This window comes from Thermobifida sp., from assembly GCF_017577275.1.
GTDB lineage: Bacteria > Actinomycetota > Actinomycetes > Streptosporangiales > Streptosporangiaceae > Thermobifida > Thermobifida fusca.
The window spans coordinates 1-56,787 of sequence record NZ_PITY01000031.1 but is presented as its reverse complement, the minus strand read 5'-3'; the positions used below and the strand labels follow the sequence as shown (position 1 = coordinate 56,787).

Below are 56,787 nucleotides of genomic sequence, written 5' to 3'. Positions count from 1 at the left end.
CTGGGTCTTGTCCCCGGCGAAGCGGAGCAGCAGGATACGACGGTCGCGGGGCGACAGGGCGGCCAAGGCGGGGCGCAGCGCCGCATGGTCGACGACACGTTCCAACGCGTCGTCGAGTCCGCCCAGGGTGTCGCCCAGGGTGGCGCCGTCATCGTCGGGCCCGAACGGCACGTCGAGGGAGAGCGTGCTGTAGGCGCGGGCCGCGTCGATGAGCTCCAAGGTCTGCTCCTCGTCCATCTCCAGCAGCTCCGCGAGCTCCCGGACCGTGGGCGAGCGGCCGTGCCGCTGGGTGAACTCTGCGGTGACCCGGTTGAGTTCGGCGCGCTTCTCCTGGTATTTGCGCGGGACCCGGATCGCCCAGGTGCGGTCTCTGAAGTGGCGTTTCACCTCGCCGGTCATCATCGGCAGCGCATAGGAGATGAACTCTTTGCCGTAGGCGGGGTCGAAGTTGCGGATGGCGTTGTACAGCCCCACCATCGCGACCTGGCGCAGGTCTTCTTCGGGCTCGCCGCGGTTGCGGTACTGGCGGGCGATGCGTCGGGCCACGGGAGCGTGCAGCTCGGTGAGTTTGAGGTAGATGCGTTCGCGAGCTTTCGGGTCGTCCCGGACCCGGTCGAGTTCGGCGAGTAGCTCGCGGGTCTCGCGAAGATACGCTTCGTCGGCGTGGCGTGGCGGCCGGCTGTTACGGCTGTGACTGCCGTTGGAGCTGTGGCCGCTGTGGGAAACCGAAACGGACATGGGCAACGTCCCCCGCAGGGTCATGGGTGTGGTCCGCGCACCTCGGATGGGTGTGGTGGCCCTGCTTCCGCCCGGCTCTGTCATGGTGCGGGGCGCCTGGCTGGTGTGCGGTGCCGTCGTTTTCGGCGAAAACGGGCCGAAGTATCGGATGTGATGTAGGTCCCCATTTGGACCCAGATTTCGCCACTCACTGTAAGCAAGAGATCACGAGAAGGGAACAGACGCGGCCGAAACCGGGAAGTTGTTTTGCCCGGGGACAACACAGCAGAGTTTGGGACGGGGGCAACCGGGTGAGTGAGTCCCCGCAGTGGTCACACCAACCATGGGGAGGCGCTATGCGGCAACGTCTGGCACTGCTGGGGCTCGCAGCGGCGGCCACCGGGTACGCGGTCCGGCGGGCCCGCCGCTACCCGCTCCGCGACCGGGTCGCGCTCATCACCGGAGGCTCCCGCGGCCTGGGCCTGCTGCTCGCCCGCGAACTGGGCGTGCGGGGCTGCCGGGTCGCGGTGTGCGCCCGCAACGGTGACGAACTGCGGCGGGCCGTCACCGACCTGCGCGCTTTGGGCATCACCGCCCACGGGATCACCTGCGACCTGCGCGACCGCGACCAGATCCGCGCCATGGTCGCGGAGACTGCCGACTACTTCGACGGGCTCGACATCGTCGTCAACAATGCGGGGATCATCCACAGCGCCCCGTTGGACGCGCTCGGGGAGACCGAGTTCGACGACGCGATGCGGATCATGTTCTGGGCGCCTCTGTGGGTGTTCCAGGAAGCCAGACCGCACCTGAAAGGCGGGGTGCTCGTCAACATCACCTCGGTGGGCGGCAAGATCAGCCCGCCCCACCTGCTGCCCTACGCCTGCGCCAAGTTCGCCCACGTGGGGCTCTCGGAAGGGCTTGACGCGGAACTCGTCCGCGACAACATCCGCGTGCTCACCGTCGTGCCCGGCCTGATGCGCACCGGGTCGACCCGCCGCGCCAACTACGCGGGCAACGCCGCCCTGGAGTACGCCTGGTTCTCCCTGCTCGCGGGCACCCCGCTGGTGTCGATGAGCGCGGCACGGGCAGCGCGCCGGATCGTCGACGCCATCGAGGACGGGCGGCACCATCTCACCCTCACCCCGCTGGCACGGGTCGCGACCGCCGCGCACGGGATCGCCCCCGGTTTCACCCAGGGCGTGCTGCGCACCGTGAACCGGATACTGCCGGGACCGGGCACGGAAGGCCCCACCGTCGGTTTTGAGGCCGCCTCCCGCGCCGACCAGTGGGGGATGCGGTTCCTCACCTGGTTCAACGACCGGGCTGGCCGGGACCTCAACCAGATGCCCGAAGCCGGCCGTGCCCCAGTGCCCAAGCCTCGGACGCGGCGCCGGACGCTGCGGCGCCGCACCCGCCGCTGACCGTCCGCACCGCCCGCCGGACACGGCCTGGGGGAAAGGGCCGCGTTACCGCGGGAATTCCGGGTAGCGGTGGAGACCACGCATCTGGCCTGACCGTTGCGCCCGAACCGCGGGGGAGGGCACGCCGATGGAGCATGAACCGCACGTCAAGGAGCTGCTCACCACGCTCAAACGTGCTGCGAGCGCGCTCAAAGCCCACGAGGTGCCGTTCGCGCTCAGCGGAGGGTTTGCGGCGTTCGCGCGGGGAGCGCCCCCGTCCCGCAAGGACGTGGACTTCGTGGTGCTGCCCGAAGACGCCGAACGGGCCCTCCGCGTGCTGATCGGGATCGGGTTCACCCCCGCCGACGCTCCCGAGGACTGGCTGCTCAAAGCCTACGACGGGGAGGTCGAAGTGGACCTCCTCCACACCCCGGCCAACGTGCCGATCACCCCCGCCACGCTGGCCCGCGCCACCCCGCTGGAAGTCGACTCGGTCCGGATGCCCGTCATGGACGCCACGGACCTGGTCCTGCTGCGGATGCGTGCGTTCGGGGAGCACGAATGCGATTTCTCCGGCCCGCTGCTCATCGCCCGCGCATTGCGCGAACAAGTGGACTGGGACCGGGTGCGCGCCGAAGTGGGGGACTCCCCGTACGCGGCTGCGTTCCTGGGCCTGCTCACCCGGCTTGGAGTGATCAGCGGCGGGGAGCAGGAGGGGCGCGTCCCGCCGCAATACCTGGCCGGCCGCCTCCAGCGGACCCTGGCGGAAGACCCGCGTACCGCGGAGCAGGAGATCCGGGTACGCGTGGTGGGAGACGACGTCTACCTGAGCGGACAGGTGTCCTGTCCCCGGCGCCGCGGCAGGGTGCTTGACGTGGCGCGGGAGCAGTTGCCGGGCTACCGCATCCACGACGAACTGTCCGTGGTCCGCTTCGACGGCCCCATCCGAGAGGAGCGACTGACATGATCACTGTCGCTGCCGTGGGCGACGTGCACATGGACCAGGAGATGCGGGGACGCTACCGGCCGCGGCTCGGTGGGCTGGCGGGCGACGCCGACGTGCTGCTCCTGGCCGGCGACTTGACCAAGCACGGCACGGTCGAGGAGGCGCAGGTGGTCGCCGACGAGTTCCGCGACCTGCCCGTGCCCGTGGTCGCGGTGCTCGGCAACCACGACTACCACTCCGATGCCCACGAGGAGATCGCCGCCTTGCTGCGGGCCGTGGGGATCACCGTGGTCGAAGGGGAGGGCACGGTCGTGGCCTGCCCGGGGGGACGACTCGGCGTGGCCGGGGTGAAAGGCTTCGCTTTAGGGTTTCCAGGCCAGTGCGCGTCCGAGTTCGGCGAACCGGAGATGAAGTGTTTCGCCAGGAGCTCGCGGGAAGCCGCCGAACGGCTCGGGGCAGCGCTGGCGTCGCTGGACGCGGACACTGTGGTCGCCCTCACCCACTATGCGCCGGTCCGGGACACGCTGGCGGGGGAGCCCGTGGAGATCTTCCCGTTCCTCGGCAGCTACCTGCTGGCGGAGGCGATTGATGCGGCGGGGGCGGCTCTCGCGGTGCACGGGCACGCCCACCGGGGCACCGAGGTGGGGATGACCGCGGGCGGGGTGCCGGTGCGCAACGTGGCTTTGCCGGTCCTCGGCCGCCCCTACGGGGTGTACCGACTCGACGAGCGCACGACACAGCCCACCCGCTGAGGGGCGCGGGCCCCACCGGGGCGCGGCTGCGCCCGGACACGGACGGCGGAGCCCTGCAGGGCGTCTGCGCCGCTAGCCGCTGAGCTCCGGGTCTTCCCCCGGCCGGGGCGAAGTGGGTTTCAACGGGTCGTGGCCCAAGGTCATCAGGGCGTGCCGCCACTCGTCGTCGTCCGGTCGGGGATTCTGCAGCAGCAACGACACCTCGTCCACCACGGTCTGCATGGTGTCCACGTCTTCATCAGTCAGGTCGGTGCGCCGCTTGGTCAGCACGTGGATGATTTTCCGGCCCTCCTCGTCGATGTTCAGCGAGGGGTGGGAGGTGAAGCCTTCCGGGTTCGACGCCTCGGTCAGCAGCCAGGAACGCAGTTCGTTGCCGTTCATGTTGACGAGTTCGTGGAACCGCGTCCACAGCCGGTCGAGAGCGTCCTCGCTGAGACGGTGCTGCGCCATATGTGCCTCCCCGTGACTGCTGCGGATCCGGACATCTCTTGCCGGTTTCGCTACCGAACCTGGTCCGCGGCAAACCCGCTGGCCCGGCAACGTTTGCCGACCGGTGTGCGCGGTACCCGCGAGGACAACCGTGGAATGGCACTGGGCGAGGGAGGAAGGAACCGTGGGCATCGTCCGCGCGGCAGCACAGGGGGCAGTGGCGGGGTTCGCGGCAACCGGGGCGATGAGCGGGCTCCTGGCCGCGGCCTACCGGCGGGGCAAGGATCCGCTGCTCCCCCCGAAACTGGTGACCCGGCGGCTGCTGCCGGGCGGGCGGGAGCGCACTCCGCGCCCGGGGGAGAACGCGGTAACCGTGCTCGCCCACGCCGGGTTCGGGGTGGCGGCGGGCGCCGTCTTCGGCGCCGCGACAGGGGAACGGTCCCCCGGCCTGGTCGCGGGGGCATGCTACGGGCTGCTGGTGTGGCTGCTCAGCTACGAGGGGTGGGTGCCGCGGCTCACCGTGCAGCCGCCCGCGCACCGCGACAACCCGAAACGCGCGGTCACCATGGTCGTGGCGCACCTGGTGTACGGGGCCGCGCTCGCCGCGGCGCTCCGCCGGATGCGCAGGTGATGTTTAGCTGCGAGGGCAGCGGTCAGGCGTGGGGGATAGGGAGGTAGCGCCGAGACGGCAGAGGAGTGACAGCCGATGCCCGCGAAAGATGAGTTGCCGAGCACGCTGCAGCGCTCGTCGGAGAAGGCGCAGCGCACCTGGATCAAAGCCCACGATTCAGCGGTGGAGACCTACGGGGAGGGGGAGCGTGCCCACCGTGTCGCGTACGCGGCGTTGAAGCACTCGTTCGAAAAGGTGGGGGACCACTGGGAGCCGAAGGAAGCCCAGGGGCCGTCGGATCCGCAGGCCGCCAACCCCCGTGCGGGCCGCGGCGCAGACGTGGACACCGCGGAAGGGGTGGACGTCACCGCTTCCAAGAAGCACTTGTACGAGCGCGCCCGCGACTTGGGGATTCCCGGCCGGTCCACGATGACGAAGGAGGAGCTGGTGGCGGCATTGCAGCGGGAGAACCGGGCCCGTACCCGCCAGGCCCGGCAGTGACCTGGACCGCGCCCGCGGGCCAGAGGGCTTGGCCGCGGGGGCCGGTCACCGGGGGAGGGAGGCGAGGAGGTCTGTACACGCTTCGAGTACTTCGTCGGTGGTGATGGCGGCAAGACCCGGGTCGACGCGGGTGGCGCGCGGGTCCCCAGTGGTGCCCGACCACAGGCAGCGGTGCCGTTCCCGGTCGATCCGCGGCCCCCAGGTCGCGGGTGAGGACGGGCCGAACAGGGTCACCGACGGGGTGCCGTAGGCGGTCGCCAGGTGCGCGACCCCGGTGTCCCCGCTGACCACGAGCCGGGCGTGCGCGATGAGGGAGGCGAGCTGGGACAGCCCGGTCCGACCGGCGAGGTCGTCCTGCGGGGACAGGCCTGCCACGCGGGCAATGCGTTCCGCGAGGCGCTGTTCTGCCGGGGAGCCGGTGACCACCACCCGCATCCCTTGGTCGCGCAGGTGGCGGGCGATCTCCGCGAACCGCAGCTCCGGCCAGCGGCGGGCAGCGAAGGCCGCCCCCGGGTGGATGACCACGGTCGAAGAGGTGTCCTTCTCTTCCGGGGGTACAGGCCACCGCAGGTCTTCGGGGTCGGCGGTGATGCCGTAGTAGGCCAGCAGCCGGCACCACCGGTCGACTTCGTGCAGGTCGACGGTCCATGCCGGGCCGGGCACGATCGCGTCGTCGGGGTCGTAGTGGGCCCACAGCAGCCGCGGGTGGAGCGCGGCAAGGGCACGAGTGCTCTGCGGGCCGCGCCCGTGCAGGTTGACGGCGATGTCGGGTGGGCTGAGCCCGGACCACGGCGGGGTGACGGGACCGGTGACCGTGACGGTCTCCCACGGAAGCCCGGCGAGGGCGAGCAGTTCCGCGGTGGACTCGGGGCCCGCGAGGATAGGCCGGTGCTGGGAGAAGGTGCGGCTCAGCGCGCGCAAGGCGGGGACCGCGGTCACGAAGTCGCCGAGTCCGCGGGCGCGCAGGACGAGCAGGATCGGCCGCTCCCGTTCCCCAGGGGCCAGCGGGGGAAGGGGAAAGGCCGGCACGAAACCGTACTGTTCTTTCATAATCCACACCTACCAGAAAACGACCAGGACAAACGTTGACCCGGGGACGCGGATACCTGGGGTGAGCTTGGTGGGAAACAGGACTGGCGGGCGGTTCGACTGACCGCCCCGCGGGTAGCCGGGCCCGCATGAGACTTGGCGAACCCATTCGGAAGATTGAACGGAACGAGAGCCTGGACCAGATCGCGACGTTCGCGGAGCGGCTGGTGGACCGGGTCGTCCCCCGGGGGAAGGCCCGCGACCTGCTGCACGGGGTGCCGCTCGGCCATCCGGTCCACCCGCTGCTGATCCAGGTGCCGATCGGCTCGTGGCTGTCAGCGTTCCTACTGGACTTGGTGCCGGGTGGCGGCCCTGGGCTGCGCCGCTCCGCGCACCTGCTGGTGAATATCGGTGTCCTCACCGCGATCCCCGCGGCGATTGCCGGGTGGGTGGACCTCTCCCAGCAGCACAAACGCCAGCAGCGCACCGGTGTGATCCACGCTCTGGCCAACGGCACGGGCATTCTGCTGTTCGGCCTGTCGTCGCTGGCGCGTTCCCGGGGACAGCATTCGACGGGGGCGATGCTCGGCGGCATGGGGTTGAGCGCGGTCGCGTTCGCCGGCATGCTCGGCGGCCACTTGTCCTACTACCGCGCGAGCGGGGCCAACCGCGCCGACTACCTGATCGACCGGATGCCGTCCGAGTGGCACAAGATCGGCATGCTCAAGGACTTCCCCGAGGGGAAACCCGCCCGGGCCCAGGTGGGCGAGGTGCCGCTGGCCGTGGTGCGGATCAAGGACAACGTGCACGCGCTGGTGGGGGTCTGCTCCCACTTGGGTGGCCCGCTCGAGAAGGGGAAGATCGAGGGGGACTGCATCCGCTGCCCGTGGCACGGCAGCATGTTCCGGCTTACCGACGGTGTCGTGGCGCACGGTCCCGCTACCGCGGCCCAGCCGATGATGGAGGTGTCGGTACGCGACGGCGCGGTGTGGGTGCGCCGCCCGCAGGACCGCCCCGCCACGGAGGTTCCCCGTCCCCGAGCCGAAACCGAAGCGGCGCAGCGCAAGGAGAAGGAGAAGAAGACCACCGCACGGTGACCGCTGCCCGGGGAGCCTAAGAGTTTCCCGCGGCCAGCATGCCCGCATCCGGGTGCGGGGCGTCGTCGAACGCCTCGCACCACCGGGCCCCGCCCGGCCTGTCGGCCGGGAGCACCCCTCTTCCGCCCCGCCTCGATCAGACTGCTCTTCCCGTCCCGGCCTGTCCGTCCCCTGCCGTAGGAGGCACGCGGCGGCACCGCTCGTCCCGGCACACCCCGAAATCCCCGGTTTGCCAGGGTTGACGACGTAGTGTTTAAGAAGCGTTTCTCTTGGTAGTCAATGGCCTGCTCCGAGGCGGGAGGGGACGACCTGATGCGGTTGATCGGTGTTGCTGCTGTTCGTCACAGCTCGGCCGCCGCGCATGCCAGCGGCACCACAGCCGGGCCGGGCACCCCGGCAGCACAGTGCCGCCGCGGGCCCCGCGCCGCAGCCGCACCGCACCCCGCGTCCCGGGCGTCCAGCCCTGTCCCGCGGCGACGGCGGGCCCGCACCGCCGGATCACCCCACGCGGGGGCGGAGCCGTCCTGGAGGAAGCTGCGCGCGTGCTGACCGGGAGGGTGGAGATGCCGGAGCCGACGCATTCGGTGGTCGTGCCCACGGCGGGACACCCCCGCCCGCCCTTGGACCCGGTCCCCTGGCCGACGTCGGGACTCGACGCCGCACCGCCGACCGCGGCCGCCCTGGCCGACGCCGTGCGGCTGCCGTTCGCCACGCACCTATCCCGGAAGAGCGGAGGGACAAGTCTGGTGTCCGCCACGTGGTTGACCTCGTACCCGCACCGCCCTGCTGGCATCCAGCGGCGGCCAGAGAATTCGTTGACGGTGACCCGGGCCCGCCCTCCGTCCGCGCCGCCGGATCGGCGGCGGACCCCGCCGCAGGCACGCGGGCACACCCGTCCACCGTGCCCTGCCTTCCTGCCGCACAGCGTGGCAGCGGCGTTCGAACCGACCCAGCGCCGTCCCACGGTGCTGGTCGCGTGTCTGGACAGCAGCGGCGAAGTGCTCCTGTCCGGTCCCGCGGTCAGAGCGGTGGCGGGGAGCGCGCAGCGGGTGGTCATGCTGACGGATCCGCGGGGCAGCGCCGCAGCCCGGATGCTGCCCGGCGTGGACAGGGTGATCGAGTGGCGTGCGCCGTGGACCAGGGACAGGGAACCCGGCGAGTACTGGCCGGAGCTGCTCGGGTTCTGCGCCGCGCTCGGCGAGGTCCGTCCGGATGCTGCACTGGTCTTCACCTCCGCCCACCAGTCCCCGCTGCCGCTGGCCCTGCTGCTCCGGCTGACCGGGGTGCCGTGGATCGGCGCGATCAGCATGGACGATCCGGGGAACCTGCTCGACCTGCACCACCAGGTTCCCGAGGGGATGCCGGAAGCGGAGCGTCTGCTGTCGCTCGTGGAAGCCGCCGGCTACCGGCTGCGGGCCAGTGACTCGGGTCGGCTCGCTGTGCGCCGCCCGCTCCCGGACACGACGGACTTGACCGGACCGGACGGCTATGTGGCCGTGCACGTGGGCGGGTCGGCGCCTGCCCGGCGGCTGCCGGTACGGCTTGCCGTGGAAGCCACCGCGAAACTGGCCGCTGAGGGGATCCGCGTGGTGGTGACCGGTGCGGCCGAAGACAAGGCGGAGGCCGCGGCCGTCGCGGAAGCGGGGGCGCTTGACCTGGCGGGGCGCACCAGCCTGCCGGAGCTCGCCGACGTGGTGGACCGTGCCGCGGTGCTCGTGGTCGGCAACACCGCCCCCGCCCACTTGGCCGCTGCCGTGCAGACCCCGGTGGTGTCCCTGTTCGCCCCGGTCGTTCCCGCCTCGGCGTGGGCGCCCTACGGCACCCGGCTGCGGCTGCTCGGCGACCAGAACGCCCGCTGCGCGGGGAGCCGGGCCCGCGCCTGCCCGGTTCCCGGCCACCCCTGCCTGAATTCGGTGACCGCCGACGAGGTGGTGCAGGCCGTCCACGAGTTCGTGGGGGCGCGATGACCCCGGCCGGGGCCCGCGTCCCGGCGCGCAGACGCCGCGGTGCGTGCGCGGCACCGCAGCACGTTCCGCGCAACCCAGGACTCACCCGGTTCCACGCCGACGGGAACCGGCTGTTCCAGGAGGTGACACGGTGAGGATCGCCATGGTCTCCGCGTCCGCTAGCCCGCTGGCTGTGCTCGGCGGGGCAGACGTGGGCGGACCGCACGTCTACATCGCGGAACTCTCCGCAGCACTGGCCCGGCTCGGGCACGAGGTGGTCGTCTACACCCGCCGCACTGCAGAAGGGATGTCCGGGGACGTGGTGCTGGGACCGGGGGTGCGGGTCCGGCCCTTGGCGGCGGGGCCCGCTGTCGCGCTCAGCGACGAGGACCTGCTGCCGCACCTGCCCGAGTTCGCGCAGGAGTTGCGGGCGGCGTGGGCTCGCGAGCTGCCTGAGGTGGTCCACGCCTACGGGTGGACGAGCGGTATGGCGGCGGTGGAGGCGGCCCGCGGCAGCGGTACCGCGGTGGTGCAGACTTTCCACGGTCTCGGCACCGCCTACCGCCGGTTCCGGGGAGCTGCGGATCCGCTGGCAGCCGGGCGGATCGCGCTGGAACGGTCGGTGGCCGCGCAGGCCACGCTGCTCATCGCCACGTCGACGGCGGAGCAGCGGGAGCTCCGCTCGTGGGGGGTGGCTGCTGCCCGAATCAGAGTGGTGCCGTGCGGGGTTGACGTGGCGCGTTTCACCCCGGAGGGGCCGCGGGCGCCCCGCGGGGAGCGGCCGCGGATCCTCACCCTGGGCCAGTTGCGGCCCCGGAAAGGGGTGGAGACAGCGATCCGGGCCCTGCCCGCCGTGCCCGACGCTGAACTGGTGGTTGTTGGGGGGCCAGAGGCGTCCGCGGTGCGCACCGATCCCGAGGCGGTACGCCTGCACCGGCTCGCCCGGCGCCTCGGTGTGGCGGATCGGGTGTGCTTCCTGGGCCGTGTCCCGCACGGGGAGGTCCCGGCCCTGCTGCGCTCCGCCGACGTGGTCGTCAACGTGCCGTGGGACGAACCGTGCGGGATGAGCACTGTGGAGGCGATGGCCTGCGGCATTCCCGTGGTCGCTTCGGATGCGGGGAGCCACCGCGACACGGTGGTGCACGAGATCACGGGGGTGCTCGTGCCGCCCCGGGATCCGCGCGCGCTCGGGGTCCGGTTGCGGTCGCTGCTGCACGATGTGGTGGCCGCGGAAAGCTACGGGATCGCCGGGGCGGACCGGGCCGCGGCCCGGTTTTCGTGGGAGACCGTGGCCCGCGAGGTCGACGCGTGCTGTGCGGCGGCATTGGACGCCGCGGGCCGCAGCCCGTGCCTTGCCACCGAGGCGCTGCCGTAGCCGCCTGCCCTGCGGGACCGTGTCCCCCGGTTATGCGGCCAGTCCCGGCGGGGCGGGTACTCCGTCCGGGTGGAGGGCTTCGGCGACGGGGGCGGCCACCTGGGGGTGGCGCAGGTATTCCTCGACGTCGTGGGGGCGCCGCCGCGAGTTGGCGGTGACGACTTCCACGAGCCCCGGCCCCCACACGGGGGTCAGCGGGCAGCCGATGGTGATGGCGTCCGCCGGGGTCCACGCGTTGAGCCATGCCGTGACCCGGTCGGGGCGGCGCGGCGGCTGGAGGAGGACCCGGGTGTAGACAGCGTCGAGTCCGAGCGGGCTGCCCATGGTGACGAGCAGCGGCACGGTGATGTCGGGGCGGGCCCGGCTGAGCAGGTCGACCGCTACGACGGTGCCGAGGCTGTGGCTGACGATGACGGCCTGCCCGCTCTGCGGGAGGGCGGCGGCGACCTGGTCGAGGATCGCGGTTTTCACGTCCTGGTCGCCCAGGTAGGCGGCGACGTCCCGCAGGAAGAGGGCGATGAGGGTTTCGTCGAGGCCGCTGCGGGCTGCCACCCAGCTCAACTGCCGCTGCAGGCGGCTGGTGAGCGGGGAGAGCAGGCCGAGCGCGGAGCCGCCTTCATGGTCGGTGTTCCCGTGGACGAGTTCGGCGGGCATCCCGGAGCGGAGCGCGGCCTGTTCCAGGAGCGAGGTGTAGATCGCGCGGGGCTCGTCGAGGACGGGGGCGAGTGTTTCCGCGGTGGTGGTGGCTTCGGTGTCTGCCGCGTCCACGGTGAGTTCGGCGAGCAGGTCCCCGTAGTAGGGGAACCACACTGTTTCGGGGGAGATGGTGGGCAGTCGGGCGGCGAGCAGCCCTGAGTTGAGTGCGGCTGTCCACGTGGCGCGTAGCCGTGCGGGGTCTTCTCCGGCCAGACCGCGGCCGTGGAGGAAGACGAGGTGGATGTCGTCGGGGGCGCTGCTGCCGCGCAGCCCGGTTCCGGTGGGCCGGGAGGAGCGGTGGCGTTCCCAGTACGGTCCCGCGCTGGCTGCGGTCCCCCCGGCGAGACCGGATGCGGGGCCGAGGGTGGCGAGCAGTTCGCGCTGGGCCGGGGGCAGGTCGAGCGTGGCGAGGAAGTCCAGGATGGAGCTGACCCGGGTGCCTTCGTTGCCGAGCCAGGCGGCGACCGAGTCGGGGTCGCCGGGCCGCAGCGGGGTGCCGTCGATGCGCAGCCGCTGTCCGCGGGCGTCGCGCCGCGGCACAGCGGAGTGGTGGAGCGCCACGACTTCCCACTGGTCGTTGAAGACGGGCGACCCGGAGCTGCCGGGTTCGGTGTCCGCGGAGTACTGGAGGAAGTCGTCGGTCTGCTGGAGGAGTCGGCTGTCGCGGACCGCGATTTCTTTGAGGCGTCCGCGGGGGTGGCCGATGAGGTTGACCGGTTCTCCGGCCACGACTTTTCCTTGGGTGCGCAACAGCGGGTTCCAGCCGAAGACGTCGCCGGGTGGGCTGCCGTCGGGGCCGGGGTGGACGCGGACGAGCGCGAAGTCGAGTTCCCGGTCGGCGAGGAAGAGCGTGTCCGGGTCGAGGCGGTAGCGCACGGGGACGCGGGGCTGCAGGTCTGCGTCGACTTCGGCGGCGAATTCGGCGACGACCTGTTCTGCGGTCTCGGGGGCGGTGAGTACGTGGTGGTTGGTGAGGAGGAGTTCGGGGGCGACGAGGAATCCGGTGCCGTAGGGGAGTTCCCTGCCGTGGTGGAGCAGGATGAGCCGGGCGATTGAGGCCGCGGCGCGCGCCCCGCGGTAGAGAAAGGCGACGGACTGCAACTGGTTGGCGTCCCCGATGATGCGCTGGTAGATCCGGTGCCGTTGCGCGGGGTCGGCGGCGGTGGCGGGGGGTGCGGGGGCGCGGTGGAGTGCGGCGAGGCGTTCTGCCCGCGCTTTGATCTGGTCGAAGGTGTCGTGGATGAGGATGCCGGTGCGCTGTTGGAGCTGCTGGAGCCGGGCCCGGTTCCGGGCAGTGTCCGTGAACCGCTGTGCGGCGCGCTGTTCCTGCCACCGCCGTTCCACGGTGATCCGGTAAGGAACGTCCATCCGATTCCTTCCTCTCCTCCTCCGGCGGGTGATCCGCCGGCCTCCCTGTTCTCCATGGTCGCTTGCTGACCGGAGAAATGCTGGGAAACGGAGAAAACTGTCGGTTTCCCGGGTGTCATCCGCGGAAGTTTTGGTGTTTTCGCAGCTCACAGCGGGGGAAGAGAGAAATGGCGAAAAAAGATGATAAGAGATGGTTTGTGGCAATCTATCGGAATAGAAAACCGGTTCACCAGAAAACGGCTGAACCGGTTGTGTGAACTGGACCACTAGGGCTATTGTGGCGTCGGCGCCTCAGGAGGGAAAAGCAAGCGGGGCTGCGTAATCCACTCGTGTACATCCCTGCCTACCGGCAGAGTCCTGGATGAGGAAGACCATGAGAAAACGTCTCGCGGTCGCCGCAGCAACCGTCCTTGCGCTGCTGGCGTCCGTCTTTGCCCTCACGCAGCCGGCGAACGCGGCCACCGGGCTCCACGTCAAGAACGGCCGCCTGTATGAGGCCAACGGCCAGGAGTTCATCATCCGTGGCGTCAGCCACCCCCACAACTGGTACCCCCAGCACACCCAGGCGTTCGCCGACATCAAGTCGCACGGCGCCAACACCGTCCGGGTGGTGCTGAGCAACGGTGTCCGGTGGAGCAAGAACGGTCCTTCTGACGTCGCCAACGTCATCTCCCTGTGCAAGCAGAACCGCCTTATCTGCATGCTGGAGGTGCACGACACCACCGGCTACGGTGAGCAGAGCGGGGCCTCCACGCTCGACCAGGCCGTCGACTACTGGATCGAGCTGAAGAGCGTGCTCCAGGGCGAGGAGGACTATGTCCTCATCAACATCGGCAACGAGCCCTACGGCAACGACTCCGCGACCGTCGCCCGCTGGGCGTCGGACACCTCCGCCGCCATCCAGCGGCTGCGCGCCGCCGGATTCGAGCACACCCTCGTGGTGGACGCCCCCAACTGGGGCCAGGACTGGACGAACACCATGCGGAACAACGCCGACCAGGTGTACGCCAGCGACCCCACCGGCAACACCGTCTTCTCGATCCACATGTACGGCGTCTACTCCCAGGCGTCCACGATCACCAGCTACCTGGAGCACTTCGTCAACGCGGGCCTGCCGCTCATCATCGGCGAGTTCGGCCACGACCACTCCGACGGCAACCCCGACGAGGACACGATCATGGCCGAGGCCGAGCGGCTCAAGCTGGGCTACATCGGCTGGTCGTGGAGCGGCAACGGCGGCGGGGTCGAGTACCTCGACATGGTGTACAACTTCGACGGCGACAACCTGAGCCCGTGGGGCGAGCGGATCTTCTACGGCCCTAACGGTATTGCGAGCACGGCCAAGGAGGCCACGATCTTCGGCGGCTCCCAGCCGGGCCCGACCGAGGAGCCGACGGAAGAGCCGACCGAGGAGCCGACTCCGACTCCGCCTCCCGCGGAGGGCGACTGCACCGCCACCTACGCCACCATCGGCAGCTGGGGCGGCGGCTTCCAGGGCGAGGTGACGGTCACCGCGGGCGACTCCGCGATCTCCTCGTGGCAGGTGAGCTGGACCTTCCCCGGCGGCCAGAGCGTGGCCCACGGCTGGAACGCCAGCTTCAGCGGCACGAGCACGGTGACGGCCAGCAACCTGTCCTACAACGGCCAGCTGGGTGCGGGACAGTCCGCCACGTTCGGCTTCATCGGCTCGGGCGACGCGCCTAGCTCGCTGACGCTGAGCTGCACCGCTCGCTGATCCTCTCCGCTCATCCCCACGGGGGAGGAACCACGGAGAGAAGCGGCCCGCGGGGCTGAGCCTCGCGGGCCGCTTGCTGTGCTCAGGGGCGCGCAGCCACCGCGCTGCACATCAGGACTGGAGCTTGCTCCGCACCCACTGTCCGGACGCCTTCAGCGACGAACCGCTCCACGGGCCGCCGGACGCGCAGGTGCCCGGCTGGAAGACCGCGCCGGAACGGAAGTCGTCCGAGTAGTTCCACTTGGTCCACCCGATCTTCCGTTCCGCCATCAGGTCGATGTAGCGGTCGGCCATCTGGAAGTCGTTGGCGCCGTCACCGGTGTAGGTCTCGGTGCCGAACTCGGTGACGAAGACCGGGAACAGCTCGGAGGCCTCACGCAGCGCGTTGAGGTAGTTGTCGCGGTGCGAGGCCGCGTAGAAGTGGAAGGCGTACATGATGTTGGAGGCGTTGACCGGGTTGGCCGCGATCTCGGCGGGGCCGGAGCCTTCGGAGACACCGAGCGACGACCAGCCGCGGGTGCCCACGATGATCACCGAGTCGGGGTCGCGCTGGCGGATCACCGGGATGACCTCTTCGGCGTAGCTCTTGATGGAGGCCCAGCTCACTCCGTTGGGTTCGTTGGCGATCTCGTAGAGCACGTTGGTCTTGCTGGCGTGGCGCTGGGCGATTTCCGCGAAGAAGGTCTTGGCCCGGTCCAGGTTGTAGTGGGGATCGCCCGGGGTGAGGATGTGCCAGTCCACGATCACGTACAGGCCGCGCGCCGTGGCCATGTCGATGAGCTGGTGCATCCGGTCGGTGAAGCCGCGCGGGTTGGTCTCGTAGCCGTCTTCCTGGATGTACATGGACAGGCGGATGATGTCGGCCTTCCAGTCGTAGGCCAGGGCGTCCAGCGAGCTGTCGGTCAGGCAGTGGTCGAACCACTGGATGCCGTGGGTGCTCATGCCGCGCAGTTGGACCGGGTTGCCGTGCTCGTCGCAGAGCTGGGTGCCGCAGACCTGGACTTTGCCGTACCGCTCGACCGGGGTGCCGGTGCCGGGCTGCGTGCCGGGGTCGGGGGAGGGGGTTCCGGGACCGCCGGGGCCGCCCGGCTCGGAGCCTTCGTCGCAGGGGGCGCCGTTGATGGTGCAGTGGGTGGGTTCGCCGCTGCCGGAAGCGATGAAGCCGAAGGAGGCGGTGCCTCCGGGCGGGATGGTGCTGTTCCAGGAAACCCCGGTGAAGGTGTGGGAGTTGCCGCTGCTGGTGTGCTGGGCGTTCCACACCTGGGCCACTGTAGTGCCGCCGGGCAGGGTGAGGACGACCTCCCACTGGGAGACGGTGCTCGAGGTGTCGTTGCGGACGGTGACGGACGCGGAGTAGCCGTTGTCCCACGAGGATTCTTTGGTGACTGTGGCGGTGAGACCGGCGGCCTGCGCGACTCCGGGGGAGAGGAGCGCGATCAGCAGGGCGAGGGCCGCGGTCACCGCGACAGCGACCGGAGGGCCGCCCTTCCGGGCGGCGGGGGATTTCGCCATGGTTCCTCCAAGGGGAGAGGGGAGGAAGAGCGCTATGGGAGCGCTCCCATATAGGGATGCGCATTCCGCGACAGAATCGGGGAAGGAGGAATGCGCCGTTCTCGTTATGTAGTGAGACCGTAGCACAAAGTCAAGAGCAATAAGTGATCTAGGTCACTCAAAGAAGGAGGGGTGCTGGATGAGGTGAAGTTCCGGGAGCATGGGAGGAACCCCGACGCCTGGCCAGTGCGGCCCAAGGGAGGACGACCGGCGATGCACGACACCTGGACCGCTATCGACTTCGAGACCGCCAACCGCAACCAGGGCAGCGTGTGCGCGGTGGGACTCGTGCGAGTCACCGACGGGCGGATCGTCGACCGCTACACCACCCTGGTCCGTCCCCCGGCCCCCGTCGACCACTTCGAGCAGGACAACATCGCGGTCCACGGGATCACCCCCGAGCACGTCGCCGACGCCCCCGCTTGGCCGCAGGTCCACACGACCATCCTGGAATTCGCCGCGGGCAGCCCGTTCGTCGCGCACAACGCAGTGTTCGACATGGGCGTGATCCGCGCTGCCTGCGCGCACGCCGGCCTCCCCGAGCCCTCGCTCCACTACGCGTGCTCCTTGGACATCGCCCGGCGGACGTGGCCCGCCCTGCGGAACCACCGGCTGCCCACGGTCTGCCGCACGATCGGCTACGACCTGCGCCGCCACCACACCGCGGACGCCGACGCGGAAGCCGCCGCCCACGTCGTGCTCGCCGCACTCCGGCACCACGGGGCCGCCACCCTGGTCGAACTGTGCCAGCGGCTCCGCCGTCCGCTGCGGCGCACCCCCGCGCGTCCGGCACCGCAGCACTGCGCCCCGCAACCGCTGTGGTCCGAGGCCGGATTCAGCGAATAACCGGCGAAGGCCAGGGACCGAGACCATGCCCACCCCACTGCCGCCGCACCCGGCCGGGGGAAGAGTGCCGTGGCGGACAGCGGTACTCCGGACAACGACGGACCGTGCTCCTGTGCGCTCAGTACCTCCGGAAAACGTCCCACCGTCCGCCGAACTGACACGGTGGCTTCGGGGATCTCATCGACGCGTGTCCACTTGCTGGTCAAGCGGCCTGCAGACCACACCCCGCCGCACGGTTGCCGCGGGCTACAGGTCGGACGGGCGGCAGCGGAACACCTGGAGCCGGCGTCCGTCGTAGTACTTGTCGGTTTCGCCGACCCACTCCATACCGATACGGCGTGCCGTGGCGATGGCGCGCTTGTTCTCCGCCCGGGCGACCGCAAACACTTCTTCCAGTCCTTGCTTGAACGCCCACCGGATCAGGGCTCGGCTCGCCTCCGTGGCGTAGCCCTGCCCCCACACGTCGGGGCGCAACTGCCAGTTGAGCTCGAAGTCTTCCTCGAACGGGGGCATCAGCCGCAAGGAGAGGCCCCCGATGACCTCCCCGTCTTCTGTGCGTACCACCGCCCACCGCCCAGCCGGAGGTACCAGGTTCGGCTGCGCCTCGACCCATGCTTCCAGGACCGAGCGCATCGCGGAGACGTCGTCGACCGCTCCCGTGCTGATCCACCGCGCTACTTCAGAGGAGCCGTAGATCTTGTAGGCGGCCTCGACATCGTCGAGGCTCCAGTCTCTGATCAGGAGACGCTCAGTGCGCAGGGGTGGTGTCATGGAACTCATAGGCAGCGATATACCCGATTGGTCCATACCTGTCACATAAGGTTTTCTCAGATTTGACAGGGCTATGGGCCTTTGTCCCGGGCGAACTCTGGCCAGCGCTCGTGGACGAGGGCCTGCACCTGCCGGTCGAGCGCGGGGGCGCCCCGGCGGTTGTCGACGGCCACGTGAGGCGCTGCGGGCGGCTCGGTGGGGCGGACCCGTGCGGTGAACGCGGCGAAGTCCGCGAGCTTTCCCGCATCCTGGGCCCGGCCGCGGGCGATGAGGCGTTCGCGCAGGGTCTCCGCGTCGCTGCGCACCCACACCACGTGCACGGGTGCTCCGCCCAGTTCCGCTACCCAGGCGCGCCACCGGGACAGGTCGCGGATCTGCTGGGTGAACGGGGCGTCCAACAGGACGGGGCAGCCCGCGGCGCGGATCTGCCGCGCCGCCGCGGTCATCCCCCCGTACTCGTGCGGTTTGATGTGCGCGTCGTACCAGGGGCCTTCGCGCTCCCCGTGGGGGCGGCCGTGCGCGCTGAGCAGCGCGGCCACACAGCCGCTGTACAGCGTGTCTTTGTCGAGCAGGGCGGGGACCGGGAAGAGGTGGCGCAGCAGCAGGTCCGCCACGGTGGACTTTCCTGCGCCAGGGGCTCCCGCCACGACCCACACGGGGGCCGGGCACTGCAGGGACGGTGATCGGCTCACCCGTCCAGTGTGGCGTGCCGCAGGCCGTCCTTCCCCGCGGGTCCCGCGCATGCGGCGCGGGGTTCTGGGAAAGTGTCCACCCCACACGGGACCGCCGCTGAAGAGGAGGCACATATGCGCGCCGCACGGTGGGCGGAACGCCGCCGACATTCCATGGACCGGCCGGGAACCTCTGAGGCGTCCTGGCGGGGATGGCCCGCCCTGCGGGAGTTTCCCGCGGTGCACCTGGCGGGGATCACGAGCGCGGTCGTCATCGCCGCGCACCCCGGGGATGCGGTCCTGTCGGTCGGGGGGACGATTTCCATGCTGGCTGCTTCCGGGGCCCGCGTCCGGATGGTCTCTGCCAGCACGGGGGACGTGGCAGACTCGGGAAAACGCGGCACCCCGTGGGAGTGGTGGGGCGAGGTGCGGCATGCCTTGCAGATGCTGGGCGCTGACGGGGTCGAGATCGTCCAGTTGCGGGACTCCGACGGTCACGGCGGTGGCGGGGGCGAACCGCAGGCGGAGACGCTGACCCGGCTGTGTGCGGGCTTCGACCTGTGCCTGGCCCCGTGGGAGGGGGACCGGAATCCCGCCACCGAGCCGGTGGCCCGGGCCGCCCGGCAGGCCGCCGCTGCCTTGGACATCCCGGTCCTGGGCTGCCCGGTCTGGTTGTGGCATTGGGCGCACCCCGAAGATCCCCGGGTGCCGTGGGAGCGGATGAACCGCATCGTCTTGTCCGAGGAGATCCGGCGGCTCAAAGTCGACGCGATTGCCTGCCTGAACGTGTGGGGCGGCACGAGCCGGGTCGCAGCTGACGGGATGACCCTGACCACGGAGAAGGTGGCGCACTTCATCCGGGATGCCGAGCTGGTCTTCCGGTAGCCCGCGGTGCGGCGCGGGCGGCAGTCCGGTTCAGCGGCGGGCGACGCCCAGCAGGTGGTGGAGGACGAGGTCCTCGTAGACGTCCCCGAGCTGCTGGGGGGTCATGCTGGAGGGGTCGTACCAGTTCAGGGTGGAATCCAGGGTGTCGAGGACGGTTGTCGCGGTCACGGGCTCCCCGGAGCCGTCTGCAGGGGTGAACACGCCGTCGGTCCGGCCCTGGTCGATGATGCGGGCGATCCGGTCGTGGTAGGCACGCAGTAGCAGGGAGAGCTCCCGGTAGCGGGGCGGGGAGACCGCCCGCAGGGTGCGCAGCAGGGACCTGCGCAGGGTCAGTTCGACCCGGTAGCGGCAACTGTGCTCGATGTGGCGGCGGACGAGGCGGCGCATCTGCTCTACCGGGGATGCGGGGGCCGTGTTGGCGGGCTCGGCTGCGGTGAGCAGGCGGACCCGGTCCACGACGAGCCGGTAGACCAGGTCGAGCCGCGTGGGGAAGACCCGGCGGAGGTCGTCCGGGTCGACGCCGGCTGCGGCGGCGACGGCGTCCAAGCTGACCCCGGTAGTGCCGTGGCGGGAGAAGAGCTGGACGGCGGTGTCGAGGACGTGGAGAACGAACGGTGCGTCCGGTGCGGCGAGATCAGTGGTCGTCATGATCGCTCACCCGGGCCCGGCGCAGGAGCGGGCTGCGTGGGCCAGTGTTGTGCGGGGGAACCTCCTGTGGGGAGGGGAGTTCGGGTGCAAACTGAGGAGAGGATAGCGCCGCCCGTGTGAGGAAGACGTGAGTTTTCCTCTCCCCCGGAGCAAGGGTGTTCCTCCTCACCCCTTCCGCCCGGGAGCGACCGGCGAATCGGTGGGATATCCCCCGGGGAGGCTTTTCACTCCCGACCCAATGTCCTGCTTTCCTGCCCCTTCCTCAGCGGACGCCTCCGGTGTGGCCGGGGGAACTGGGCGGGAGGGAGGGGCGTTGCCGGAAGAGAGAACTGCTAAGAAAGATATGCGCGTCCCACAGTGCACCCCCGCACCGAACAGAATCGAACGAGGCCAGAAGATGATCCCCGATCAGCGTCGCGAACACATCCTCAAACTGCTGCAGGAACGCAACGTCCTCAGCATCAGTGAGCTCACGTCGATGCTGTCCGTCTCCCACATGACGGTGCGCAGGGATATCCAGGCGCTGGAGAACGAGGGCAAGGTCCTCTCCGTGACTGGGGGCGTCCGCCTGGCCGCACGTCTGAAGAGCGAACCCTCCTATCTGGCCAAGGCCCAGCTCGAGGTCCCGGCCAAACGCGCCATCGCCCGAGCCGCCGCCGAGCTCGTCCGGGAGAATTTCACGATCTTCTTGGATGCGGGGACGACCACGCTCCAGATGGTGCCGCTGCTGACCGACAAGGCAGGGCTGACCGTGGTGACCAACGACTTCAACGTGGTCGGCCACCTGATGGAGTACCCCAATATTGAACTGATCCACACCGGGGGTGTGGTGTCGCACGCGGACCATTCCTCGGTCGGCCAGTTCACCGCCGAGTTCCTCCGCCGGGTCAACGTGGATATCGCGTTCATCGCGAGCAGCTCGTGGGATGTGGAACGCGGTTCCACGACGCCGTCGGAGGCCAAGGTGGTGGCCAAGCAGGAGCTGCTGCGGGTGGCGTCCAAGAGTGTGCTGACGGTGGACAGCACCAAGTACGGCAAGTTCGGTACGTTCACGGTCGCCCGGCTGGAAGAGTTCGACCTCATCATCACGGACGACCGCCTGCCCGCCAACGCGGTGCAGCAGATGCGGGAGCGGGATATCCGCCTGCAGCTCGTCCCGTTGAACTGAGCCGCCTGCGGGTTAGCCCGCGGGCGGGTCCGGGCAGCACAGCTCCAACTGGATGCCGTCGGGGTCTTCGAACATCAGCAGCGGCCCGTGGTCGCCGTGGAGGATCGGGGTGTGCTCCACTTCGAGCGCGTCCAGCCGCTTCTCCCACTCTTCGAGGTCGTCGGGGGAGGAGACGGCGAAGGCGAGGTGGTCCATCCCGGCGTGCCGGGGGTCGAAACGGGCGTTGAAGTGGTCGGTGTGCTGGGTGAGGCAGAGCACCAGGCCGTTGGGGTGGCGGCAGAAGGTGCGTCGCCAGTGCGGGCCGTCCTCGGTCTTGTATTCGTGGAATCCGAGGACGTCGCGGTAGAACTCGACGCTGGTGTCGCGGTTGCGCACGGACAGGGTGATGTGCGCGATTCCCGCCAGACTCGACACGGGCACCCCTTTACGGCGGTGGAGTGGTCGCCGCGCAAGCGTGGAGAACAGGGTAGACACAAGCGTCCAGGGTACGCCTCTGCTTCGGGGAAACGGAACAGGACCAGGGGCAATGGTGGAAAATGTGCCGCACCTGTGCTACCGGAACGTTTCTGAACACCAGGGGCGGCTGCTCCTGCCTGGCCAGAGGCATGGGGACGGCAGGAGGTCCCGGACGCGGGGGAACACTCCTCCGGTGACGGTAGAGACCTAGGGCCGTTGCTAACCTCACCTTTAGTGAACCGGTTCATTGAGCCAGCGCGGGGAGACAGGATGAGGCGTCCGACGATCGTGGATATCGCCAAGGCCGCAGGCGTTTCCAAAGGAGCGGTCTCCTACGCGCTGAATGGTCGGCCTGGAGTCTCGGACGCCACGCGGCGCCGCATCCTGGACATCGCCGAGCAGTTGGGCTGGGCGCCGAGCAGTGCGGCGCGTTCCCTGTCGGACGGTCGGGCCTGGGCGATCGGCATGGTGGTGGACCGTCCGGCCAAGACGCTGGCCGCCGAGCCGTTCTTCATGCAGTTGATCGGGGGGATCCAGCTCGAACTCGACGGCAGCCCGTTCTCTTTGTTGATGCGCTCTGCCGAGGACCGGGACGTGGAGACGGCCACGTACCAGCGCTGGCATGCGGAGCGCCGGGTCGACGGGGTGCTGCTGGTGGATTTGCGCCGTGACGACCCTCGACTGCCGTTTGTGAAGGAGCTGGGGCTGCCCGCGGTCGTGGTCGGCGGTCCCGAGCACACCCAGGGCCTGCCGTGCGCGTGGACGGACGACGCGGAAGCCATGGGGGAAGTGATCCGGTATTTGGCCGATTTGGGCCACCGGAGGATTGTCCGGGTGGCGGGTCCGGCGGAGTTCGTGCACACCGAAGTTCGGTCGCAGGCATTCGCCAAAGTGGCGCGCGAAGTGGGGTTGACTCGGGCAGAGATCGTTCACGCGGACTATGTGGAATCCCGCGCCGCGGATATTACTCGCGAGTTGCTTTCTGCGGAGAACCCGCCGAGCGCACTTGTTTTTGACAACGATTTGATGGCAGTGGCGGCGTTGGGCGCGGCGCAGGAGATGGGGGTCCCTGTTCCGGAGCGGCTGTCGATCGTGGCCTGGGACGATTCCCGGATCTGCCAGGTCATCCGCCCTGCGCTGACTGCGGTGGGGCGCGAGGTCACCCAGCACGGGAGAATTGCCGCGTCTTTGCTGATGGAAGTGATTGAAGGGCGTACTCCCCGTTCCCGGCAGACTCCGCCGAGCCGGCTCATCCCGCGGGCAAGTACGGGCCCCGCTGCATTCTGATCACTTCTTGACCTCCGCTTGACCAAGGTGAAGTAAGTTCGTTGTAATCCAGTCAGGTGTGTACGGTGCGGTGGGCGGGTTTGCTGTGCAAACAGCACGTCCCGCGTAAACCGGTTTAGTTTTCATAACACAGTCTTGACGCTAAACCGGTTTATTGATGTTCTTTCGTTCACTCCCGTCTGTGATCTGTGTGGCGGAACGGGCGGGAGGGGAGAGCAACAGCCGCATCTGCTGGCAAAAACCCGCGTGACCAGACGAAAGGCTACGGGGGGCCTTCGTTTGGGAACGCTCCCAAACAACTGTTGCCGGGCCACGCGTCGGTAACAGATGGAGGAGAGAAGAAGAACGATGCGAAACCGCTACAGGTTTCTGATCCCCCTCGCACTGGTCAGCTTGCTGGCCACATCCTGCGGGGGTGACACAGAGGGCGACGGTGGAGCGACAGGGGACTACCCCCGTGCGGAGACCCTCTACACCGGTGGTACCCAGTGGGGGCCGCCGAGCACGTGGAACCCGCTCGACACGGGTAACTACGCCACCGGAACGGTGGGTCTGGTCTACGAGACCCTGTTCCTCTACGAGCCGCAGACTGGAGAATACATCCCCTGGCTTGCGGAGAGCGGCGAGTGGGTCGACGACAAGACCTACGAGCTGAAGCTCCGCCAGGGCGTCAAGTGGAGCGACGGCGAAGACTTCACCGCCGACGACGTGGTCTTCACCGTCGAGATCGGCAAGTACGAGGGCTCCTCCTACCACTCGCTGTGGGAGTGGCTCGAGAGCGCTGAGGCCGTCGACGACTACACGGTCAAGTTCACCTTCTCCAAGGCCAACTACGCGCAGTGGGCCAACTGGCTGTACTTCAACGCCATTGTGCCCGAACACATCTGGTCGGAGCGCTCCGAGGAGGAGATCCTCACCGGCGCCAACGAGGACCCCGTCGGCACCGGCCCGTACCTCTACGAGACCCACGACCAGGACCGCCAGGTCTGGAAGAAGAACGAGGACTGGTGGGCCACTGAGGCGCTCGGCCACGAGGTCAAGCCCACGTACATCGTCGACGTGGTCAACACCAGCAACGAGGCCGCGCTGAGCCAGGTGCTCCAGGGCAACATCGACATCAACAACAACTTCCTGCCCGGTATCGCGCAGCTCGTCCAGGGCGGCTACCAGGTCCAGACCTACTTCCCTGAAGAGCCCTACATGCTCGCGGCCAACACCGCGTGGCTGGTGCCCAACACCACCAAGAAGCCGATGGACGACCCTGAGTTCCGCAAGGCGCTCTCGGCCTCCATCGACATGGACGAGATCGTCAACAACGTCTACGGCGGCCTGGTCACCGAGGCCGACCCCACCGGTCTGCTCCCTGTCTGGGACGACTACATCGACACCGAGGTGGTCGAGAAGCACGCCACCCCGCGTGACCCGAAGGTCGCCAAGAAGATCCTTGAGGAAGCCGGCTACGAGGACACCGACAACGACGGCTTCGTCGAGACCCCTGACGGTGAGCCGATCGATCTGACCCTCATCGTTCCCAGCGGCTGGACCGACTGGATGGAGGCCGCCCGGGTCATCAGCGAGAGCGCGAGCGAAGTCGGTATCAAGGTCACCACTGACTTCCCCGAGTTCAACGCCCTGGTGGACCAGCGCAACAGCGGCGAGTTCGACCTGGTGATCAACAACGAGCGCCAGATCAGCAACACGCCGTGGACCTACTACGACTACATCTTCCGCCTCCCGGTCCAGGACCAGCAGACTACGGTCAACTTCGGCCGCTACGAGAACGAAGAGGCCTGGGAGCTGGTGGGTGAACTCGACGGCATCCCGGTTGAGGACACCGAGAAGATCCGCGAGGTGGCGGGCAAGATCCAGAAGATCCAGCTCGAGGAGATGCCGGTCATCCCGCTCTGGTACAACGGCCTGTGGGCGCAGTACAACAACTCGGTGTGGACCAACTGGCCCTCCAGCGAGTCCGACAACAACTACCTGCCCTCGACCTGGCGCGGCTACTTCCAGCTCGGCAGCATCCTGATGCTGACCGAACTGGAGCCCGCCTCGGAGGAAGAGTAGGCAGCGAGTTTCGAGAAGTGGTCTTCCGGTGATTAGCCCCCGTCCCGCCGCCCGCTCCCGGGGAGTGGAGCGGCGAGACGGGGCCCCGTATGGCCACCGAGCCCAGGAGGGCCCGTTGCGTAAATACTTCGGCCGCAAGATTTTTGTCTACGCGCTGACCTTCTTTGCAGCAGTCACCATCAACTGGATGATCCCGCGGCTGATGCCCGGTGACCCCATCAAGAGCCGGCTCGCCCGTGCTTCGCTCAACGACGCTGGCGCAGCGGAAGCGTTGTACGGGTACTTCAACAAGATGTTCGGCCTGGACCTGCCGCTCTGGCAGCAGTACCTCAACTTCTGGGTCTCGCTGTTCCAGGGCGACCTGGGGATTAGCATCTGGAACTTCCCCACGCCTGTTATTGACCTGATTTTGGGAGCGGTCCCATACAGTCTGGGACTCCTGCTGCCCTCGATTATCCTGAGCTGGCTCGTCGGCAACTGGTTCGGCGCCTACGCCGCGCGGAGCAAGTGGCTGGACAACACGATCCTGCCCATCGGCTACATCCTCACCGCTACTCCCTACATGTGGCTGGCGCTCCTGCTGGCCTGGAGCCTCGGCATCGTCGCGGGCCTGTTCCCCGCCGCAGGATCGTACGGCCTCTCCCTCCAGCCTGCGTTCACTTGGACGTTCATCTCCAGCCTGCTGGAGCACTGGTTCCTGCCGTTCCTGTCGCTGTTCCTGGTCGCCCTGGGCGGCTGGGCCATCGGCATGCGGAACATGATCATCTACGAGCTGGAGTCCGAGTACTCCAACTACCTGCAGGCGCTGGGCGCGCCGCGTCGCTTGATCCGCAAGTACGCTTTCCGTAACGCCATGCTGCCCCAGCTCACCGGCCTGGCCGTGCAGTTGGGCACGGTGGTCGCGGGCGCGCTGCTCACCGAAATCGTCTTCTCCTACCAGGGCCTGGGCTACCTGATCCTGCAGGCGATCCAGAACCAGGACTTCTTCCTGCTGCAGGGAACCTTCCTGTTCATCGTCATCGGCGTACTGATCGCTAACTTCATCATCGACATCGTCTACGCCCTGGTCGACCCGCGTGTCCGCGTCCAGATGCAGGGAGGAGCCAAATGACAGCCGCGCAGCCGCTGCCCGACCCGACCACGGCTCCGGAAGAGCCGGCGGTCGCCACACCGAAGGCGCCCCGGCTGGAAGCCCTCTACTTCGCACTGCGCAATCCCAAGCTGGTCGTCGGCCTGTCGATTGTGCTCCTGTTCCTGCTGGTGGGCCTGGTCGTCCCGCCGTTCTTGGAGCACACCCCCGGCGAGCGGTACGCGCCTCCGCTGCTGCCGCCGTCGGCAGAGCACTGGTTCGGGACGACGCAGTTCGGCCAGGACCTCTTCACCCAGTTCGTCTACGGCATCCGCTCGACGTTCCTCGTCGGCTTCCTCGGCGGCGGGATCGCAGCCGTCATCGGCATGACGATCGGCTTCGTCGCCGGATACAAGGGCGGCTGGATCGACGAGGTCCTCAACATGCTGACCAACGTCGTCCTGGTCCTGCCCACCCTGGCGGTGCTGTTCATCATCGCCGCCTACGTGGACTCCTATGGCGTGGTGACGCAGTCCTTCTTCATCGGCATGACCTCCTGGCCGTGGGCTGCGCGTGCGGTCCGCTCCCAGGCGCTGTCGCTGAGCTCGCGCGACTTCGTCGACCTGGCCCGCCTGAGCGGTGTCCGGCCATGGAAGATCATCGTCCGCGACATCGCGCCGAACATGAGTTCCTACCTGTTCATGACGTTCATCCTGCTCTTCGGCGGCGCTGTGCTGGCCGCCGCAGGACTGGACTTCGTGGGACTGGGCCCGAACGACGGCATGTCGCTGGGGCTGATCATGCACCAGGCCGTCAAGTGGGGCGCCCTGCAGTTGGGCGTGTGGTGGTGGTTCGTGCCTCCGGGCCTGGGCATCACCGCGATTGTCGGCTCGATGTACGTCATGAACGTGGGGCTGGACGAGGTCTTCAACCCCAAGCTGAGGGAGATGTAGCAGGTGACCCTCGAAGTCTCGGACCTGCGGGTCTACTATCGCACCTTGCGTGGTGACGTCCGCGCTCTCGACGGTCCCACGTTCACTGTCGCCGACGGCGAGATCATGGGACTGGCGGGAGAGTCAGGCAGCGGCAAGTCCACACTCAGCAAGAGCCTGATCCGGCTGGACGGGCGGATGCGCTACATCGGCGGCAGCGTCACCCTCGACGGCGACGAGATGCCGATCTGGGATGACCGGGCCATGGACGAGTTCCGCTACAAGCGGGTCTCGATCATCCCGCAGTACGCGATGAGCGCGATGAACCCGACCCGCAAGATCGGCAAGATGATCGCCGAGCTGCTGGAGTCGCGGGGGGTGCGGTTCCGGGACGTCCGCGACGAGCTGCACCGCCGTCTGGAGCTGGTGGAGCTGGAGCGGGACGTGCTGGACCGCTACCCGCTGGAGCTGTCGGGTGGGATGAAGCAGCGCACGGTCATGGTGATCTCGACGCTGCTCAACCCGTCGCTGCTGATCGCCGACGAGGTGACGTCGGCGCTGGACGTCTCCACCCAGCGGGCTGTCGCTGAAACCCTGGTGGAGTTCCGCGACCGCGAGTTCGTCAAGAGCATGATCGTCGTGACGCACGACATCTCGCTGGTGTACCAGATCGCGGACACCATCATGGTGATGTACGGCGGACGGCTTGCGGAGAAGGCGTCCGCCAAGACCATCATCGAGATGCCCAAGCATCCTTACACCAAGATGCTGCTGGACTCGCTTCCCGAGGTGGGCGTCAAGTACGAGGACAAGCGGTTGAGCGGTATTCCGGGGAGCCCGCCCGGTCTCCTCAATCCCCCGCAGGGGTGTCGCTTCCGGGATCGCTGCCCGCTGGCCGACAAGCAGTGTCTGGAGCAGCCGCCGTTCGTGGAAGTGGAAAGCGACCACCACGTCGCCTGTTGGAAGGCCGAGTGATCAGATGCTGAAATTCGACCGGGTCACCAAGGTCTACAAGGTGGGCGCCTTCGGCGGGGGAGAGTTCACTGCAGTCCGGGACGCCAGCTTCGAGGTGCGTCCCGGCGAGGTAGTGTCCCTGATCGGTGAGAGCGGCAGCGGCAAGAGCACTCTCGGCAAGATGGCGCTGCGGATCGCGTCGGTGAGCAAGGGGAAGATCACCTGCGACGGCATCGACGTGTCCACGCTGCGCGGGCACCGGGCGCTGAAGGACTACTACCGCAAGGTGCAGGGCGTCTTCCAGGACCCTTTCAGCAGCTACAACCCGATTTTCAAGGCCGACCGGGTCTTCTCGATGATCCGTGAGGAGTACTACCCGGAGGTCTCCCAGAGCGAGTGGCAGGACAGGGTGGCCGAGGCGCTGAAGGTGGTGCGGCTCGACCCGAACCAGGTGTTGGGCAAGTACCCGCACCAGCTCAGCGGCGGCCAGTTGCAGCGCATGCTCCTCGCCCGGGCGCTGCTGCTGGACATCGACTATCTGGTGGCCGACGAGGTGATCAGCATGTTGGACGCTTCGACGCGGATCGACGTGCTCAACCTGTTGGCCGACCTGAAGGCGCGGGGGATGGGCATCCTGTTCGTCACCCACGACTTGGCGCTGGGCAACTACATCAGCGACCAGACGGTCATCCTCTACAAGGGTGAGATCGTGGAGCGCGGGGTCACCGAGAAGGTGTTCAGCGATCCGCGCCACCCCTACACGAAGAAGCTGTTCGCCTCGGTGCCGCAGTTCCACAAGAAGTGGGAGGAGGTCGAGGCCGAGCTCCGTGCCAAGGAGGCCGCCGATACCTCCACGCATCCCTACCACCTTGAGGAGGGCCAGGAGGTCCCCAGCGAGCTGGTGCAGGTCTCCGAGGGGCACTACGTGCAGCCTTTCCACCGTCGGGCCGCGGTGTAGTCCCTAGTTCGCCGTCGAGCCGGCCAGCGGCTGGCTGAGAGTCGCTGACCGGCTCTTCGGCGTGCCTGAAAACGGGAGAACGGCTTTTATTGGCAATTTACTGAACCGCTTAATTTTCCTCTCAGCCTCTTGACACTGAACCGGTTTACTAGTCTCATGGGGAACGCGGCGGAACACCGACGACCGTCGTAAGAGTCGGGTGCGACCCGGCACCGGGTTACGCCCCCTCCCTCCTCCAGGCGCCCGGGTCGCACCCTTGAAGTGCAACACCGCTTCACCTGTGGAGACGCCATGGCAGTGCGCATCGAACTGCGCGAGAACTGGGTCCTCCGTGCGGACGATCCCGCCGAGGTTCCAGTGGAGATCGGCCCTGCGGGGATACCGGCGACCGTGCCGGGATGCGTGCACACCGACCTCATGGCGGCGAACCTCATTCCCGACCCTTACCAAGGTCGCAACGAGACCGAGCTCGGCTGGATCGGCCGCACCCAGTGGAGCTACACGACCACCTTCGACGCCACCGCACTGGCTGAGGCAGAACGGATCGACCTGGAATGCGCCGGACTGGACACCGTGGCCACGGTGTTCCTCAACGGTACGGAAGTCGGCCAGAGCCGCAATATGCACCGCTCCTACCGTTTCGACCTGCGCCGGGCGCTCCGAGACGGCACTAACGAACTGAGGGTCGAGTTCGCCTCCCCCTACAGCTACGCCACGGCGCTCCGCGACAAGCTCGGGGACCGGCCCAACGCCTACCCCGAGCCGTTCCAGTTCATCCGCAAGATGGCCTGCAACTTCGGCTGGGACTGGGGCCCCACCCTCGTCACCTCGGGGATCTGGCGGTCGATCCACGTGCACGCGTGGCACACGGCCCGCCTAGCCCAGGTCGTCCCCCTGATCACCGTGGCCCGCACCCACGACGGCAGCCTGGAGGGCCGCGTCCTGGTGCGGGTGGAGGTGGAGCGGAGCGAGCACGGGGAGGACACCGAGCTGGTCGTGCGCGTCCGGATCGCCGACCGGGAGCAGTCAATCGCCGTCCCCGCCGGGGTGTGCCGTACCGAACTGGAGGTCACCGTCCCCGACCCCGACCTCTGGTGGCCCCGCGGCTACGGTGACCAGCCGCTCTACGACCTGCGCGTCGATCTGGCCGCTCACGGGGAGGAACTGGACACCTGGCAGCGCCGGATCGGGTTCCGCACGGTCGAGCTCGACACCGGTGTCGACGAGGACGGCCGCCGGTTCACCATCGTCGTCAACGGGGTGCCCGTCCTCGTCAAGGGCGCCAACTGGATTCCCGACGACTGTTTTGTGAGCCGGGTGGGGCGCGACCGCTACGCCGCGCGGATCGACCAGGCGGTCGCGGCCAACATGAACCTGCTGCGGGTGTGGGGCGGCGGCCGCTACGAGAGCGAGGACTTCTACGAGCTGTGCGACGAGCGCGGCATCCTCGTCTGGCAGGACTTCCTGTTCGCCTGCGCCGCCTACCCCGAGGAGCCGCCGATCACTGAAGAGGTCGAGGCCGAGGCCCGCGAAGTGGTGGCCCGGCTCGCCCCCTACCCCAGCCTGGTGCTGTGGAACGGCAACAACGAGAACATCTGGGGCTACTGGGACTGGGGCTGGAAGGAGGAGCTGGCGGGCCGGAGCTGGGGCGAAGGCTACTACCTGGAGCTGCTGCCGCGGATCGTCGCCGAGGTCGACCCTACGCGCCCCTACTGGCCGGGCAGCCCGTACTCCGGGGTGCCGGACATCCACCCCAACGACCCGCGGTACGCCTCCATCCACATCTGGGACGTGTGGAACGAGGTGGACTACACCGCCTACCGCAACTACCGGCCCCGGTTCGTGGCCGAGTTCGGGTTCCAGGCCCCGCCCACCTACGCCACGCTGCGCTCCGCCCTGCCCGGAGAGGAGCTGCGACCGGATTCGCCGGGCATGCTGCACCACCAGAAGGCGGTCGACGGCAACGGCAAGCTCGCCCGCGGCCTGGCCCCGCACTTCGGCAACCCTGCCGACTTCGACGACTGGCACTATCTGACCCAGGTCAACCAGGCGCGCGCGATTACTCTGGGCATCGAGCACTTCCGCGCCCAGTGGCCCCGGTGCACGGGGAGCGTGGTCTGGCAGCTCAACGACTGCTGGCCGGTGACGTCGTGGTCGGCTGTGGACGGCGAAGGCCGGCGCAAACCGCTGTGGTACGCCCTGCGGGCGGTCTACGCCGAGCGGCTGGCCACGGTGCAGCCTGACGGCGACGGCCTGGTCCTCGTCGTGGCCAACGACAGCAACCGGGAGTGGACCGGGACCGCGCACCTGGCCCGGCGGGCCTTGGACGGCACGGTGCTGGCCGCGGCCGATGCCCCGTTCACTGTGCCTGCCCGCGGCGCCGTCCGGGTGCCGCTGCCCGCCGAGGTGGCGCGCCCCGGGGATGCGACCCGGGAATTGATTACCGCGGACACGGGGGCACGCCGAGCGTACTGGTTCTTCGCTGAGGACCGCGAGATCGCCTATCCGGCGCCGGAGTACGACACCCGTGTCGTGCCGCGTGGCGCGGACCTGTGCGTGACCGTGACGGCGCGGAGCCTGCTGCGCGACCTCTCCCTGTTCGCGGACCGCCTCGATCCGGGGGCCGAGGCGGATGACATGCTGGTCACCCTCCTGCCGGGAGAGTCGCACACGTTCACGGTGCGCGGCGGTGCCCACCTCGACCCTGCCCAGGTGGTCCAGCCGCCCGTGCTGCGCACCGTCAACGACGCGCTGCGCGCCGCGCAGGACAGCATCCCGGTCTGACCAGCCCAGACTCCGGTTCCGGATGGGGTGAGAAAGCGGGCTTTCCGGGACCGGACGGCGGTACGTGGTGGGGCAAGCACCGCGTGCCGCCACCCATGCTGGCCCGGCGGGTGAGGGGTTCGCCTCACCCGCCGGACTCGGCGAGGACGGCGTACACCACGAGGGAGTCGGAGTAGTGGCCGCTAGCCGGGTCGAAGTCCCCGGCGCAGGTCACCAGGCGCAGCTCCGGGCGGTCGCTCGGCCCGTAGACCTGGTCGGTGGGGAAGTCTTCCTTGGGCACCTGTTCGACCCGGTCCACCACGAACACGGGCTGGGAGCCGTCGGCGCGCGCCACGTGGACGAGGTCGTCGGGACGTAGTTCGTTGAGGCGGGCGAAGACCGACGGCCCGCTCCGGGTGTCGAGGTGCCCGGTGAGCACGGCGGGCCCGGCTTCGCCCGGGGAGGCACCGAGCGCGTACCAGCCGACCAGGTTGGGGTCGTCCAGCGGCGGGTCTTCCAGCGTGCCGTCGGGGTTGAGCCCCAGTTCGGCGACGGGCGCGTCCACCCCGATCGACTCGATGGTCAACCGGACAGGAACTGACCGCTTCAGTGGTGTTTCCGGGGTGGCGGGACCGCCGCTGGCGAACGCGGCTGCCACGCCGAGGAGGACGGCCAGCAGGACGCCGACGCTACTTCGCTGCTGGGCGGCCACGGCGCACCCCCTGCCGTAGCGCGACTACGGCGGTAGCACCGAGCAGGAGGAGACCGGCGGCGAGCACGTCGAAGGGCGGGGTCGTGGTGGACGCCGGGCGGGCCAGTCCGCCGCCTCCCGCGTTCGGCGCGCCGCTGGGCGTGGGTGCCGGGGAGGGCGTGGTGTGCTGCGGTGCCGGGACCGCGGACCCGTCCGGGGCGGGCACGGTGACGCTGGCGTACTGCACGTGGCTGGAGTCGGCCGCCCCGCATTCGCCGCGGACCTGGTAGTCGCCGGGTTCCAAGTCGTCGGACAGGACGAACTCCTGTTCGGCCGCGGTCTCCCCGGCCAAGTCGACCCGGGTGGGCGCCGCGAACGCGGGCGAAGAGTACTCCACCCACTCGGCGCTGTCCGGGCAGGAGACCCGCACGAAGACCGTGGAGCCCGGGGCCGCTTTGGGCGGGAACACCGTGATGGCTTCATCGGCGGCCGCGGTCCCGGCCCCTCCGACCAGGACCGCGGCCGCTGTCCAACCGAGCGCGGTGCGTACGCGCATAACCCTCCCCCTCATGTCGCCAGCGCTGCAAGACCCATTGGAAACATCGCAGAGCGTCCCGGGAACACGACGGCCGCCGCTGGCCGGTTGCGGAGTTTTTGCCCGAACTTTCTCCGATATCGGTGGCGCATGGCGGAACGCGCACTTCGGTTCGGGGTGGGGAGGGCCGGGCCGATCCCGCAGGGGCGGAGTGGTGCGCCGCACCCCCGGTCCGGGCGTGTGGCGCGCGGGACGCCCGGGCTCGGCGGATAGATTCGCAAGGGGACGTCTCCGGCACGCCCCGAGGAGGGGACACGCGGTGGGAGGAGGGGCGCCGATGGCCCGACTGTTGTTCGAGTTGGCCGGGGAGTGGAAGCGGCTGGCCGGACCGGGGAGGGAAGCCGCCGCGGTGGGTGCGGAACTCCTGGCCCGGTGGGCGGAGCCGCACCGCCGCTACCACACGCTCGACCACCTCAAAGCGGTGCTGGCTGCGGTGGAGGTGCTCGCGGACGCCGCCCGGGACAGCACCCTGGTCCGGTATGCCGCCTGGTTCCACGACGCGGTGTACCGGGGGGAGCCTGGGGCGGACGAGGAGAACAGCGCGCAGTTGGCGGAGCTACTGCTGCCGTCGTGCGGGTTGAGCACGGAGCAGGTCGCCGAAGTGGCCCGCCTGGTGCGGGTGACCGCCGACCATTCCCCAGAGCCGGGGGACGCCAACGCGGAAGTGCTGTGCGACGCCGACTTGGCGATCCTGGCCGCAGAGGACGCAGAGTACACCGCCTACGCCGCGGCGGTACGCCAGGAGTACGCGCACGTGGGCGACGTGGAGTTCGCGCGGGGGCGGATCGCGGTGCTGCGCGACCTGCTGGCCTCTCCCCGCCTGTACCGCACTGAGCAGGGGTATGCCTGGTGGGAGGAGCGGGCCCGCGCCAATGTGGCGGCGGAGATCGCCCGGTTAACGGAGCAGGCGGCGGGGTTTGCGCCGTCGTAGCCCTGCGGCGTGGAGCCGTGCGACGAGCGTCCGGCTGGAGACGGCGATCGCGCCGAGTTCCAGGGCTTTGGCGTACAGCGTTTCAGGCACGTCGTAGTGGTCCCGGTCGAAGGCGCGCTCCGGGATGCCGAGCGCGCGGGCGAACGCGTGCAGTTCCGCGTATGACGAGTCGCTGACGAGGTGGGACCAGAGCAGGCCGCGCGGTCCCGGCCAGGCAGGGGGGTCGATCAGGACACTCACCGCACCAAGGCTACCGCTCAGCCTGCGGGCGGCTGACGGCCCGCCACGGGATGGGGGAGGACAGCACCATCGTGGAGGAGGGGCGGCCGTGGTCGGCGAGATCGTCGATCAACTGCTCGAAGTGCGCCATCGACGGGACGCCGACGAGGAGCACGCAGCAGGCGTCGCCGGTGACCCGGTAGAGCCGCAGGATCTCCGGGCGGGCCAGCGCGGCCTCGTCGCGCAGCAGGCATAGCGGCCCGTAGCAGCCCATTTGGACGAGGGCGACCACCGACAGCCCTACCGCGTCCAGGTCGACGTGCGCGTGGTAGCCGGTGATCACGCCGCGTTCTTCGAGGCGGCGCACCCGTTCGGCGACGGCCGGGGGCGACAGCGCCACCCGGCGGGACAGTTCGTTGTAGGACAGGCGCCCGTCGGCTTGCAGCTCGGTGAGGATCCGCCAGTCCACCGCATCCAGCATGGTTGACGATCATAAACCATAAGCAGAAAACGGTTTGCGAATGGCAGGAAAACGTCGTGATCGCCGTGGATTGCGCCTTCCTGGACGGGCGCGCGGCGGGCATCCTGGGAGCCCGGCAGGACAGGTGACGCGCAACCCTTCGGAGGTGATCCCCTCGTGTCCTCCTCCGCTGCCCTCGCCCGCGAGCAGCGCGCCGAGCGCAACCGCGGCCGCCCCACGCTCTCTTTCGACGGCGTCACCCCGTACGCCCACTACACCGCCGTCTCCACGCTGCTGTCGTTGCAGCGCCCCCGCACCGAGGAGCCCGCTGAGACCACGTTCCTCGTCGCCACACAGGTCATGGAGCTGCTGTTCGCGCTGATCCGGCACGAATGGGAGCAGGCCCGCGACGCGGTCGACGCCGATGACGTGCCCGCGGCCCTGGCCGCGCTGCGCCGCGGCCACAAGGCCCAGGACGTGCTGGCCGAGTCTTGGGAGCTGTTGGCTCCCATGACTCCCACCGAGTTCAACCGGTTTCGCGACCAGTTGGGTGAGGCGTCGGGCTTCCAGTCGTACGGCTACCGCCATCTGGAGTTCCTGCTCGGCAACAAGTCGGCGGCCATGATCCGCCCGCACCGTGCCGATCCGCACGTCAGCGCGGAGCTGGAGCGGGCCCTCGCCGAGCCGAGCCTGTACGACGCGGTGCTGCGCCTGCTGCACCGCCGCGGTTTCCCGGTGCCCGCCGAGCGGGTGGAACGCGACTGGACCCAGCCGGCGGAGCCCCATCCGCAGGTGGTGCGGGTCTGGGAGCTGGTCTACGCCGACGACAGGCCCGATAACGAGCTGCTCGCGTTGGCGGAGGCGCTGCTGGACACCGCGGAGCGGGTGACCCTGTGGCGGCACCGCCATGCGATGGCGGTGAAGCGCACGATGGGCGCCAAAGCGGGCACCGGCGGCTCGTCTGGTTTGCAATGGTTGATGAGAAATGTCCAAAAGGATGTGTTTCCGGAGCTCTGGCAGCTGCGGACCCAGCTCTAAGCCCGGGCCCATCCTTCGGTGAAGGTAAGGAGCCGACCACTGTGACCATCCCCCTCACCCGCGAGGACTGCGCTGCACGGGACGCCGCCGACCCCCTGGCCCCGTTCCGCGACGAGTTCGTGCTGCCGGACGGCGTCATCTACCTCGACGGCAATTCGCTGGGCGCCCTGCCCCGGGCCACGCCTGCCCGGGTCGCACGCCTGGTGGAGCACGAGTGGGGCCAGCGGCTCATCGCCAGTTGGAACGAGGCGGGCTGGTGGGACAAGCCCCGCACCCTCGGCGCTCTGCTTGCCCCGCTGCTGGGGGCGGAGGCCGACGAAGTGGTGGTGGGGGACGGCACCTCGGTCAACCTCTTCAAGACCGTGGCGGCGGCGCTGTGGCTGCGGCCGGACCGCCGTGTCGTGGTGGCGGAGGCCGGGAACTTCCCCACCGACGGGTACATCGCCCAGGGGGTGGTGGACCTGGTGGACGGGGCCAGCCTCCGCATGGTGGACGTGGACGACCCCGCCGCCTTGGCCGCGGCCTTGGAGCCCGGGGATGTGGCTGTGGTGCTGCTCAGCCACGTGGACTACCGCACCGGCATCCTGCGCGACATGGCGGCGGTCACCGAGATGGTCCACGCGCACGGCGCCCTGGTGGTGTGGGACGTGTGCCACAGTGTGGGCGCGGTGCCGCTCGCGCTCGCGCAGACGGGTGTGGACTTCGCCGTGGGCTGCACCTACAAGTACCTCAATGCCGGTCCGGGCGCGCCCGCGTTCACCTATGTGGCCCGCCGCCACCACGAGCGGGTCCGCCAGCCCATCAGCGGCTGGCACGGCCACGCCCGTCCGTTCGACTTCGCTCCGGAGTACGAGCCTGCGGCGGGGGCGAGCCGGTTTTTGAGCGGGTCGCAGTCGCTGATCGCTGCGGCCGCGCTGGAGGCGAGCCTGGAGTTGTGGCAGCGCGTGGACCTGGCGCAGGTGCGCGAGAAGAGCCTGGCGTTGACGGACCTGTTCGTGGCGGTGACCGCGGAGGCGGGCCTGGAGTGCGTGACCCCGGCAGAGCACGAGCGGCGGGGCAGCCAGGTGGCGCTGCGCCACCCGGACGGCTACCCGATCGTGCAGGCGCTCATCGCCCGCGGGGTGGTGGGGGACTTCCGGTCCCCGGACATTCTGCGTTTCGGGTTCGCCCCGCTGTACTTGCGCTATGTGGACGTCTACGACGCGGCCCGGGCACTGGTCGAGGTCGTCACGTCGGGAGAGTGGCAAGACCCCCGGTTTGCGCAGCGTGCCCAGGTGACGTGAGCGCTGCGGAAGCGGCGTAACCGTGCGGGCGGTCCGGTGATGCGGGCCGCCCGCACGTCGTCTCTCGGGGAGTGTGGCAGAGAGGCCACGCTGGGTGATTTTACCTTTTTATTAACGTTTGGGGCGTTTTTCTCGCTTAGAGTCCTTGTATCCGGTTTGTAATCAGAGCTTGATCAAACCGGGTAAACCGATTGACCCCTTCGAGCGTCTATGGCGCTCGTTGGGTGGAGCCCGCACCTGGCGCGGAGTGCAGCCAGTGCTCCGCTGACCCCCTGACACCGCTGCCGGCGCAGCGGTCGCCCAGCGCGCCCACCCCCTCTGGTTGTGGCACTCCGCCTGTGTGACGCGGGTGCTGGGACGCGGTGTGCGGTTCCGTCACTGTCCTGCCGCCAACCCCTTGGTTCTCCTATGCCCTCTTCCCTGCCTACCGACGACGTGTTGCTGCACGGCAAGGTCAAAGCCTCGTACTTCTGGGACGACGGTTCCGGCATCAACGGCGACACGGGGCCGCCCGCCTCGGGCAAACCCATGCAGAAGGGCCTGTTCGCCGCCCCTAGCTGGCCGCTAGGCACCAAAGGCTACGTGGTCTACGAAGGCAAGACCGCCGAGTTCTTCATCGGCGACCGCGGCCCCGGCGACCCGTCGCAGGGATGCCACGTGATGCTCGACATCGACGGCAAGACCTTCGCCGAGCTCACCGGAGAGTCCTGGAACGAGACCACGTACACGGTCACCGGCGGGGCCGGACACATCAACGTCGAGTACTACATCACGGAGTGGGGTGACGGCCCCGGCACCCCGGGAGTGCCCCACCCCTTCCAGAACCCCTCCGAGCCCTGCCACAACGCGGTCTCCCCGATTCCGGAATCCCAGGAGTCCGCCCCGGAAGAGGCCAGCAGCGAAGAGACCCCTGAAGAGTCGGCCGAACAGCAGTCCGACACGGAGCAGGCCGCCCCCGCCGAGCAGGAGGAGGAGACAGCAGAGGCGCAGGCCGCCCCGCCGTCTCCCGGATCCGGCACCCCGTCCGACAGCCAGCAGGCGGACGCCCCCGCTCCGGCCGCGGACGACGCGGCAGCGGCCGAGCAGACCACCACGGCGACCGAAACCGGCCACGGTGCCTTCGACCTGATGTCCACCGAGGGCCCCATGACCTCGGCCGGGCTGACCATCGTCCTGCTCATCGCGGCCGGGGCCGCGGTCACCAAGCGGGTTGCCAGCCTGCTCCGCCCCACCGGACGCCACCACCGCGCCTCCTGAGAGGCGCAAAGCAGCATCCGCTGCCGAGGATGCGCAGCGAACCCTGCCGGTCCCGGCACCGGGCAGGCAGGGAGGAGACCGCGCCGCACGCCCCCACCCCGGGGCGCAGCGGCTGCCGGGAGCATCCCCGGAGCACACCGCGGGGCAGCGGAGCGGGAGCCGCCCCGACAGGGCGGCAAACAAGGACTAGAGTGCAAAAACCAGGAATTCCCGCCGTAAAACTGGCATGCTGTCCTCTGTTCTCACTTTCTGGACAAAGGACGGTCCCCCCATCGTGTGGCACAGTGAACCGCGTGACACGTACCGGTCACGGGTGCGCGGCTGCCTGCTCGGCGGTGCGCTAGGAGACGCGCTCGGCGCCCCCGTGGAGTTCAGCACACTCGCTCAGATCCGCGCCGCCCACGGTCCTGCCGGTGTGCGCTCCCACGTCGACCCCAGGGCGCTGGTCACCGACGACACCCAGATGACCCTGTGGACTGTGGACGGGCTGATCCGCGCCCGCGTCCGCCAGGCGGTCCACGGCGGAGAGTTCGACCCGACGCGGGCGGTGCACGACGCCTACCTGCGCTGGTACCACACCCAGTTCGTCTCGGCCCCCACCGGGGAGCACCCCGGGTGGCTGGCTGCCCGGAGCTGGCTGTACCACCAGCGCGCCCCCGGCCGCACCTGCCTGCAGGCGCTGCAGGACGCCGTCGGCGGCCGCCAGGAGCGGGGAGCGCCCGCCAGCAACGGCTCCAAAGGCTGCGGCGGGGTGATGCGCAGCGCCCCCTTCGGCCTGCTCCCCGACCACGTCGCCACCGACACCGCCGTCTTCGCCTGGGCGGACCGGGCCGCGGCGCTCACCCACGGCCACCCCACCGGACAACGAGCGTCCGGGGCGCTCGCCCTGCTGATCCGGCGGCTGCTGGCCGGGGACGACCTCGACACCGCGCTGGACGCGGTGCTCACCGAACTGCGCGGCTACACCGGGCACGAGGAGACTACACGGGCGCTGCTCGCCGCGCGGACCGTGGCTGCCGGGGGCGCCCCCAGCGCGGAGCACGTCGAATCGCTGGGCGAAGGGTGGATCGCCGAGGAAGCGCTCGCGATCGCGGTGTACGCGGCACTGGTCCACCGCACTCCCGCGGAGGTCACCGACGCCCTCGCCCTCGCGGTCAGCCACTCCGGGGACAGCGACTCCACCGGGGCGATCTGCGGCAACATTCTCGGCGCCCTGCACGGCGAGGCTGCGCTTCCCCCGGACCTCGCCGACCCAGTCGAAGGCCGCGCCGACCTGCTCCAGCTCGCCGACGACTTCATGCTGGCCTTCGCCTCCCCCGGCCCGCCGACCACCGCCGAGTGGCTGGCCCGCTACCCCGCGGACTGAGCCCGCGGCGCACGGACCGCCTAGAGCCCGCAACCGCACCGAAGGGTCACAGAGCAGAAAAGTCCGCCAGCTTCGGGGATTCGCGGGCCAGATCCCGCGAATCCCCCTAGCATTCTGGGACGTGGCAACGGACCGTACGGGGGGAGCACATCATCATGTCGGCGGGCTACGGAGGACGGCACCAGCGGAATCGCACCCAGGCCAGCGGTGACCGCCACCGGCGCCGCGAAGTCGAACCGATCCGGGGGCGCCGCGACGAGCAGCGGCTCGCAGAGGAACTCCTCCGCTTGGACGGCGCCTCCTACGGCCGCTACCGGGCCCTCACCGGCGACTGGGACTTCGGCGACTTCACCCTCACCGTGCAGAAGGTCCAGGCCGACCCTTTCGCCCCGCCGTCCCGCATCCTGGTCCGCATCCCCGCGGCGACCGCGGGAATGCCGGAGCACGCCTGGCGCGACCCGGTGCGGCGCCGCGCCACCGCCGACTACCTGGCCCGCCGGGCGCGGCAGGTGCTGCGCGGCACCCGGATCCGTATCGACGCGGGAGGCCAGCAGGTAGTGGAGCGCTCCTCCTGCCAGATCCGCGACGGCGCCGTCGAGCTGCGGCTCGGCCTGGAACTGCCCGGGCACGGGCGCCGCATCGACGGGCGCGCCGCGCGGCACGCGCTGTGCGACACCGTGCCCGACCTGGTCGACGCCCTGTGTTGGGAGGCGCTGGACACCGCGGACGCCACAGCGTTCGCGGACAGTGTCGCCGACACGGTGGCGCTCCGCGACCGCCTGTCCGAGCTGGGGCTCGTGGCTTTCGTGGGCGACGGCGCGATCCTGCCCCGCATCAGCGGGATCAGCGACCTGCCGCTGCGGGACGCGGTCCCCTTCACCTCCCCGGAGAGCCTGCGCGTCACCGTGGACCTGCCGCACCGGGGCACGGTGACCGGGATGGGCATCCCCGAGGGGATCACGCTCATCGTCGGCGGCGGGTTCCACGGCAAATCCACCCTGCTGCACGCGCTGGAGCGCGGCGTCTACGACCACATCCCCGGGGACGGCCGCGAACTCGTCGTCACCCGCGCCGACGCGGTGAAGATCCGTGCGGAAGAAGGGCGGAGCGTGGTCCGCACCGACATCAGCGCTTTCGTCCGCACCCTGCCCACCGGGGCCGACACCAGCGACTTCAGCACCGAGAACGCGTCCGGCTCCACGTCGCAGGCCGCGAATATCGCGGAAGCGCTGGAAGCGGGCACCTCGGTGCTGCTGATCGACGAGGACACGACAGCCACCAACCTGATGGTCCGCGACGAGCGCATGCAGCAACTGGTGCATGGCGACCGCGAGCCCCTCACCCCGTTCGTGGACCTTGTCCGGCCCCTCCACCGGGTCCACGGCGTGTCCACCGTCCTGGTCATGGGCGCCAGCGGCGACTACTTCGACGTCGCCGACCACGTGGTCATGCTGGACACCTACCGTGCCTACGACGTCACCAAGCAGGCTCAGTCGCTCGCCCGGCCGCGCCAGGACGCCCCGTTCACTGTCCCCGCGCGCCGCGTGCCTGACCCCGCGTCGATCAGCGCCGCGGCCCGCGGCCGCACCCGGATCAAACGGCGCGACATGGACGTGCTCACCTTCGGGGAATCCGACATCGACCTGCGGTTCCTCTCCCAACTGGTCGACCCCGCCCAGGTGATCGGTATCGGACTGGCGCTGCGCGCCCTGGTGGAAGAGGGGCTGGTCGACGGGAAACGGACGCTCAGCCAAGCCTTGGACGTGCTGGAAGAACGGCTCCGCGACCACGGCGTCACTTTTGTGGGGCGCGGCTACTATGGCGACTACGCGGCGGTCCGCCGCCAGGAGATCGCTGCGGCCCTCAACCGGCTACGAGGCCTCAAAATTCACCGACAGTGCTAAAACGGAAATAGGGCAGTAAGGTGCCTGGTTATTGCCGTTGAGGCATGTATGGCCAGTCAGTTGTGGATCGGTATCCTGAAGACCCGATCACACGGATGAGCGTGAGAACGGAGACCCGTCCAGGTGCGAGATCCCGCTGATCTCTACGAGCTTCGATCTGACCTTCCGGAACTGTCCGAGCCAGTCATGCTGGTGTCGCTGGACGGTTTCGTGGATGCAGGCGCGGCCGGAAAACAGGCGGTGGCGACCCTCCTCGACGGTCTGCAGCACACCGAGCTCGCCACTTTCGACATCGACGGGCTCCTGGACTACCGGTCCCGTCGACCGGTCATGATCTTCAACGAGACCACCTGGGTGAGCTACGCCGAGCCGAAGCTCTCCCTGACTCTGCTCCACGACCTGGAGGGCACCCCCTTCCTGCTGCTGCACGGCCTGGAGCCGGACCGCCGCTGGGAGGGCTTCACCGCGGCAGTGCGGCAACTGGTCGAGCGCCTGTCGGTCCGGTTGACCGTCTGCTTCTACGGCATCCCCATGGCGGTGCCGCACACCCGTCCCGTGACGGCGACACCCCACGCCACCCGCCCCGAGCTCGTCACCGAGCACACGCCGTGGGTCGGCCGGATCCAAGTGCCGGGCAACATCATGTCGCTGCTGGAGTACCGGCTGGGGCAGGCCGGGCACGACGTCATCGGCTACGCCGTGCACGTGCCGAGCTACCTCGCCCAGTCCGAGTACCCACGCGCCGGGCTCACGGTCCTGGAGTACATCGCGCGCGTTACCGGGCTGGTGCTGCCCACCGAGAAGCTCGCTGAGGAGGCGACCCGGGTCGACGGCGAGATCAACCGGCAAGTGGAGGCATCCGAGGAAGTCCAGCGCGTGGTCCGCAACCTGGAGGCCCAGTACGACAACTTCATGGCCGTCCACAACGGGCTCGATGTCGATGCGCTCCTCGCCGGAGACGAGTCGCGGCTGCCCACCGCGGACGAGCTGGGGGCGGAACTGGAGCGTTTCCTCGCCGAGCACGGCCGCGGCTCCGCGGAACACGACCGCGGCTCTGAGGGATAGAGTCCCTTCGTGCTCTACCAGTTCATCTTCCACACCCTGCTTCGCCGTGTTGATGCAGAACGCGCCCATCGGGTGAGTTTCGCCGGGCTGCGCGCCCTCGCCGCGGTGCCCGGCACGACCCGTCTGATGCGCCGCGTGCTAGGGCCGCGCGAGCCCGAGCTGCGGGTGCGCGTGTTCGGCCGGGAATTCCCTGGACCGCTGGGGCTGGCCGCGGGGTTCGACAAGAACGCCCGCGGTGTGGCCGCGCTCACCGCACTGGGGTTCAGCCACGTCGAAATCGGGACGGTGACCGGCCAGCCGCAGCCGGGAAACCCCCGGCCCCGGCTGTTCCGCCTGGTCGCGGACCGCGCCATCGTGAACCGGATGGGCTTCAACAACGAGGGCTCGCAGGCGGTGTCGGAGCGGCTGCGCGCCCACCGCGCCCGCCGGGCCCGCGACCTCATCGTCGGGGTCAACATCGGCAAGACCAAGGTGGTCCCGGACAGTGACGCTGTCGCCGACTATGTGACGAGCGCACGCCGGTTCGCGGACCTCGCCGACTACCTGGTGGTGAATGTCAGTTCGCCGAACACGCCGGGCCTGCGGGACTTGCAGGCCACGGAACGGCTGCGGCCGCTGCTGAGCGCGGTGCGCCGCACCCTCGACGAGGCGGGACGCCCCGACCTGCCGCTCCTGGTCAAGATCGCCCCTGACCTGGCTGACGAGGACATCGACGCGGTGGCGGACCTGGCCGTGGAGCTGGGTTTGGACGGCATCATCGCCACCAACACCACGGTGTCCCGCGACGGCTTGGCCACTGACCCGGAGGAGGTGGCCGCGCTCGGCGCGGGCGGCCTGTCGGGGGCGCCGTTGAAGGAGCGTGCCCTGCAGGTGCTGCGCCGTCTGCGCGCCCGGGTGGGGGACCGGCTCGTCCTCATCGCGGTCGGCGGGATCGAGACCCCGGAGGACGCGTGGGCGCGGATCCGGGCCGGGGCCACGCTCGTCCAGGGCTACACCGGTCTCATCTACGGGGGGCCGCTGTGGCCGCGCCGCATCCACCGCGGGGTGGCCGCGTTGGCCCGCCGTGACGGTTTCGCGTCGATCGCTGAGGCGGTCGGCGTGGACGTGGACCCTAGCGCCAAACCGTCGACGGCCTCCTCCTAGCCGCCGGGCGCTGGCTGCGGTCTCCGCTGGCTGCCGTGCAGCACAGACCCCTGACGGGCGCTGCCGCGGGTCAGGGGTCTGTCCGTGTCCTGCGCGGGCAGCGGGCTAGAACTCGAGCGGGGGGAAGTCGAGTTCGCCGGGGTCTGCTCCCACGCGGCGGCAGGTGTGCGCGGCGACCCGGTGGGCGTGTGCCACGCACACGGTGAGCTGGGCGTCGGTGAGGGCGGCCAGCCGCTCGCGCCCGTCTGCCCCCAAGGCTCCGGCTTGGCCGAGGGCATCAAGCAGTCCGGCGCAGAACGCGTCCCCGGCGCCGATGCTGTCGACGACGTCGACCGGTTCCGGCGCCACGGACAGCGGCCGGTCCTCGCGGCCCCGCACCAGTACGAGCGTCTGGTCGCCGCCGCAGGTGATGGTGATCAGGCTCGGTCCGCGGCGCAACCACGACCGGCCGACCTCCACGAGCAGGTCAGCAGACCCGGTCGCGGGGTCCTGCTCGTACAGCCAGTACACGTCTTCGTCGCTGACTTTCACCAGGTCGGCGAGGGCGACTTGGCGTTCTACCCGTTCGCGGGCGCTCGCCGGGGTCCCGGCGAGGGCGGGGCGGATGTTGGGGTCGTAGCTGATCACCGCGCGGCCGCGCTGCCGGGCCACCCACTCTTCCACCACGGCCGCGCCCGGCGGCATCGCCATCGCCAGGGAGCCCACGTGGATGGCGGTCACGTCGTCGGCGAGCGGGTCGGGCAGCTCTTCGGGCCGCCACTGCCAGTCGACGGTGCCTTTGACGTAGAAGTCGTAGGTGGCGCGGCCGGTCTCGTCAAGGGTGGCGATAGCCAGGGTGGTGGGCTCGTCGGAGACGACGATGTCGCGGGTGCTGACCCCGCGGGATCCCACATAGGCGCGCAACTGCTGGCCGAAGCGGTCGGTGCTCATCCGGGCGAGTAGGGACGACGGCACGCCGAGCCGGGCCAGTGCCACCGCGGTGTTGGCGGGTGCCCCACCCGGGACGGAACGGTAGGTGCCGCTCTCCGAGCTGATGAGGTCGATGAGTGCTTCGCCTACGACGGTGATCAACGACAAGTCCTTCCGGGACAAGCGGGCTGGGGCACTGTGCGAGGGAGTAGTATCCCGCCCTTCCGGGGCGCTGACAACGCGGCAGCTCAGGAAAGAGAAACGGGAGCGCGGAGAGGGCCCGCGCTCCCGTGAGGGTGGGGAAGCTTTACAGGGAGTTCAGTGCTTCCTCCGCCGCCTTCTTCATGATCTCTTCCACATCGTCGAAGCTCTGCGGCGGCTCATTGGAGTTGAAGTTGCTGACGCTCCACTCCACGGAGATGTTGATGTTGTCCTGGCGGATCAGGACGGTGGTGCGGTTGCCGGGGGAGATGATCTCCTCGGAGGCGAAGATGAGCACCGACTCGCTGCCGTAGTTGAGCTCCTGCTCTTCGATGACTTCCAGGTCGAAGATGGAGCCTTCTTCGTCGGTGGCGTAGTCGTAGTTGAACGCGTAGTCGTCCTTGGCCGCCTCAACCGAGTCGGAGCCGCCGTAGGGGGTGGAGTATTCGACGGTCAGCGTGCCGTAGAGGCCGTCCACCTCGGTGCTCCAACTGCACGTGGCCGAGTTGTCGGTGATGTTCTTCCGGCTGCTGGAGGCACCGAACTCTTCGAGGGTGCCTTCGGAGAGGACCGAGCACGGGTCTTCCGGCGGGGAGTAGGGGGGACCGCCCGAGGGGCCGGTGTTGCCGCCAGTGTCGTCGCCCGTGTCGTCGTCCGGGGCGTCCGTCTGTCCCGTGTCTTCGGTCTGCTCGGTGGTCTGGGGAGTGTCGGCGACCGGGGCACGGTCGTTGCCGCCCCGGTTGAACAGTACGACGATCACCGCGATGACCAGCACGACGATGACGACACCGCCGGCGATGACGATCCACAGTCCCGCGTTGTTCTTCCGGGGTTGCTGGGGGGTCTGAGCGTGGTACTGCGGCGGGTAGGGAGGCTGGTTGGGGTATTGCGGCATGCCGCCCTGGCTGGGGTAGGGACCCGATCCGTACCCCATGGCCTGCTGTCCGCCGGAACCCCCGTCCCCGTAGGGGGCCTGGTAGGGGCCGCTGTGATAGCTGGGCTGTCCCCCGGTGTTGGGATCGGGCTGCCCGCCCTGGGGGCCGTAGGAGCCTCCGTACGGTCCGGGCTGTCCTCCTGGGTTGCCCTCGCCACCGGGGTACTGAGGTGGCTGGGTGTAGGGTCCGTTGTCGCTCATGACTCCCCTCGCGCCGGCTTGGTTATGTCAGGACTGAGACGCGTGTTGACTCTCTCATGGTTCCGATGCTGGTGGTCCCGGGACCGCTGGGACGGCTCGACCGGGGCGAAGTCCTGCGCTCATGACAAAGCGTTGAGATCTTATCCCTCCATAAGAATGTGGGCAGCGTCCCCCTTCCGGGGGGAAAGGAGGGGAATCGTCACCCTTTTGGAACACAGGACTGCTGCTCGGTACCGGATCGTTGCGCGATCGCTATCGACCTGAGGGGAGCGCGGATGGCCGGAAACGGCCAAAACGGCGGACCGGGGCCGGCCTGCGGCGGCGGAAACGGTGCGTGGTCCGGCTGCAACGTGGAGAAACGCAGGGTTCGTCGATGTGATCCGTAGTTGCCGGGGTCAAACCTGTTTGGCCGAACCAGGCTGTTTCATGGGAAGACTTGGGGTTTGAGACGTATGGTGAGGGCGCTGGGGGAGAGGGAGACTACAGGGGGCTAAGAATGCCGTCCCGCGGGGAGCCACCCGAACACGGGTTCTTCGAGTGGCTCGTCTTCCTCACCGCAATCGGGGTGATGCTGTCGATCTGTGTCGGGTGCACGGCGTGGCTGTACGCCCCCCTGTTCACCGGGTGACCTACGGGCCGGGGCGCGGCGCCCGCCTGCGGGAGCGGACACCGCACCCCAGGGGTGTGCGCTCAGAACATCGAGATGTGCACGTGGTCGTAGTGGTTCTCGGTGATGCTGCCGCGGTCGGCCATGCGGCGCCACCCGTCGTTGCGGCGGATGTCCCAGATCTCTTGCCGCCAGATGACGTACATGATGCCGAGGTCTTCGGCGTGCTCCACGGCCCAGTCAGCGATGGCTTGCCCGTGCGCCTGCTGTTCCGGGGTGGGCATCTGCCCGTGGGCGTTGACCATGAAGTCGCAGGCCCGCCCCTTGGGGTGTTCGCCGACGACCCAGCCGCCGTTCGGGCGGTAGCAGCCCACACCGCCGTTCTCGTCGTTGCGGCCGAATTTCTCGATGATGAGGTCGCGCATCTGGCGGGTGCGCGGCGTGAGGTTGTCCGGCGGGGTCATCTCCTGCACTGGGTATTTGGCGATGAGCCTGCGGACTTCCCACCGGCGTTCTTCGAGCTCTTCGAGGTCGGCTTCGGCCTCTTCCAGTTTCTCTTCGGCGTTGGCCTGCGCTTTTTCGTCCCGCTCCATCGCTTCGAGCAGGTAGGAGATCTTGTCGTTGTTGGTGTGGGACAGGTGGTCGACGATGGAGACGGTGTCGATGATCTCCTGCGGGTTGGGGTCGAGCAGGATGCTCAGCGCCGGGTCGAGGCCGTTGCTGGTGTAGGTGGCCACCGCGAGGTAGCGGACTTGTTCGCGGGCTTCGTCGACTTCTTTGCGCGTGGCGTCGGCGCGTTCTTTGGCCGCTTCGGCTTCTTCGAGGACGGCTTCCATGTCGCGGAGTTCGCCGCGGTACTCCTCGCTGAGCTTGTCGGCCCGCTCCAGCAGCGAGTCGAGGCTTTCTGCGGGCGCCACGGGAGCGGCGGGCGCTGCCTCCGCCCGGGGGGCGGTGTGCACGGACAGGAAGGCCGTGACGAGAATGAGGGAGAGCACCGCGGCCGCGAAGGAGAGCCGCTGCGGGCCGTTGACACGGGGGGCGAACAGTTCGGCGAGGTCAGCCAGGTGGTCGCGCCAGGTCCCGTCGGTGGGGTCGGGCGCCCAGAAATCGGCGTAGGGATCGGTGTGACCGTCGCCGCGTGAATGCTTGGACAGCATTTCTTCGCTCCTCGGTAGCCACAGAGGTCCCGCGTGCGGGGTTTACCGGGTGTGAGGGAAGCGGGTCCCCTGCTCCTGGGGTAAGGCCGGAGGCCGCTCGTGGGGTGTGTGGGGGAACAGGCGGCCGGACATTGCTCGGCTGAACTGAGTGTAGGCGGCTTTGCCGCGGAAAACAGACACCTGTCGCGATCTCCCAGTTTCGGGAGGTAAAGGAAAAATCGCTAATTTCTACCTGTATTATGGGTTTTAGGGGCGTCTGGAGGTCCCGGCGGGATACGGGGGGACAGCCTCCCCGGCCGCAACCGCGCCGACCGGAGGTGGTATTGGTGCGGGACTGTCATGTCGAAGCATGCGACTCCTTCGGGGGGAAACGTGATCAACGCTGTGGACCTCCATAAGGTCTACCAGCTCAAGGGGCGTGAGGTGGTCGCTTTACGCGGTGTCAGCCTCCACGTGCCGCAGGGGGAGATCTACGGCGTCGTCGGGCCGAGCGGTGCAGGGAAGAGCACGCTGCTCCGCTGCATCAACCTCCTGGAACGCCCGGATCGAGGCGAAATCTGGGTTGATGGGAGAAATCTCACTGCGCTGCCCCCACCCCAGTTGCGCGCGGCCCGACGCGGGATCGGCATGATCCACCAGCATTTCGCGCTGCTGTCCTCCCGCACGGTCGCGGGCAACGTCGCCTTTCCCCTGGAGATCGCGGGAGTGCCCCGGGCCGAGCGGCGCCGCCGGGTCGCTGAACTGCTGGAGCTGGTGGGCCTGGCCGACAAGGCCGCGGCGTACCCGGCCCAGCTCTCCGGCGGGCAGAAGCAGCGGGTGGGGATCGCCCGCGCGCTCGCCCCGCGCCCCACGGTGCTGCTCTCGGACGAGGCCACCTCGGCTTTGGACCCGGCGACCACGGCCTCCATCCTCGACCTGCTGCGCGACCTCAACCGCGAGCTGGGGCTGACCATCCTGCTGATCACCCACGAGATGGACGTGGTCAAACGGATCTGCGACGCCGTGGCGATCATGGACCGCGGCTCGGTGGTCGAAACGGGGCGGACCGTGGACCTGCTGCGCACCCCCGGGTCGCTGTTGGCGCGGTCGCTGTTCGCACCCCCGCCCGTCTCCGGGGACGGCGTGGTCACGCTGACCTGGGTGGACCAGGCCGAGGAACCGCTCATCTCCCAGCTCACCCGGCTCTTCGACGTGGACGTCAGCATCCTCGGCGGGGCGTTGGAGGAGGTTGCCGGGCATGCCGTGGGCCGGCTCACCGTCCGGATCACCGGGGAGCGCAGCGCGGAGGCGCTCACGTACCTGACCGACCGCAACGTGCTGGTTGAGGAGGTCCCATGACCGGATGGTTGGACGGGCTGGTGGAGCGCTGGCCGCAGATGGGGCCGAACCTGTGGTGGGGCACCCTGGACACCCTTTACATGGTGGGGTGGTCCACGTTCTTCACCGCACTGTTCGGACTGCCGCTCGGGGTGCTGCTGGTCACCACGGACGAGCGCGGCCTCACCCCTGCCCCGGCGGTGCGGGCCCTGCTCAGCGCGGTGGTCAACGTGGGGCGCTCCCTGCCGTTCATCGTGCTGATGGTGGCGGTGCTCTCCCTGACCAGGCTGCTCACCGGGACCACGCTGGGGCCGACCGCCGCCATCGTCCCGCTGAGCATCGGCGCCATCCCGTTCTACGCGCGGCTCGTGGAGACCGCGCTGCGTGAAGTGGGCCGCGACGTGGTCGACGCAGCGCAGGCGATGGGGGCGCGCCGGATCGTCATCGTCGGCAAGGTCCTGCTGCCCGAAGCGCTGCCCGGGCTGATCGCCGGACTGGTGATGACGGTGGTCACGCTCGTCTCGTACTCGGCCATGGCCGGGGCGATCGGCGGCGGCGGGCTCGGCGACCTCGCGATCCGCTACGGCTACCAGCGTTTCGACGACTACTACCTGTGGGCCACGGTCATCCTGCTGGTCCTCGTGGTCCAGGTGGTGCAGAGCGTCGGCGATGTGCTCGTCCGCCGGGTGTCCCACCGGTGAGGCGAGGGCTCGGTCCCCGCATGGGCCGAGCCGACCAGGAATGTTCCATCGAAAGGAGAGGGGCAGGGAATGCGCAAGGCGTTTGCGGCCCTGGGAGCAGTGGCACTGGCCGCGACACTGGCGGCGTGCGGGGCACCCAGCGAGACGGCGCGCAACGGGGGAGCCGACCAGGAGGGGCTGACCACGCTGCGGGTCGGGGTCAACCCGGTGCCGCACGGGGAGATCCTCCGGTACGTCCAGGAGAACCTCGCCGCGGATGCGGGGCTCAACCTGGAGATCGTGGAGATCGCCGACTACAACCAGCCCAACCAGCAACTGGCCCAGGGGGAGCTGAACGCCAACTACTTCCAGCACCGCACGTTCCTGGAAGAGTGGCAGAAGGCCAACCCGGGCGACGAGCTCGTCTACGTCAGCGACGTGCACGTGGAGCGGCTGGGGCTGTATTCGAGGAAGCACGAGAGCTCGGCGGACCTGCCGGAGGGCGCCGAGATCGCGGTGCCCAACGACGCGGCCAACCTGGACCGCGCGCTGCGGACGCTGGAAGCCGAAGGGCTGATCACGGTGGACCCGGAGGCCGGGGCGCTGGCGACCGAGTCCGACATCACCGACAACCCCCGCGGGATTACGGTCACGCCGTTGGAGGCGGCCCAGTTGCCGCGGTCGCTGGACGATGTGGACGCCGCAGTGGTCAACGGCAACTACGCGATCGAGGCGAACCTGACCGAGACCGCGAACGAGCTCGCCTGGGAGCCCAGCGACTCCCCGGACTACATCGAGAAGTACGCCAACGGGCTGGTGGTCCGGGCTGAGGACGTGGACGATCCGGCGATCCGCACGCTCAGCGAACTGCTGCGCAGCGACGAGGTGCGCGAGTACATCGAGCAGACGTGGCAGGGCGTGGTCTACCCGGTCGGCGACCGGGAGTGAGCCGCGGCTGACCGTGCAGCGTGGCGCAGTGCCGCCTGGTTTTTCTGGAAAACCAGGCGGTTTTTTCGTTTTCTGCGGGGGCGCAAGACTTTTCAGGTAACGGTTGTATTTCGCAGGCGCGGTCTGGGATTGACGGATCACAGTGGTGTGGGCCACGCTCTTGGGAGCGCTCCCATGCGGGGGATCACACGGGACGCGCAGTAAGACATTCCCACTTTGAGCGAGGGGTCGCACATGCGAACTTTTCACCGTCGGTACTGGAAGACGACCGCTGCGATGCTGGGCGTAGTGGCGCTTCTCGGCACCTCTGCGTGTAGCGGCGACGATGAAGCCGACAGCGACGGCAAGATCACTCTGACCGTCGACACGTTCGGGGTCTTCGGGTACGACGAGCTCTTCGAGCAGTACATGGAGGAGAACCCGAACATCATCATCAAGGAGAACAACGTCACCGACCTGCACGCCGACTACGTGCCCCAGCTCCAGCAGAACATTGCGGCGGGCAGCGGCGCCGGTGACATCGTCGCCATCGAGGAAGGTATCGTCCAGCAGTTCTTCCTCAGCCAGGGCGACAACTTCGTCGACCTCGCCGAGTACGGCGCGGAGGAGCTGAAGGACAACTTCCTGCCCTGGAAGTGGGAGATGGGCAAGGGCCCGAACGGGGAGATCCTCGGCCTCGGCACCGACATCGGTGGCATGAGCATGTGCTACAACAAGACGCTCTTCGAGGACGCGGGCCTGCCCACCGACCGGGAAGAGGTCAGCGCGAGCTGGGAGACCTGGGACGACTTCATCGAGGTCGGTAAGAAGTTCCAGGAAGCCCAGACCGGCGCCTCCTTCATCTCCACGACCGTCCCCTACTTCAGCGCCGTCAACGCCCAGGGCGGCACCCACACCTTCTTCGACGAGGACAACAACCTCGTCGCGGAGACCAACCCGGTCATCCTGGAGAGCTGGGACCTCATGGTGCGGATGGTCGAGGAAGGCCTCTCGGCCAACCTGCCGATGTGGTCTGACGAGTGGAACGCCGGTATCCAGAACAACGTCTTCGCCACCCTGCCCTGCCCGGCCTGGATGCTCGGCCACATCGAGAACACCGCGGGCGAGAGCGGCCGCGACCAGTGGGATGTCGCGAGCGTCCCTGGCAACGGTGGTAACTGGGGCGGCTCCTGGCTGGCAGTGACCACCCAGAGCAAGCACCCTGAGGAGGCCGCGAAGCTGGCCATGTTCCTCACCAGCCCCGAGGGCCAGATCTCCGCGTGGAACGCCGCCAACACCCTGCCGTCCTCGCCGAAGGCCCTGGACGACCCGGCGGTCACCGAGTTCACCCGCGACTACTTCAACGAGGCCCCGGTCGGCAAGATCTACGCCGAGACCGCCAAGGAGCTGAAGCCCGTCTACTACGGCATCCACCACGCCCAGGTGAGCGAGGAGTTCCGTAAGGCCCTCGAAGCCATGGAGCAGGGCCAGCTCTCTCCGGAAGAGGCCTGGCAGCAGGCGATCGACGGCGCCAAGCGGGCCTCGGGCCAGTAAGCCGTCCCGGAACTCACACGAACCGCGAGTGATGACGCGGACCCGTCCCGTTGCCTAGTCCTCGACGGACGCCCGCAACAGGACGGGTCCGCACACCCCGTACACCACAAATCCCCTAGCTGACGGCCCGTCCCCCGGCTCCCCCTCCTCCCTCTCCCGAATGGCGCGGGCGGGCCGTCCTCTCTTCCATCTGACATCTGACCTCTCACGGTGAGGAGAGCTTGACGTGACTCTTCTTAGGCGTGGCGCCGCCCCGCCCGGGGACAAGGAGGCGACCAGCCTTCCCCGACCCGGGAACGACGCCGTGACGGAGAGGGAGCGCAGGCAGATCTTCTGGACCCGAATGGATCTGCGGGTCACCCCTTATCTGTTCATCGCCCCCTTCTTCATCCTGTTCGCGATCTTCGGCCTGTTTCCGCTGCTCTACACCGTCTGGGTGTCGCTCCACGACTGGACGCTGCTCGGCGGAAACCAGGGGTTCAACTGGTTCGCGCACTACACCAGGCTCGTCCAGGACGCCAAGTTCTGGAACTCGCTGTACAACACCTTCGGCATCTTCGTCGTCGCGGTTGTTCCGCAGCTGCTCCTGGCCATGTACCTGGCCGACACGCTGAGCCGGAGGATCCGCGCGGTCAACTTCTTCCGCATGGGGCTCCTGCTGCCCTACCTCACCTCGATCGCTGCCGTGGCGATCGTCTTCTCCCAGCTGTTCGGTACCCAGTTCGGTCTCATCAACTACGTGCTGGGCTTCTTCGGCATCGACCCGATCAACTGGCAGGCAGGCCGGTTCTCCTCGTGGGTCGCGATCGCGGTGATGATCGACTGGCGCTGGACCGGCTACAACGCGCTGATCTACCTGGCGGCGATGTCGGCCATCCCCCGGGAGATCTACGAGGCCGCTGCCATTGACGGGGCGTCGCGCATGCGGCAGTTCTGGCAGATCACCATCCCCATGCTGCGGCCCACCATCATCTTCACCGTCATCGTCTCCACGATCGGCCAGATGCAGCTCTTCACTGAGCCGGTCATCTTCGGCGACGTGGCGGGCGGTACTCAAGGACAGTTCCAGACCACGATGATGCTGATCTTCGAGGAGGCGTTCCGCTTCAACAACTACGGGTACGGCTCCGCGATCGCCTGGACGCTATTCATGATCATCGTGGTGCTCAGCGCGCTGAACGCGCTGCTCACCAGCAAGATCAAGGGGGCATGATGGCTGCGACTTCGACCCCGTCTTCTCCGTCTGTGTCGGCAGTCCCCCAGTCCGCGAAGAAGCGGAAGCGGAAAAACGGCGGCAGCATCGGTATGCGGGAGGCGACCCCGCTCACCTACATCGGGCTGTCCCTCACCATCCTGCTGTCGGTCTTCCCCCTATGGTGGATGTTCGTCGTGGCCAGCCGCGACACTGCTGCCGCCTCAGCCCGTCCACCCTACCTGTGGCCCGGCGGGAATTTCCTGGAAAATCTGGAACGCCTGTTCGCGAACACCACCGCCAACTTCACGCTCGGTCTGCTCAACTCGACGATTTCCGCTACCGCCGTGGCGCTCTCGGTGGTGTTCTTCTCCTCGCTCGCCGGGTTCTCCCTGGCCAAGCTGCGCTTCAAGGGCCGCAACGTGGCCGCGGTCGGCGTTGTGCTGACCATGGCCGTGCCTGTGCAGATGGGAATCATCCCGCTGCTGATGCTCATGGAGTGGTTCGGCTGGCGCGGCCAGATCACCGCGATCATCGTGCCCTTCATGGTCAGCGGCTTCGGCGTGTTCATGATGCGCCAGTACTGCATCCAGGCGATCCCTGACGAACTGCTGGAAGCGGCGCGTATGGACGGCTGCTCCACGTTCCGCATCTACTGGAACGTGGTCCTTCCTGCCCTCCGCCCTGCGATGGTGGTGCTCGGCCTGCTGACGTTCATGACGCAGTGGAACGAGTTCACCTGGGCGCTGGCGGTGCTGACTCCCGCCAACCCGACCGTCCAGATCGCCATCAACCAGCTCAACCAGTCGGCGTACTCGCGTGACTTCGCGCTCATGTTCACCGGGTCCGTCGTCGCAACCCTCCCCCTGCTCATCCTGTTCTTCGTCCTCGGCCGTCAACTCATCGGCCGGATCATGGAAGGTGCCATTAAGTGACCTCGCAATCGACGACTCCTCTGGGCAATCTCGAGGAGACTCCCAAACCGGATATCCGCTTCCCGTCCGATTTCGTGTGGGGAGTGGCGACCGCTTCGTTCCAGATCGAAGGCTCCACCACGGCCGACGGCCGCGGCCCCAGCATCTGGGACACCTTCTGCGCCACTCCGGGCAAGGTCGAGAACGGCGACACGGGCGACCCTGCCTGCGACCACTACAACCGGTACCGCGATGACGTGGCCTTGATGCGGGAGCTGGGCGTGGGCGCCTACCGCTTCTCCATCGCCTGGCCGCGGATCCAGCCCGAGGGCAAGGGCACGCCCGTGGAGGCCGGGCTGGACTTCTACGACCGGCTTGTGGACTGCCTGCTGGAGGCCGGCATCGAGCCGTGGCCGACCCTCTACCACTGGGACCTGCCGCAGGCGCTGGAGGACGCGGGCGGCTGGCCCAACCGGGACACGGCCAAGCGGTTCGCCGACTACGCGGAGATCGTCTACCGCCGGCTCGGCGACCGGATCACCAACTGGAACACGCTCAACGAGCCGTGGTGCTCCGCGTTCCTGGGCTACGCCTCCGGCGTGCACGCCCCGGGCCGCCAGGAGCCGGCTGCTGCGCTGGCCGCCGCCCACCACCTGATGCTGGGCCACGGGCTGGCCGCTGCCGTGATGCGGGACTTGGCGGGCCAGGCCGGACGTTCCGTGCGGATCGGTGTCGCGCACAACCAGACCACGGTCCGTCCCTACACTGACAGTGAGGCCGACCGGGACGCTGCGCGCCGGATCGACGCCCTGCGGAACCGCATCTTCACCGAGCCGCTGGTGAAGGGCCGCTACCCGGAGGACCTGATCGAGGACGTCGCCGCGGTCACCGACTACAGCTTCGTCCAGGACGGCGACCTGAAGACCATCTCCGCCAACCTGGACATGATGGGCGTCAACTTCTACAACCCGAGCTGGGTGTCAGGCAACCGGGAGAACGGGGGCTCCGACCGGCTGCCCGACGAGGGCTACTCGCCGTCGGTCGGCAGCGAGCATGTCGTGGAGGTGGACCCCGGCCTGCCGGTGACCGCCATGGGCTGGCCGATCGACCCGACCGGGCTGTACGACACGCTGACCCGGCTGGCCAACGACTACCCGGGCCTGCCGCTGTACATCACCGAGAACGGCGCCGCCTTCGAGGACAAGGTGGTCGACGGCGCGGTGCACGACACCGAGCGGATCGCCTACCTGGACTCGCACCTGCGGGCCGCGCACGCCGCCATTGAGGCGGGCGTGCCGCTCAAGGGCTACTTCGCCTGGTCGTTCATGGACAACTTCGAGTGGGCCCTCGGGTACGGGAAGCGGTTCGGCATCGTGCACGTGGACTACGAGAGCCAGACGCGCACGGTGAAGGACAGCGGCTGGTGGTACTCCCGGGTGATGCGCAACGGGGGAATCTTCGGACAGGAATAGTCCGCCAGACCGAGAATAGATAGGTCAAAATCTCGCCGTCCCGGCGGCTTCCACGGTACAAACAAGGAGGATGCCGGGACGGCGCGGTCGTGGGTTGGGGGAACAAGGATGGAGCGTCGGCGACGTCCGACACTAGAGATGGTGGCCGCGTTGGCCGGGGTCGGCCGAGGCACGGTGTCTCGGGTGATCAACGGCTCTGACCAGGTCAGTCCGGCCACGCGAGAGGCCGTGAAGCGGGCGATCAAAGAGCTGGGCTACGTGCCGAACCGCGCAGCCCGCACCCTGGTCACCCGACGTACCGACACCGTAGCCCTGGTGGTGTCGGAAAACAACCAGAAGCTCTTCGCCGAACCCTTCTATGCCGGGATCGTGCTCGGCGTGGGGGTTGCTCTGTCCGAACGGGGATTCCAGTTCGTCCTGGCCACGGGCCGCTCCGGGATAGAGCATGAGCGGCTGGGCGGCTACCTGGCCGGACAGCACGTCGACGGGGTCCTCCTGCTGTCGCTCCACCGCGACGACCCGCTGCCGCAGATGCTGGACGAGGCCGGGGTGCCGTACGTCTACGGCGGCCGTCCGCTCGGCGTCCCCGAAGAACAGGTGTCCTATGTCGATATCGACAACATCGGCGGGGGACGCCAGGCCACCCAGCGGCTGATCGAGACCGGGCACCGGCGGATCGCTACGATCGCGGGCCCGCAGGACATGGTCGCTGGTGTGGAACGCCTCCAGGGGTACCGCGAAGCACTGCTCGCCGCGGGGATGGAGTACGACGAGACGCTGGTGAGCTACGGTGACTTCACCTACGACAGCGGGGTGGCCGCGATGCGGGAGCTGCTGGATCGGGCCCCCGACGTGGACGCCGTGTTCGCGGCCTCCGACTTGATGGGGCTGGCCGCGCTGCGGGTGCTGCGTGCTTCGGGCCGCCGCGTGCCCGAGGATGTGGCGGTGGGCGGCCACGACGACCCCACCGTAGCCGAGCACGCCGAACCGCCGATGACCAGCGTCAACCAGCCCCCCGAGCTGATGGGCCGGGGGATGGCCCGGCTGCTCGTGGGCCGGGTCACCGGGGAGACCCCCGAACCCGGGCGGCTGGGGGTGGGGAACCCTTTTTTGGTGGGGGGAACCCGGGGGGGGCCGCCA

General features: G+C 68.8%; 52 protein-coding genes (1 of these 52 only partly in view). 36 read left to right on the top strand and 16 right to left on the bottom strand.

Annotation, left to right across the window (positions count from 1 at the left end; all coding sequences use genetic code 11):
• Positions 1-738 carry the 5' portion of a SigB/SigF/SigG family RNA polymerase sigma factor gene (locus tag CW348_RS14870; protein WP_016188396.1) on the bottom strand. 102 nt of this gene lie to the left of the window's left edge, so only the first 738 of its 840 coding nucleotides appear in the window; it begins with the start codon at positions 736-738; its stop codon lies beyond the left edge, outside the window.
• Positions 739-1,073: 335 nt separating this feature from the next.
• Here CW348_RS14870 and CW348_RS14865 point away from each other — a divergent pair, with 335 nt between their 5' ends.
• From CW348_RS14865 to CW348_RS14855, 3 genes are all read left to right on the top strand, one after another.
• Positions 1,074-2,141: an SDR family oxidoreductase gene (locus CW348_RS14865; protein WP_011291335.1), complete on the top strand. Its 1,068-nt coding sequence runs from the start codon at positions 1,074-1,076 to the stop codon at positions 2,139-2,141.
• A gap of 127 nt (positions 2,142-2,268) precedes the next feature.
• On the top strand, positions 2,269-3,087 hold the full coding sequence (locus CW348_RS14860; RefSeq protein WP_011291336.1) for a nucleotidyltransferase: 819 nt from the start codon (positions 2,269-2,271) through the stop codon (positions 3,085-3,087).
• A complete protein-coding gene (locus CW348_RS14855; RefSeq protein WP_011291337.1) occupies positions 3,084-3,818 on the top strand; it encodes a metallophosphoesterase in 735 nt (244 codons plus the stop codon). Before CW348_RS14860 ends, CW348_RS14855 begins: the two co-directional genes overlap by 4 nt.
• A 72-nt stretch (positions 3,819-3,890) precedes the next feature.
• Here the strand turns inward: CW348_RS14855 and CW348_RS14850 are convergent, their stop codons facing one another.
• Positions 3,891-4,268: a DUF3140 domain-containing protein gene (locus tag CW348_RS14850; protein WP_011291338.1), complete on the bottom strand. Its 378-nt coding sequence runs from the start codon at positions 4,266-4,268 to the stop codon at positions 3,891-3,893.
• Positions 4,269-4,431: 163 nt separating this feature from the next.
• Between CW348_RS14850 and CW348_RS14845 the strand changes: the two genes are divergently transcribed.
• Together CW348_RS14845 and CW348_RS14840 are read left to right on the top strand one after the other, a co-directional pair.
• On the top strand, positions 4,432-4,878 hold the full coding sequence (locus CW348_RS14845; RefSeq protein WP_016188397.1) for a DUF6789 family protein: 447 nt from the start codon (positions 4,432-4,434) through the stop codon (positions 4,876-4,878).
• A gap of 75 nt (positions 4,879-4,953) precedes the next feature.
• On the top strand, positions 4,954-5,358 hold the full coding sequence (locus CW348_RS14840) for a ChaB family protein (RefSeq protein WP_011291340.1): 405 nt from the start codon (positions 4,954-4,956) through the stop codon (positions 5,356-5,358).
• Between the two features lie 45 nt (positions 5,359-5,403).
• Here CW348_RS14840 and CW348_RS14835 read toward each other — a convergent pair whose 3' ends face one another.
• Positions 5,404-6,408 carry a glycosyltransferase family 9 protein gene (locus CW348_RS14835; RefSeq protein WP_011291341.1) on the bottom strand — a complete coding sequence of 335 codons (1,005 nt, stop codon included), beginning with the start codon at positions 6,406-6,408 and terminating at the stop codon, positions 5,404-5,406.
• A 128-nt stretch (positions 6,409-6,536) separates the two neighbouring features.
• On the opposite strand from CW348_RS14835, the gene CW348_RS14830 reads away from it, so the two are divergent.
• The 3 genes from CW348_RS14830 (at position 6,537) to CW348_RS14820 (ending at position 10,805) form a co-directional block, all read left to right on the top strand.
• Positions 6,537-7,484, top strand: coding sequence for a Rieske 2Fe-2S domain-containing protein (locus tag CW348_RS14830; RefSeq protein WP_104613027.1), 948 nt, complete (start codon positions 6,537-6,539; stop codon positions 7,482-7,484).
• A gap of 926 nt (positions 7,485-8,410) precedes the next feature.
• Entirely contained in the window at positions 8,411-9,451 is a 1,041-nt protein-coding gene (locus tag CW348_RS14825; protein ID WP_016188399.1) for a glycosyltransferase family 9 protein, read from the top strand.
• A 130-nt stretch (positions 9,452-9,581) separates the two neighbouring features.
• Positions 9,582-10,805, top strand: coding sequence for a glycosyltransferase (locus CW348_RS14820; protein WP_011291345.1), 1,224 nt, complete (start codon positions 9,582-9,584; stop codon positions 10,803-10,805).
• 30 nt (positions 10,806-10,835) lie between these two features.
• On the opposite strand, the gene CW348_RS14815 is transcribed toward CW348_RS14820, so the two are convergent.
• A complete protein-coding gene (locus CW348_RS14815) occupies positions 10,836-12,869 on the bottom strand; it encodes a serine protease (protein ID WP_104613028.1) in 2,034 nt (677 codons plus the stop codon).
• A gap of 373 nt (positions 12,870-13,242) precedes the next feature.
• Between CW348_RS14815 and CW348_RS14810 the strand changes: the two genes are divergently transcribed.
• Positions 13,243-14,604, top strand: a complete 1,362-nt coding sequence (locus tag CW348_RS14810; RefSeq protein WP_011291347.1) for a cellulase family glycosylhydrolase — start codon at positions 13,243-13,245, stop codon at positions 14,602-14,604.
• A gap of 111 nt (positions 14,605-14,715) precedes the next feature.
• Here the strand turns inward: CW348_RS14810 and CW348_RS14805 are convergent, their stop codons facing one another.
• Positions 14,716-16,116, bottom strand: coding sequence for a cellulase family glycosylhydrolase (locus CW348_RS14805; RefSeq protein ID WP_011291348.1), 1,401 nt, complete (start codon positions 16,114-16,116; stop codon positions 14,716-14,718).
• A gap of 252 nt (positions 16,117-16,368) precedes the next feature.
• On the opposite strand from CW348_RS14805, the gene CW348_RS14800 reads away from it, so the two are divergent.
• Positions 16,369-17,001, top strand: a complete 633-nt coding sequence (locus CW348_RS14800) for a 3'-5' exonuclease (RefSeq protein WP_011291349.1) — start codon at positions 16,369-16,371, stop codon at positions 16,999-17,001.
• Between the two features lie 246 nt (positions 17,002-17,247).
• Here CW348_RS14800 and CW348_RS14795 read toward each other — a convergent pair whose 3' ends face one another.
• Positions 17,248-17,772, bottom strand: a complete 525-nt coding sequence (locus CW348_RS14795) for a GNAT family N-acetyltransferase (protein ID WP_016188402.1) — start codon at positions 17,770-17,772, stop codon at positions 17,248-17,250.
• Between the two features lie 71 nt (positions 17,773-17,843).
• Positions 17,844-18,515, bottom strand: coding sequence for an AAA family ATPase (locus CW348_RS14790; protein ID WP_011291351.1), 672 nt, complete (start codon positions 18,513-18,515; stop codon positions 17,844-17,846).
• A gap of 63 nt (positions 18,516-18,578) precedes the next feature.
• Here CW348_RS14790 and CW348_RS14785 point away from each other — a divergent pair, with 63 nt between their 5' ends.
• Positions 18,579-19,328, top strand: coding sequence for a PIG-L deacetylase family protein (locus tag CW348_RS14785; protein WP_049754920.1), 750 nt, complete (start codon positions 18,579-18,581; stop codon positions 19,326-19,328).
• 30 nt (positions 19,329-19,358) lie between these two features.
• On the opposite strand, the gene CW348_RS14780 is transcribed toward CW348_RS14785, so the two are convergent.
• Positions 19,359-19,976, bottom strand: a complete 618-nt coding sequence (locus CW348_RS14780; protein WP_104613029.1) for a TetR family transcriptional regulator — start codon at positions 19,974-19,976, stop codon at positions 19,359-19,361.
• A 397-nt stretch (positions 19,977-20,373) separates the two neighbouring features.
• Between CW348_RS14780 and CW348_RS14775 the strand changes: the two genes are divergently transcribed.
• Positions 20,374-21,144, top strand: a complete 771-nt coding sequence (locus tag CW348_RS14775; protein ID WP_038043447.1) for a DeoR/GlpR family DNA-binding transcription regulator — start codon at positions 20,374-20,376, stop codon at positions 21,142-21,144.
• Positions 21,145-21,156: 12 nt separating this feature from the next.
• Here the strand turns inward: CW348_RS14775 and CW348_RS14770 are convergent, their stop codons facing one another.
• A complete protein-coding gene (locus CW348_RS14770; RefSeq protein ID WP_016188407.1) occupies positions 21,157-21,558 on the bottom strand; it encodes a VOC family protein in 402 nt (133 codons plus the stop codon).
• Positions 21,559-21,870: 312 nt separating this feature from the next.
• Here CW348_RS14770 and CW348_RS14765 point away from each other — a divergent pair, with 312 nt between their 5' ends.
• The 7 genes from CW348_RS14765 to CW348_RS14735 all read left to right on the top strand — a co-directional run bounded on the left by CW348_RS14765 (position 21,871) and on the right by CW348_RS14735 (position 31,651).
• On the top strand, positions 21,871-22,887 hold the full coding sequence (locus CW348_RS14765) for a LacI family DNA-binding transcriptional regulator (protein WP_011291356.1): 1,017 nt from the start codon (positions 21,871-21,873) through the stop codon (positions 22,885-22,887).
• A gap of 348 nt (positions 22,888-23,235) precedes the next feature.
• Positions 23,236-24,954 carry an ABC transporter substrate-binding protein gene (locus tag CW348_RS14760; RefSeq protein ID WP_011291357.1) on the top strand — a complete coding sequence of 573 codons (1,719 nt, stop codon included), beginning with the start codon at positions 23,236-23,238 and terminating at the stop codon, positions 24,952-24,954.
• 115 nt (positions 24,955-25,069) lie between these two features.
• The gene (locus CW348_RS14755) at positions 25,070-26,065 is read left to right on the top strand and encodes an ABC transporter permease (RefSeq protein WP_011291358.1); all 996 of its coding nucleotides are present in this window, start codon (positions 25,070-25,072) and stop codon (positions 26,063-26,065) included.
• Entirely contained in the window at positions 26,062-26,976 is a 915-nt protein-coding gene (locus CW348_RS14750) for an ABC transporter permease (protein ID WP_011291359.1), read from the top strand. The genes CW348_RS14755 and CW348_RS14750 overlap by 4 nt, the downstream gene beginning before the upstream one ends.
• A 3-nt stretch (positions 26,977-26,979) precedes the next feature.
• Positions 26,980-27,930: an ABC transporter ATP-binding protein gene (locus CW348_RS14745; RefSeq protein WP_016188408.1), complete on the top strand. Its 951-nt coding sequence runs from the start codon at positions 26,980-26,982 to the stop codon at positions 27,928-27,930.
• 4 nt (positions 27,931-27,934) lie between these two features.
• Positions 27,935-28,867 (top strand): ABC transporter ATP-binding protein, encoded by a 933-nt coding sequence (locus CW348_RS14740; RefSeq protein ID WP_011291361.1) that lies wholly within the window; start codon positions 27,935-27,937, stop codon positions 28,865-28,867.
• 291 nt (positions 28,868-29,158) lie between these two features.
• Positions 29,159-31,651 (top strand): glycoside hydrolase family 2 protein, encoded by a 2,493-nt coding sequence (locus tag CW348_RS14735; protein WP_278459355.1) that lies wholly within the window; start codon positions 29,159-29,161, stop codon positions 31,649-31,651.
• 124 nt (positions 31,652-31,775) lie between these two features.
• Here the strand turns inward: CW348_RS14735 and CW348_RS14730 are convergent, their stop codons facing one another.
• Together CW348_RS14730 and CW348_RS14725 are read right to left on the bottom strand one after the other, a co-directional pair.
• Complete coding sequence (locus tag CW348_RS14730) at positions 31,776-32,342, bottom strand: class F sortase (RefSeq protein WP_011291363.1); 567 nt, start codon at positions 32,340-32,342, stop codon at positions 31,776-31,778.
• Entirely contained in the window at positions 32,320-32,877 is a 558-nt protein-coding gene (locus CW348_RS14725) for a hypothetical protein (protein ID WP_049754921.1), read from the bottom strand. Before CW348_RS14725 ends, CW348_RS14730 begins: the two co-directional genes overlap by 23 nt.
• Positions 32,878-33,193: 316 nt before the next feature.
• Here CW348_RS14725 and CW348_RS14720 point away from each other — a divergent pair, with 316 nt between their 5' ends.
• A complete protein-coding gene (locus CW348_RS14720) occupies positions 33,194-33,847 on the top strand; it encodes a metal-dependent phosphohydrolase (RefSeq protein ID WP_011291365.1) in 654 nt (217 codons plus the stop codon).
• On the opposite strand, the gene CW348_RS14715 is transcribed toward CW348_RS14720, so the two are convergent.
• Both CW348_RS14715 and CW348_RS14710 read right to left on the bottom strand, forming a co-directional pair.
• Entirely contained in the window at positions 33,812-34,087 is a 276-nt protein-coding gene (locus CW348_RS14715; RefSeq protein ID WP_011291366.1) for a DUF4031 domain-containing protein, read from the bottom strand. The two genes, CW348_RS14720 and CW348_RS14715, sit on opposite strands and share 36 nt — an antisense overlap.
• A 10-nt stretch (positions 34,088-34,097) precedes the next feature.
• Entirely contained in the window at positions 34,098-34,547 is a 450-nt protein-coding gene (locus CW348_RS14710; protein ID WP_011291367.1) for an Lrp/AsnC family transcriptional regulator, read from the bottom strand.
• Between the two features lie 156 nt (positions 34,548-34,703).
• Between CW348_RS14710 and CW348_RS14705 the strand changes: the two genes are divergently transcribed.
• The 7 genes from CW348_RS14705 to CW348_RS14675 all read left to right on the top strand — a co-directional run bounded on the left by CW348_RS14705 (position 34,704) and on the right by CW348_RS14675 (position 43,582).
• On the top strand, positions 34,704-35,564 hold the full coding sequence (locus CW348_RS14705; protein ID WP_011291368.1) for a tryptophan 2,3-dioxygenase family protein: 861 nt from the start codon (positions 34,704-34,706) through the stop codon (positions 35,562-35,564).
• Between the two features lie 41 nt (positions 35,565-35,605).
• Complete coding sequence (gene kynU / locus CW348_RS14700) at positions 35,606-36,847, top strand: kynureninase (RefSeq protein ID WP_016188411.1); 1,242 nt, start codon at positions 35,606-35,608, stop codon at positions 36,845-36,847.
• Between the two features lie 408 nt (positions 36,848-37,255).
• Positions 37,256-38,104: a hypothetical protein gene (locus CW348_RS14695; RefSeq protein WP_011291370.1), complete on the top strand. Its 849-nt coding sequence runs from the start codon at positions 37,256-37,258 to the stop codon at positions 38,102-38,104.
• Positions 38,105-38,378: 274 nt separating this feature from the next.
• Positions 38,379-39,470 (top strand): ADP-ribosylglycohydrolase family protein, encoded by a 1,092-nt coding sequence (locus CW348_RS14690; protein ID WP_227480830.1) that lies wholly within the window; start codon positions 38,379-38,381, stop codon positions 39,468-39,470.
• Between the two features lie 155 nt (positions 39,471-39,625).
• Positions 39,626-41,374, top strand: a complete 1,749-nt coding sequence (locus tag CW348_RS14685) for an ATPase (RefSeq protein WP_011291372.1) — start codon at positions 39,626-39,628, stop codon at positions 41,372-41,374.
• 123 nt (positions 41,375-41,497) lie between these two features.
• Positions 41,498-42,439, top strand: a complete 942-nt coding sequence (locus tag CW348_RS14680; protein ID WP_104612894.1) for a proteasome assembly chaperone family protein — start codon at positions 41,498-41,500, stop codon at positions 42,437-42,439.
• Positions 42,440-42,448: 9 nt separating this feature from the next.
• Positions 42,449-43,582 (top strand): quinone-dependent dihydroorotate dehydrogenase, encoded by a 1,134-nt coding sequence (locus CW348_RS14675; protein WP_011291374.1) that lies wholly within the window; start codon positions 42,449-42,451, stop codon positions 43,580-43,582.
• 105 nt (positions 43,583-43,687) lie between these two features.
• Here the strand turns inward: CW348_RS14675 and CW348_RS14670 are convergent, their stop codons facing one another.
• Together CW348_RS14670 and CW348_RS14665 are read right to left on the bottom strand one after the other, a co-directional pair.
• Entirely contained in the window at positions 43,688-44,653 is a 966-nt protein-coding gene (locus tag CW348_RS14670) for a carbohydrate kinase (protein WP_011291375.1), read from the bottom strand.
• 145 nt (positions 44,654-44,798) lie between these two features.
• Positions 44,799-45,827: a hypothetical protein gene (locus tag CW348_RS14665; protein WP_011291376.1), complete on the bottom strand. Its 1,029-nt coding sequence runs from the start codon at positions 45,825-45,827 to the stop codon at positions 44,799-44,801.
• 496 nt (positions 45,828-46,323) lie between these two features.
• Here CW348_RS14665 and CW348_RS14660 point away from each other — a divergent pair, with 496 nt between their 5' ends.
• A complete protein-coding gene (locus CW348_RS14660; RefSeq protein ID WP_255266130.1) occupies positions 46,324-46,455 on the top strand; it encodes a hypothetical protein in 132 nt (43 codons plus the stop codon).
• Positions 46,456-46,517: 62 nt separating this feature from the next.
• On the opposite strand, the gene CW348_RS14655 is transcribed toward CW348_RS14660, so the two are convergent.
• Positions 46,518-47,591, bottom strand: a complete 1,074-nt coding sequence (locus CW348_RS14655) for a hypothetical protein (RefSeq protein ID WP_011291377.1) — start codon at positions 47,589-47,591, stop codon at positions 46,518-46,520.
• A 384-nt stretch (positions 47,592-47,975) separates the two neighbouring features.
• Between CW348_RS14655 and CW348_RS14650 the strand changes: the two genes are divergently transcribed.
• The 8 genes from CW348_RS14650 to CW348_RS14615 all read left to right on the top strand — a co-directional run.
• Positions 47,976-48,929, top strand: coding sequence for a methionine ABC transporter ATP-binding protein (locus tag CW348_RS14650; RefSeq protein ID WP_038043468.1), 954 nt, complete (start codon positions 47,976-47,978; stop codon positions 48,927-48,929).
• Positions 48,926-49,609 (top strand): methionine ABC transporter permease, encoded by a 684-nt coding sequence (locus CW348_RS14645; RefSeq protein ID WP_011291379.1) that lies wholly within the window; start codon positions 48,926-48,928, stop codon positions 49,607-49,609. The genes CW348_RS14650 and CW348_RS14645 overlap by 4 nt, the downstream gene beginning before the upstream one ends.
• 69 nt (positions 49,610-49,678) lie before the next feature.
• Positions 49,679-50,536 (top strand): MetQ/NlpA family ABC transporter substrate-binding protein, encoded by an 858-nt coding sequence (locus CW348_RS14640; RefSeq protein WP_011291380.1) that lies wholly within the window; start codon positions 49,679-49,681, stop codon positions 50,534-50,536.
• 234 nt (positions 50,537-50,770) lie between these two features.
• Entirely contained in the window at positions 50,771-52,069 is a 1,299-nt protein-coding gene (locus tag CW348_RS14635) for an ABC transporter substrate-binding protein (RefSeq protein ID WP_081638427.1), read from the top strand.
• 343 nt (positions 52,070-52,412) lie between these two features.
• Complete coding sequence (locus CW348_RS14630; protein ID WP_016188417.1) at positions 52,413-53,282, top strand: carbohydrate ABC transporter permease; 870 nt, start codon at positions 52,413-52,415, stop codon at positions 53,280-53,282.
• Positions 53,282-54,196 (top strand): carbohydrate ABC transporter permease, encoded by a 915-nt coding sequence (locus CW348_RS14625; RefSeq protein ID WP_011291383.1) that lies wholly within the window; start codon positions 53,282-53,284, stop codon positions 54,194-54,196. Before CW348_RS14630 ends, CW348_RS14625 begins: the two co-directional genes overlap by 1 nt.
• A 20-nt stretch (positions 54,197-54,216) precedes the next feature.
• Positions 54,217-55,647, top strand: a complete 1,431-nt coding sequence (locus tag CW348_RS14620) for a GH1 family beta-glucosidase (protein WP_038043471.1) — start codon at positions 54,217-54,219, stop codon at positions 55,645-55,647.
• A gap of 108 nt (positions 55,648-55,755) precedes the next feature.
• Positions 55,756-56,787, top strand: a 1,032-nt coding sequence (locus CW348_RS14615; protein ID WP_287464069.1) for a LacI family DNA-binding transcriptional regulator, incomplete at its 3' end; no start/stop codon positions are given.

Bases quoted from the DNA above. Each gene is read 5' to 3' on its own strand.
- CW348_RS14865 (WP_011291335.1), top strand. From the start codon at position 1,074: ATGCGGCAACGTCTGGCACTGCTGGGGCTCGCAGCGGCGGCCACCGGG.
- CW348_RS14860 (WP_011291336.1), top strand. From the start codon at position 2,269: ATGGAGCATGAACCGCACGTCAAGGAGCTGCTCACCACGCTCAAACGT.
- CW348_RS14855 (WP_011291337.1), top strand. From the start codon at position 3,084: ATGATCACTGTCGCTGCCGTGGGCGACGTGCACATGGACCAGGAGATG.
- CW348_RS14850 (WP_011291338.1), bottom strand. From the start codon at position 4,268: ATGGCGCAGCACCGTCTCAGCGAGGACGCTCTCGACCGGCTGTGGACG.
- CW348_RS14840 (WP_011291340.1), top strand. From the start codon at position 4,954: ATGCCCGCGAAAGATGAGTTGCCGAGCACGCTGCAGCGCTCGTCGGAG.
- CW348_RS14835 (WP_011291341.1), bottom strand. From the start codon at position 6,408: ATGAAAGAACAGTACGGTTTCGTGCCGGCCTTTCCCCTTCCCCCGCTG.
- CW348_RS14830 (WP_104613027.1), top strand. From the start codon at position 6,537: ATGAGACTTGGCGAACCCATTCGGAAGATTGAACGGAACGAGAGCCTG.
- CW348_RS14815 (WP_104613028.1), bottom strand. From the start codon at position 12,869: ATGGACGTTCCTTACCGGATCACCGTGGAACGGCGGTGGCAGGAACAG.
- CW348_RS14810 (WP_011291347.1), top strand. From the start codon at position 13,243: ATGAGAAAACGTCTCGCGGTCGCCGCAGCAACCGTCCTTGCGCTGCTG.
- CW348_RS14805 (WP_011291348.1), bottom strand. From the start codon at position 16,116: ATGGCGAAATCCCCCGCCGCCCGGAAGGGCGGCCCTCCGGTCGCTGTC.
- CW348_RS14800 (WP_011291349.1), top strand. From the start codon at position 16,369: ATGCACGACACCTGGACCGCTATCGACTTCGAGACCGCCAACCGCAAC.
- CW348_RS14795 (WP_016188402.1), bottom strand. From the start codon at position 17,772: ATGACACCACCCCTGCGCACTGAGCGTCTCCTGATCAGAGACTGGAGC.
- CW348_RS14790 (WP_011291351.1), bottom strand. From the start codon at position 18,515: ATGCGCGGGACCCGCGGGGAAGGACGGCCTGCGGCACGCCACACTGGA.
- CW348_RS14785 (WP_049754920.1), top strand. From the start codon at position 18,579: ATGCGCGCCGCACGGTGGGCGGAACGCCGCCGACATTCCATGGACCGG.
- CW348_RS14780 (WP_104613029.1), bottom strand. From the start codon at position 19,976: ATGACGACCACTGATCTCGCCGCACCGGACGCACCGTTCGTTCTCCAC.
- CW348_RS14775 (WP_038043447.1), top strand. From the start codon at position 20,374: ATGATCCCCGATCAGCGTCGCGAACACATCCTCAAACTGCTGCAGGAA.
- CW348_RS14765 (WP_011291356.1), top strand. From the start codon at position 21,871: ATGAGGCGTCCGACGATCGTGGATATCGCCAAGGCCGCAGGCGTTTCC.
- CW348_RS14760 (WP_011291357.1), top strand. From the start codon at position 23,236: ATGCGAAACCGCTACAGGTTTCTGATCCCCCTCGCACTGGTCAGCTTG.
- CW348_RS14750 (WP_011291359.1), top strand. From the start codon at position 26,062: ATGACAGCCGCGCAGCCGCTGCCCGACCCGACCACGGCTCCGGAAGAG.
- CW348_RS14740 (WP_011291361.1), top strand. From the start codon at position 27,935: ATGCTGAAATTCGACCGGGTCACCAAGGTCTACAAGGTGGGCGCCTTC.
- CW348_RS14735 (WP_278459355.1), top strand. From the start codon at position 29,159: ATGGCAGTGCGCATCGAACTGCGCGAGAACTGGGTCCTCCGTGCGGAC.
- CW348_RS14725 (WP_049754921.1), bottom strand. From the start codon at position 32,877: ATGCGCGTACGCACCGCGCTCGGTTGGACAGCGGCCGCGGTCCTGGTC.
- CW348_RS14720 (WP_011291365.1), top strand. From the start codon at position 33,194: ATGGCCCGACTGTTGTTCGAGTTGGCCGGGGAGTGGAAGCGGCTGGCC.
- CW348_RS14710 (WP_011291367.1), bottom strand. From the start codon at position 34,547: ATGCTGGATGCGGTGGACTGGCGGATCCTCACCGAGCTGCAAGCCGAC.
- CW348_RS14695 (WP_011291370.1), top strand. From the start codon at position 37,256: ATGCCCTCTTCCCTGCCTACCGACGACGTGTTGCTGCACGGCAAGGTC.
- CW348_RS14685 (WP_011291372.1), top strand. From the start codon at position 39,626: ATGTCGGCGGGCTACGGAGGACGGCACCAGCGGAATCGCACCCAGGCC.
- CW348_RS14665 (WP_011291376.1), bottom strand. From the start codon at position 45,827: ATGAGCGACAACGGACCCTACACCCAGCCACCTCAGTACCCCGGTGGC.
- CW348_RS14660 (WP_255266130.1), top strand. From the start codon at position 46,324: ATGCCGTCCCGCGGGGAGCCACCCGAACACGGGTTCTTCGAGTGGCTC.
- CW348_RS14655 (WP_011291377.1), bottom strand. From the start codon at position 47,591: ATGCTGTCCAAGCATTCACGCGGCGACGGTCACACCGATCCCTACGCC.
- CW348_RS14645 (WP_011291379.1), top strand. From the start codon at position 48,926: ATGACCGGATGGTTGGACGGGCTGGTGGAGCGCTGGCCGCAGATGGGG.
- CW348_RS14640 (WP_011291380.1), top strand. From the start codon at position 49,679: ATGCGCAAGGCGTTTGCGGCCCTGGGAGCAGTGGCACTGGCCGCGACA.
- CW348_RS14635 (WP_081638427.1), top strand. From the start codon at position 50,771: ATGCGAACTTTTCACCGTCGGTACTGGAAGACGACCGCTGCGATGCTG.
- CW348_RS14630 (WP_016188417.1), top strand. From the start codon at position 52,413: ATGGATCTGCGGGTCACCCCTTATCTGTTCATCGCCCCCTTCTTCATC.
- CW348_RS14625 (WP_011291383.1), top strand. From the start codon at position 53,282: ATGGCTGCGACTTCGACCCCGTCTTCTCCGTCTGTGTCGGCAGTCCCC.